At 65.4% G+C, this 55546-nt stretch carries 56 protein-coding genes (1 of these 56 cut by a window edge); 39 read left to right on the forward strand and 17 right to left on the reverse strand.

Features of this window, described 5'->3' with window-relative positions:
* Positions 1-144: 144 nt before the first annotated feature.
* From M9H71_RS06220 to M9H71_RS06230, 3 genes are read left to right on the forward strand one after another with little or no spacing between them, the layout of a single operon-like run.
* Positions 145-1188: a branched-chain amino acid ABC transporter permease gene (locus tag M9H71_RS06220; RefSeq protein WP_455404205.1), complete on the forward strand. Its 1044-nt coding sequence runs from the start codon at positions 145-147 to the stop codon at positions 1186-1188.
* Entirely contained in the window at positions 1175-1909 is a 735-nt protein-coding gene (locus M9H71_RS06225) for an ABC transporter ATP-binding protein (RefSeq protein WP_455404206.1), read from the forward strand. The genes M9H71_RS06220 and M9H71_RS06225 overlap by 14 nt, the downstream gene beginning before the upstream one ends.
* Positions 1902-2603 (forward strand): ABC transporter ATP-binding protein, encoded by a 702-nt coding sequence (locus tag M9H71_RS06230; protein ID WP_455404207.1) that lies wholly within the window; start codon positions 1902-1904, stop codon positions 2601-2603. The genes M9H71_RS06225 and M9H71_RS06230 overlap by 8 nt, the downstream gene beginning before the upstream one ends.
* 117 nt (positions 2604-2720) lie before the next feature.
* Here M9H71_RS06230 and M9H71_RS06235 read toward each other — a convergent pair whose 3' ends face one another.
* A complete protein-coding gene (locus tag M9H71_RS06235; RefSeq protein ID WP_455404208.1) occupies positions 2721-3596 on the reverse strand; it encodes an alpha/beta fold hydrolase in 876 nt (291 codons plus the stop codon).
* A gap of 243 nt (positions 3597-3839) precedes the next feature.
* Between M9H71_RS06235 and M9H71_RS06240 the strand changes: the two genes are divergently transcribed.
* Positions 3840-4265: an ArsR/SmtB family transcription factor gene (locus tag M9H71_RS06240; protein WP_455404209.1), complete on the forward strand. Its 426-nt coding sequence runs from the start codon at positions 3840-3842 to the stop codon at positions 4263-4265.
* A 13-nt stretch (positions 4266-4278) separates the two neighbouring features.
* On the opposite strand, the gene M9H71_RS06245 is transcribed toward M9H71_RS06240, so the two are convergent.
* Together M9H71_RS06245 and M9H71_RS06250 are read right to left on the reverse strand one after the other, a co-directional pair.
* Positions 4279-4653, reverse strand: a complete 375-nt coding sequence (locus M9H71_RS06245) for a rhodanese-like domain-containing protein (RefSeq protein ID WP_455404210.1) — start codon at positions 4651-4653, stop codon at positions 4279-4281.
* 52 nt (positions 4654-4705) lie between these two features.
* Complete coding sequence (locus tag M9H71_RS06250) at positions 4706-5833, reverse strand: NAD(P)/FAD-dependent oxidoreductase (RefSeq protein ID WP_455404211.1); 1128 nt, start codon at positions 5831-5833, stop codon at positions 4706-4708.
* A gap of 194 nt (positions 5834-6027) precedes the next feature.
* Here M9H71_RS06250 and M9H71_RS06255 point away from each other — a divergent pair, with 194 nt between their 5' ends.
* Positions 6028-6642: an SAM-dependent methyltransferase gene (locus M9H71_RS06255; RefSeq protein ID WP_455404212.1), complete on the forward strand. Its 615-nt coding sequence runs from the start codon at positions 6028-6030 to the stop codon at positions 6640-6642.
* 7 nt (positions 6643-6649) lie between these two features.
* Here M9H71_RS06255 and M9H71_RS06260 read toward each other — a convergent pair whose 3' ends face one another.
* Together M9H71_RS06260 and M9H71_RS06265 are read right to left on the reverse strand one after the other, a co-directional pair.
* Positions 6650-7045 carry an ArsC/Spx/MgsR family protein gene (locus M9H71_RS06260; protein ID WP_455404213.1) on the reverse strand — a complete coding sequence of 132 codons (396 nt, stop codon included), beginning with the start codon at positions 7043-7045 and terminating at the stop codon, positions 6650-6652.
* Between the two features lie 13 nt (positions 7046-7058).
* A complete protein-coding gene (locus tag M9H71_RS06265) occupies positions 7059-7652 on the reverse strand; it encodes a DUF2478 domain-containing protein (protein WP_455404214.1) in 594 nt (197 codons plus the stop codon).
* Positions 7653-7895: 243 nt separating this feature from the next.
* Between M9H71_RS06265 and modD the strand changes: the two genes are divergently transcribed.
* Positions 7896-8738, forward strand: a complete 843-nt coding sequence (gene modD, locus M9H71_RS06270) for a ModD protein (protein ID WP_455404215.1) — start codon at positions 7896-7898, stop codon at positions 8736-8738.
* 253 nt (positions 8739-8991) lie between these two features.
* On the opposite strand, the gene M9H71_RS06275 is transcribed toward modD, so the two are convergent.
* Entirely contained in the window at positions 8992-10626 is a 1635-nt protein-coding gene (locus tag M9H71_RS06275) for a class I adenylate-forming enzyme family protein (protein WP_455404216.1), read from the reverse strand.
* Positions 10627-10867: 241 nt separating this feature from the next.
* Here M9H71_RS06275 and M9H71_RS06280 point away from each other — a divergent pair, with 241 nt between their 5' ends.
* From M9H71_RS06280 to M9H71_RS06295, 4 genes are all read left to right on the forward strand, one after another.
* The gene (locus M9H71_RS06280) at positions 10868-11074 is read left to right on the forward strand and encodes a hypothetical protein (RefSeq protein WP_110787922.1); all 207 of its coding nucleotides are present in this window, start codon (positions 10868-10870) and stop codon (positions 11072-11074) included.
* Between the two features lie 78 nt (positions 11075-11152).
* Positions 11153-11803: an NUDIX hydrolase gene (locus tag M9H71_RS06285; RefSeq protein WP_455404403.1), complete on the forward strand. Its 651-nt coding sequence runs from the start codon at positions 11153-11155 to the stop codon at positions 11801-11803.
* 138 nt (positions 11804-11941) lie between these two features.
* The gene (locus M9H71_RS06290) at positions 11942-12316 is read left to right on the forward strand and encodes a protocatechuate 4,5-dioxygenase subunit alpha (RefSeq protein ID WP_230758995.1); all 375 of its coding nucleotides are present in this window, start codon (positions 11942-11944) and stop codon (positions 12314-12316) included.
* A gap of 15 nt (positions 12317-12331) precedes the next feature.
* Complete coding sequence (locus tag M9H71_RS06295) at positions 12332-13189, forward strand: class III extradiol dioxygenase family protein (RefSeq protein ID WP_455404217.1); 858 nt, start codon at positions 12332-12334, stop codon at positions 13187-13189.
* Positions 13190-13498: 309 nt separating this feature from the next.
* Here the strand turns inward: M9H71_RS06295 and M9H71_RS06300 are convergent, their stop codons facing one another.
* Entirely contained in the window at positions 13499-14389 is an 891-nt protein-coding gene (locus M9H71_RS06300) for a helix-turn-helix domain-containing protein (protein ID WP_455404218.1), read from the reverse strand.
* 152 nt (positions 14390-14541) lie between these two features.
* Between M9H71_RS06300 and M9H71_RS06305 the strand changes: the two genes are divergently transcribed.
* Positions 14542-15729 carry a cytochrome P450 gene (locus tag M9H71_RS06305; RefSeq protein ID WP_455404219.1) on the forward strand — a complete coding sequence of 396 codons (1188 nt, stop codon included), beginning with the start codon at positions 14542-14544 and terminating at the stop codon, positions 15727-15729.
* Positions 15730-15765: 36 nt separating this feature from the next.
* Here M9H71_RS06305 and M9H71_RS06310 read toward each other — a convergent pair whose 3' ends face one another.
* The gene (locus M9H71_RS06310) at positions 15766-17712 is read right to left on the reverse strand and encodes an alkyl/aryl-sulfatase (protein WP_455404220.1); all 1947 of its coding nucleotides are present in this window, start codon (positions 17710-17712) and stop codon (positions 15766-15768) included.
* Positions 17713-17966: 254 nt separating this feature from the next.
* Between M9H71_RS06310 and M9H71_RS06315 the strand changes: the two genes are divergently transcribed.
* The 3 genes from M9H71_RS06315 (at position 17967) to M9H71_RS06325 (ending at position 20083) form a co-directional block, all read left to right on the forward strand.
* Entirely contained in the window at positions 17967-18620 is a 654-nt protein-coding gene (locus tag M9H71_RS06315; protein WP_455404404.1) for a 2-hydroxychromene-2-carboxylate isomerase, read from the forward strand.
* Between the two features lie 132 nt (positions 18621-18752).
* A complete protein-coding gene (locus M9H71_RS06320) occupies positions 18753-19514 on the forward strand; it encodes a sulfite exporter TauE/SafE family protein (protein ID WP_455404221.1) in 762 nt (253 codons plus the stop codon).
* Positions 19515-19558: 44 nt separating this feature from the next.
* Positions 19559-20083 (forward strand): carboxymuconolactone decarboxylase family protein, encoded by a 525-nt coding sequence (locus M9H71_RS06325; protein ID WP_455404222.1) that lies wholly within the window; start codon positions 19559-19561, stop codon positions 20081-20083.
* Between the two features lie 46 nt (positions 20084-20129).
* Here the strand turns inward: M9H71_RS06325 and ccoG are convergent, their stop codons facing one another.
* On the reverse strand, positions 20130-21572 hold the full coding sequence (gene ccoG / locus M9H71_RS06330) for a cytochrome c oxidase accessory protein CcoG (protein WP_455404223.1): 1443 nt from the start codon (positions 21570-21572) through the stop codon (positions 20130-20132).
* A 121-nt stretch (positions 21573-21693) separates the two neighbouring features.
* On the reverse strand, positions 21694-21894 hold the full coding sequence (locus M9H71_RS06335) for a hypothetical protein (protein WP_455404224.1): 201 nt from the start codon (positions 21892-21894) through the stop codon (positions 21694-21696).
* A 302-nt stretch (positions 21895-22196) separates the two neighbouring features.
* On the opposite strand from M9H71_RS06335, the gene M9H71_RS06340 reads away from it, so the two are divergent.
* The 3 genes from M9H71_RS06340 (at position 22197) to M9H71_RS06350 (ending at position 24054) form a co-directional block, all read left to right on the forward strand.
* Entirely contained in the window at positions 22197-22787 is a 591-nt protein-coding gene (locus M9H71_RS06340) for a PadR family transcriptional regulator (protein ID WP_455404225.1), read from the forward strand.
* An 88-nt stretch (positions 22788-22875) separates the two neighbouring features.
* Positions 22876-23409, forward strand: a complete 534-nt coding sequence (gene petA, locus M9H71_RS06345) for a ubiquinol-cytochrome c reductase iron-sulfur subunit (protein ID WP_230767334.1) — start codon at positions 22876-22878, stop codon at positions 23407-23409.
* Positions 23410-23658: 249 nt separating this feature from the next.
* Positions 23659-24054 (forward strand): NifB/NifX family molybdenum-iron cluster-binding protein, encoded by a 396-nt coding sequence (locus M9H71_RS06350; protein WP_263990746.1) that lies wholly within the window; start codon positions 23659-23661, stop codon positions 24052-24054.
* 199 nt (positions 24055-24253) lie between these two features.
* Here M9H71_RS06350 and M9H71_RS06355 read toward each other — a convergent pair whose 3' ends face one another.
* Complete coding sequence (locus M9H71_RS06355; RefSeq protein ID WP_013500959.1) at positions 24254-24457, reverse strand: YgaP family membrane protein; 204 nt, start codon at positions 24455-24457, stop codon at positions 24254-24256.
* A 113-nt stretch (positions 24458-24570) separates the two neighbouring features.
* On the opposite strand from M9H71_RS06355, the gene M9H71_RS06360 reads away from it, so the two are divergent.
* The 7 genes from M9H71_RS06360 (at position 24571) to M9H71_RS06390 (ending at position 32015) form a co-directional block, all read left to right on the forward strand.
* A complete protein-coding gene (locus M9H71_RS06360; RefSeq protein ID WP_263990747.1) occupies positions 24571-24876 on the forward strand; it encodes an ArsR/SmtB family transcription factor in 306 nt (101 codons plus the stop codon).
* Positions 24877-24892: 16 nt separating this feature from the next.
* Entirely contained in the window at positions 24893-25891 is a 999-nt protein-coding gene (locus tag M9H71_RS06365) for an efflux RND transporter periplasmic adaptor subunit (RefSeq protein WP_455404226.1), read from the forward strand.
* Positions 25888-29112: an efflux RND transporter permease subunit gene (locus M9H71_RS06370; RefSeq protein ID WP_455404227.1), complete on the forward strand. Its 3225-nt coding sequence runs from the start codon at positions 25888-25890 to the stop codon at positions 29110-29112. The genes M9H71_RS06365 and M9H71_RS06370 overlap by 4 nt, the downstream gene beginning before the upstream one ends.
* A gap of 73 nt (positions 29113-29185) precedes the next feature.
* On the forward strand, positions 29186-29839 hold the full coding sequence (locus M9H71_RS06375; protein WP_455404228.1) for a DsbA family protein: 654 nt from the start codon (positions 29186-29188) through the stop codon (positions 29837-29839).
* A gap of 235 nt (positions 29840-30074) precedes the next feature.
* Positions 30075-30386 carry a hypothetical protein gene (locus tag M9H71_RS06380; RefSeq protein WP_455404229.1) on the forward strand — a complete coding sequence of 104 codons (312 nt, stop codon included), beginning with the start codon at positions 30075-30077 and terminating at the stop codon, positions 30384-30386.
* Between the two features lie 4 nt (positions 30387-30390).
* Positions 30391-31653 carry a ferric reductase-like transmembrane domain-containing protein gene (locus M9H71_RS06385; RefSeq protein WP_455404230.1) on the forward strand — a complete coding sequence of 421 codons (1263 nt, stop codon included), beginning with the start codon at positions 30391-30393 and terminating at the stop codon, positions 31651-31653.
* The gene (locus M9H71_RS06390; protein ID WP_455404231.1) at positions 31650-32015 is read left to right on the forward strand and encodes a cytochrome b5 domain-containing protein; all 366 of its coding nucleotides are present in this window, start codon (positions 31650-31652) and stop codon (positions 32013-32015) included. Before M9H71_RS06385 ends, M9H71_RS06390 begins: the two co-directional genes overlap by 4 nt.
* A 104-nt stretch (positions 32016-32119) precedes the next feature.
* On the opposite strand, the gene M9H71_RS06395 is transcribed toward M9H71_RS06390, so the two are convergent.
* Positions 32120-33250 carry a DNA methyltransferase gene (locus M9H71_RS06395; protein ID WP_455404232.1) on the reverse strand — a complete coding sequence of 377 codons (1131 nt, stop codon included), beginning with the start codon at positions 33248-33250 and terminating at the stop codon, positions 32120-32122.
* A 371-nt stretch (positions 33251-33621) separates the two neighbouring features.
* Here M9H71_RS06395 and ypfJ point away from each other — a divergent pair, with 371 nt between their 5' ends.
* The 4 genes from ypfJ to M9H71_RS06415 all read left to right on the forward strand — a co-directional run bounded on the left by ypfJ (position 33622) and on the right by M9H71_RS06415 (position 36907).
* Positions 33622-34539 (forward strand): KPN_02809 family neutral zinc metallopeptidase, encoded by a 918-nt coding sequence (gene ypfJ / locus M9H71_RS06400; RefSeq protein ID WP_455404233.1) that lies wholly within the window; start codon positions 33622-33624, stop codon positions 34537-34539.
* Positions 34540-34680: 141 nt separating this feature from the next.
* On the forward strand, positions 34681-35229 hold the full coding sequence (moaB, locus tag M9H71_RS06405) for a molybdenum cofactor biosynthesis protein B (protein WP_455404234.1): 549 nt from the start codon (positions 34681-34683) through the stop codon (positions 35227-35229).
* Between the two features lie 110 nt (positions 35230-35339).
* Positions 35340-36158: a CoA transferase subunit A gene (locus tag M9H71_RS06410; RefSeq protein WP_455404235.1), complete on the forward strand. Its 819-nt coding sequence runs from the start codon at positions 35340-35342 to the stop codon at positions 36156-36158.
* On the forward strand, positions 36155-36907 hold the full coding sequence (locus M9H71_RS06415; RefSeq protein ID WP_455404236.1) for a CoA-transferase: 753 nt from the start codon (positions 36155-36157) through the stop codon (positions 36905-36907). The genes M9H71_RS06410 and M9H71_RS06415 overlap by 4 nt, the downstream gene beginning before the upstream one ends.
* 155 nt (positions 36908-37062) lie before the next feature.
* Here M9H71_RS06415 and M9H71_RS06420 read toward each other — a convergent pair whose 3' ends face one another.
* Together M9H71_RS06420 and M9H71_RS06425 are read right to left on the reverse strand one after the other, a co-directional pair.
* Positions 37063-37989, reverse strand: coding sequence for a bifunctional helix-turn-helix transcriptional regulator/GNAT family N-acetyltransferase (locus tag M9H71_RS06420; protein ID WP_455404237.1), 927 nt, complete (start codon positions 37987-37989; stop codon positions 37063-37065).
* 132 nt (positions 37990-38121) lie between these two features.
* On the reverse strand, positions 38122-38688 hold the full coding sequence (locus tag M9H71_RS06425; protein ID WP_455404238.1) for a glycosyl transferase: 567 nt from the start codon (positions 38686-38688) through the stop codon (positions 38122-38124).
* Between the two features lie 183 nt (positions 38689-38871).
* On the opposite strand from M9H71_RS06425, the gene M9H71_RS06430 reads away from it, so the two are divergent.
* From M9H71_RS06430 to M9H71_RS06440, 3 genes are all read left to right on the forward strand, one after another.
* Positions 38872-40032, forward strand: a complete 1161-nt coding sequence (locus M9H71_RS06430) for a PA0069 family radical SAM protein (RefSeq protein ID WP_455404239.1) — start codon at positions 38872-38874, stop codon at positions 40030-40032.
* Between the two features lie 97 nt (positions 40033-40129).
* Entirely contained in the window at positions 40130-41005 is an 876-nt protein-coding gene (locus tag M9H71_RS06435) for a ribonuclease HII (RefSeq protein ID WP_455404240.1), read from the forward strand.
* A 70-nt stretch (positions 41006-41075) separates the two neighbouring features.
* Positions 41076-42584: a glycosyltransferase family 39 protein gene (locus tag M9H71_RS06440; RefSeq protein ID WP_455404241.1), complete on the forward strand. Its 1509-nt coding sequence runs from the start codon at positions 41076-41078 to the stop codon at positions 42582-42584.
* A gap of 39 nt (positions 42585-42623) precedes the next feature.
* Here M9H71_RS06440 and M9H71_RS06445 read toward each other — a convergent pair whose 3' ends face one another.
* Together M9H71_RS06445 and M9H71_RS06450 are read right to left on the reverse strand one after the other, a co-directional pair.
* Positions 42624-44873, reverse strand: coding sequence for a TonB-dependent receptor (locus M9H71_RS06445; RefSeq protein WP_455404242.1), 2250 nt, complete (start codon positions 44871-44873; stop codon positions 42624-42626).
* 455 nt (positions 44874-45328) lie between these two features.
* Positions 45329-46171 carry a uracil-DNA glycosylase gene (locus M9H71_RS06450; RefSeq protein ID WP_455404243.1) on the reverse strand — a complete coding sequence of 281 codons (843 nt, stop codon included), beginning with the start codon at positions 46169-46171 and terminating at the stop codon, positions 45329-45331.
* Positions 46172-46372: 201 nt separating this feature from the next.
* Here M9H71_RS06450 and M9H71_RS06455 point away from each other — a divergent pair, with 201 nt between their 5' ends.
* The 3 genes from M9H71_RS06455 to M9H71_RS06465 all read left to right on the forward strand — a co-directional run bounded on the left by M9H71_RS06455 (position 46373) and on the right by M9H71_RS06465 (position 51111).
* Positions 46373-48031, forward strand: a complete 1659-nt coding sequence (locus M9H71_RS06455; RefSeq protein WP_455404244.1) for an electron transfer flavoprotein-ubiquinone oxidoreductase — start codon at positions 46373-46375, stop codon at positions 48029-48031.
* 289 nt (positions 48032-48320) lie between these two features.
* Positions 48321-50105, forward strand: a complete 1785-nt coding sequence (locus M9H71_RS06460; protein WP_455404245.1) for a tetratricopeptide repeat protein — start codon at positions 48321-48323, stop codon at positions 50103-50105.
* Between the two features lie 106 nt (positions 50106-50211).
* A complete protein-coding gene (locus tag M9H71_RS06465; RefSeq protein ID WP_455404246.1) occupies positions 50212-51111 on the forward strand; it encodes a 4-(cytidine 5'-diphospho)-2-C-methyl-D-erythritol kinase in 900 nt (299 codons plus the stop codon).
* A gap of 127 nt (positions 51112-51238) precedes the next feature.
* Here M9H71_RS06465 and M9H71_RS06470 read toward each other — a convergent pair whose 3' ends face one another.
* On the reverse strand, positions 51239-52249 hold the full coding sequence (locus tag M9H71_RS06470) for a polyprenyl synthetase family protein (RefSeq protein ID WP_013500985.1): 1011 nt from the start codon (positions 52247-52249) through the stop codon (positions 51239-51241).
* Between the two features lie 205 nt (positions 52250-52454).
* Here M9H71_RS06470 and M9H71_RS06475 point away from each other — a divergent pair, with 205 nt between their 5' ends.
* From M9H71_RS06475 to M9H71_RS06495, 5 genes are all read left to right on the forward strand, one after another.
* Positions 52455-52682 carry a putative signal transducing protein gene (locus M9H71_RS06475; protein WP_455404247.1) on the forward strand — a complete coding sequence of 76 codons (228 nt, stop codon included), beginning with the start codon at positions 52455-52457 and terminating at the stop codon, positions 52680-52682.
* A complete protein-coding gene (locus M9H71_RS06480) occupies positions 52675-53454 on the forward strand; it encodes a tRNA1(Val) (adenine(37)-N6)-methyltransferase (protein WP_455404248.1) in 780 nt (259 codons plus the stop codon). Before M9H71_RS06475 ends, M9H71_RS06480 begins: the two co-directional genes overlap by 8 nt.
* Before the next feature lie 245 nt (positions 53455-53699).
* Positions 53700-54602: a S49 family peptidase gene (locus M9H71_RS06485; protein ID WP_455404249.1), complete on the forward strand. Its 903-nt coding sequence runs from the start codon at positions 53700-53702 to the stop codon at positions 54600-54602.
* A 119-nt stretch (positions 54603-54721) separates the two neighbouring features.
* Complete coding sequence (locus M9H71_RS06490; RefSeq protein WP_455404250.1) at positions 54722-54910, forward strand: hypothetical protein; 189 nt, start codon at positions 54722-54724, stop codon at positions 54908-54910.
* Positions 54911-55332: 422 nt separating this feature from the next.
* Positions 55333-55546, forward strand: partial view of a glycine--tRNA ligase subunit alpha gene (locus tag M9H71_RS06495; RefSeq protein ID WP_455404251.1) — the beginning only. Its footprint extends 731 nt past the window's final position; the window shows 214 of its 945 coding nt (coding positions 1-214); it begins with the start codon at positions 55333-55335; the stop codon falls past the right edge of the window.

Raw genomic sequence — 55546 nt, forward strand, 5'->3', positions numbered from 1 at the left:
GGCGTCTCCGCATCACCGAGCGTCTGCGATTCGCGGAGGCGCCCCCTCACCCCAGCCCTCTCCCCGCAAGCGGGAAGAGGGAGACGTCGCGGCCGCGCCGCGTTCGAACGCGACCCTCTGGTTGGCGATCGGTCGGGCGCGTCGATGACAGACGTTTCGTCGACACTTTCGGAGGCCTCGCCGCGCCGCACCAGGCGCCGCCCCGCCGTGCTGCCGATCATCGAGATCGCGATGCTGGCGATCTTCCTGCTGCTGCCGCTGGTGCTGCAGGATTATCTCACCGTGTTCATGACGCGGGTGCTGATCCTGTGCCTGTTTGCGCTGTCGTTCGATCTAGTGTGGGGCTACGCCGGCATCATGAGCTTCGGTCAAGCCGTGTTCTTCGGCGGCGCCGGTTATGGAGTGGCGCTGCTCGGCCGCGACCTCGGCATCTCGTCGATGCTGTTGGTGGTGCCGGCCGGCGTGCTGATCGGCTTCGCGCTGGCGCTGCTGATCGGCGGCTTCCTGCTGCTCGGCCGCAATCCGTCGAGTGTGATCTTCGTCTCGCTCGGCACCTTGACGGCGTCCTATGCGTTCGATCGGCTGGCCCGCGGCTGGTACTATCTCGGGGGCCAAAACGGCATCCCGTCGATCCCGCAGATGACGATCGGCAGTTATGAGCTTGGCGAGGGGCCAGTGTTCTATTATCTGGCGCTGGCGCTCCTGTTCGCGGTTTATCTCGGTTGCCGTGTTCTGGTGCGCTCGCAGTTCGGGCTGGCGCTGGCCGGGCTGCGTGAAAACGAACAGCGCATCGCCTTCTTCGGCTACAAGGTGCAGCATCTGAAGGCGATCGTGTTTTCGCTCGGCGGCGCGATCGCCGGGCTTGCCGGCAGCCTCTACGCGTTTCATGAGGGCTTCGTCTGGCCCAACATGCTCGGCGTGGTGATGTCGACCCAGGTCGTGTTGTACGTGCTGTTCGGCGGCTCGGGCACGCTGATCGGCGCCGTGATCGGCACGGTGGTGATCGAGATCGTGTCGTTCTGGCTGTCGAACTCCTACCAGGACATCTGGCCGATCATTCTCGGCGCGCTGATGCTGCTGGTGATCCTGTTTCGCCCCGCCGGGCTGATCAGCCTGATCGTTAGCCACAGTGAGCGGATCGGTAGCTTCGGCCGGCCGCCGAAGGGGAGCGACCATGGCTCTGCTTGAAGCGCGCGGCATGAAGAAAGTGTTCGGCAAGCTCACCGCGCTGAACGGCGCCGAACTGACCGTGCAGCCGAACGAATTTCACGGTCTGATCGGTCCGAACGGCTCGGGCAAGAGCACGATGATGAAGTGCATCGCGGGCGCCGAGGTGCCGACCGAAGGTCGCGTCGTCTTCGCCGGCGCGGACATCACGTCGGTTTCTCCGGCCGAGCGCGCCCGCGCCGGCATGAGCCTGAAGTTTCAAATCACCTCGGTGCTGCCGGCGTTGACGCTGTACGATAACGTGCTGCTGGCGCTGCAAGGCCAGACGGCGCTGACCAAGCTGATGTTCTCGCGCACACGCGGGCTGTTGCACGACAAGGTGATGGCGATGCTCGAGCAGTTCCGGCTGGTCGATCGCGCCGGCGAGCACGCCTCCGCGCTGTCGCATGGTCAGCAGCAATGGCTGGAGATCGCGATGGCGCTGGCGCCGGAGCCGAAGCTGTTGCTGCTCGACGAGCCGACCGGCGGGATGAGTTTGGAGGAGCGCCGAGTCACCGGCGAGCTGCTGGCGCCGATCAAGTCGCGCTGCTCGCTGGTGATCGTCGAGCACGATCTCGATTTCATCCGCGACATCTGCGACCGCCTCACCGTGCTCGATCAGGGTGCGGTGCTCGACACTGGGACAGTCGAGCAGATCCAGGCGAGCCCGAAGGTCCAGGAGGTGTATCTGCGCCGTGCTTGAGGATCATTATCTCGACATTCGCGACCTCGATGCCGGATACGGCCGCAGTCAGGTGTTGTTCGGCGTGACGCTGTCCGCGCCGTGGCGCGGCGGCGTGGCCATTCTCGGCCGTAACGGCGCCGGCAAGACCACGCTAATGAAGGCGATCATGGGCGAGTTGCCGGCCAAGCGCGGCAGCGTGTCGCTGGATTCGCGCGACGTCACCAAGCTGCCCACCGAGCAGCGCGTCCGCGCCGGCTTCGGCTACGTGCCGCAGGATCATCCGGTGTTCGCGCGGCTGACGATCCGCGACAATCTCGCGGTGGGGGCGCTGACAAACAAGGATAGCCGTGCCGTCGACCGCGTGCTGGAGATGTTCCCCAAACTCGGCCAGCGCCTCGACCAGATCGCCGGAACGCTGTCCGGCGGCGAGCGCAAGATGCTGGCGATCGGCCGCGCGCTGCTGTCGGAGCCGAGCGTCCTGCTGCTCGACGAGCCGACCGAGGGGGTGTGGATCGGCGTGATCGAGGAGATCACCGACCGGCTGATCGTGCTGGCGAAAGACATTGCCGTGGTGATCGTCGAGCAGCATCTCGACCTGGCGCTGCGCGTCGCCGATCGCGCCTTCGTGCTCGACCGCGGCCGAGTCGCACTCACCGGCACCGCCGACGAAGTCCGCAACGACCCGCGGCTGCTGCAATATCTGGCGCCGTAGCGGCGACGGACTGCCTCTCTCCGTCATTGCGAGCGAAGCGAAGCAATCCAGACATTGTGCACTCAGCTGGATTGCTTCGTCGCTTGCGCTCCTCGCAATGACGGAAGGGTTTAAAGGCTAGTTCGATGAGGCAAACGGAAGGCCCACAAAATTTCCGATCAGCCGCAGCACCTCGTCGGGGCGGTCGTGTTGCAGCCAATGGCCGGCCTCACTGACGATTTCGGAACGAGCGTTCTTGAAATTGCGCGAGGCTTCTGCGGCCCGAGCCGGATCGATGAAGCTCTCGCCGGCAAACAGCAGCAGGGTCGGGCAGGCGATCCGTGCCCACAGTTCGGCGTATTCGGACGGCGCCAGCCGGTGCGGCGCCGTCACCCGCTGATACGGATCGAATTTCCACGAGTAGCTGCCATCGTCGTTGCGGCGAGCCCCATGGCCCGCGAGGTGCAGCGACAGGTCGTGACCGAGGCGCTTGTTGTGCGCCCGCATCTGTGCGGCGGCGTCGTCGATCATCGGGTAACGGCGCGGCTCCCGTCCCTCCAGCCTGTCGAGCTGGGCGAGCCATTTGATCATCCGCTCGTGCACCGGCGCCATCGTGGCGTCGGGGCGGACTGTGACGCCGTGGAGCACCACGAGCCGTTCGACACGGTCAGGGAATGTCCCGGCATAGAGCATCGCGATCATGCCGCCCATCGAATGGCCGATCACGGTCGCGGGCGGCGCATCGGCCAGCGCCGGCAGGCGCGTCAGGTCATAGACGTACTCCGGCAGCGCGTAGCTGCCGCCGCGCGCCCAATCGGAATCGCCATGGCCGCGCAGATCGGGCGCGATCACATGAAAGTGCGGTCGCAGCGCGCGGGCGAGATGATCCCAGCTTCGGCCGTGGTCTTTACCGCCGTGGATCAGCAACAGCGGCGGCGCGCCGGTATTACCCCAGTCCCAGTAGTGCAAGCGCAGGCCGTGGGACGGGAAGAAGCAGCTTTGTGGTTGTTGCATTGTGGTCTTTGAGCGTTTCCGCGGTTGCAATAGCCCGAGCCGATCACCGCTTCAATGGCTCTGCCGGACCGAAAGTCTGCGGCCGGTGCATCCCATCGGGCGCAACGGGGGCAGGCTGACAATCTATTGCAACAAGGGTATGGATGAGTCTTGCGACGATCGTAACGCCGACATCGCGGGTCGACGTCGCCGAGCTGGGTGCGCGTCGTCCGCGTCCTTCATCAACCGAGCGGAGACCCTTTGATGGTTGCGGCGAGCGGAGTCCGGAAGACCTCTCCGGCGCTGAAGCGTGTCGACACAAGCGAGCTCCGCGAAAACGCCGTGGTGGCGGCCGAGTTTCTGAAGACTCTGTCGAACGTGTCGCGGCTGATCATGCTGTGCCAGCTCGCCGAAGGCGAGAAGTCGGTCTCGGAGCTCACCGAATTGCTGGACGAGCGGCAGCCGACCGTCTCGCAGCAGCTCGCGCGGCTACGCAGCGAAAAGTTGGTATTGGCGCGCCGCGACGGCCAGCAGGTGTTCTATTCGCTCGCCAGCGAGGAAGTCCGCAGCCTGATCCTGGCGCTGCACGCCACCTTCTGTCGCAAGGATCGGGACAAGGACAAATCCTTGGCTTCGCGCCCGAGGACCACGGCCGCATCGCGCCGTCAGCGCCAAAGCGTCGAGGCCTGAGCGAGGTCGCGCCTCACCCTTCCTGTTTGCTGCCGAACAGGCGTTGGAACAGACCCGGCGGTTTGGGGCCCTGCACCGTCGGAAAGCCGGCCTTGCGCCACGCCAGAATGCCGCCGCCGAGCACGTAAGCCTCGCACACCCCGCTGGCCTTGGCTTCGATCTGGCCCGCATACATCCGCGTGCGTCCGCCGGAATGGCAAAAGAAGATCGCTTTGCGGTCCTGTGCGTCGGCCAGATCGCCGTGCTTGAAGCTGGTCAGCGGCAGCTCGATGGCGCCATCGATATGCTCGCGCGCGATCTCGTGACGTTCGCGCACGTCGACCAGCACCGCGCCGTCGTGCGCGACCATGCGGTGCGCTTCGATTGGCGAAATCGTCTTCACGCTCATGATTCACTCCGCTGCCTCTGGCGAAACCGGCCTCTTTCCCGGTGACAGAACGTCATCGGAACGTGGTGAGATAGTGTCGTTCGAATAGTCGTTTCAGCCAGTGGAACAGCTTCATCTTCGGTCCGACGAAGTTGAAGCGCTTGTTGCGAAACACCAGCATGCCGGAGTCCAGCGTATCGACGATACACACCAGTTCGGGCTTGAAACGAGTCCCGGGCTGCTGTCCCGCTTCGACCGCGGCGATATTGGCCGCCACCGCGATCGCCTGCAGATCGGCCTGGTGCGCCTGCTTCGGCATCCAGTCCGGGCCGGGAAACGAGCCGGCGTCGCCGGCGACCCAGACGTTGGGCAGTCCTTCGACCCGGCACAGTTCGTCGGCCTTGATCATGCCGCCGGGCGATAGCGGCAGTTCGGCGGCTTCCAGCCAGGCCGGGCCAGTCAGTCCTGGCATGAAAAGGATCAAGTCGGCATCGATCTCGCCGTCTTCGAGCACGACTTTGCGCTCTTCAAAGCGGAGAATCTTGCGGCCCAGCCGAGTGGCGATGCCGCGGCTTTTCATTTCCTGCAGCAGGCCGTCGACCGCGCGCTCGCCGAGCCGTGCGCCGGGCCGCGGCGCCGGGCTGAAGAACACGATCTCGAAGCCCGGCCGCTTTCCCTGCCGGCGCAGCAGCGTATCGATGATGAACAGGAATTCGAACATCGGCCCACCGCGCATCGCACCGGGTTCGTTCGGATTGGTGGCGAAGCCGACCGCGATGGTGCCGCCCTTCAGCGCATCGAGCCGGCGGCCGATCTCTTCACCGACCTTGATGCCTTCGCAGGGGATCATCGCGTGCTCGATCCCCGGCAGTTTGCGGATGAAGCGTCCGCCTGCGGCCACGATCAAATGATCATTGTGCAGGTCGCCGCGGTCGGTGACGACAGTGCGGCCGCCGTCTTTCAGGCCGGTGGCCGAGGCTTCGACGAAGTCGATCCGGTTTTTGCGCAGGAAATGATCGAGCGGCACCTTCAGCCGTTCGCCCTGGCGGATGCCGGCGGGAATCCAGATCGAACTCGGCAGGAAGTGCAATTCACGCCGCGGCGATATCATCGTGATCGTGGCGTCGACGTTGTGTTTGCGTAACTCGCGGGCGGCGGTGAGGCCGGCGAAGCCTGAGCCGATGATGGTGATGTTGCGCATCGTGGCGAATCCTCGTTGGCGCGCCCTCTGTCGCCTCCGAGCGATCCGTCGCACGGCGCCTGCCGGCGGTCTGTGACGATGTCACCGCCGCGGCGCGCCCGATCTGACATCAAGCGATCGGGCATTGCGCGGCAAGCGTGCTGCCGGCAAGCTGGCGCTGCGGCGCAGCCTTCTTCAGAGGAGAAACGGCGATCATGACGTCCGAACACTTCAACATGTGGGAGAGCCGCTTTTCCGGCGACGATTATGTGTTCGGCACCGCCCCGAATGCGTTTCTGGCATCGTGTAGGAACTTGCTGCCGAAGCGGGGACGGGCGCTGGCGATCGCCGATGGCGAAGGCCGCAACGGCGTGTTCCTGGCCGAATGCGGACTGTCGGTGCTGTCGGTGGATTTCTCGCCGAACGCACAGTCTAAGGCGCAGCGATTGGCCGCCGCGCGCGGCGTGACCATCGAAACGCAATGCGCCGACCTGTTGAGTTGGCAATGGCCGCGCGATGTCGACGTCATCGCCGGCATCTTCTTCCAGTTCGTCGAGCCGGAGCAGCGCCCGGCGGTGTTTCAGAACATCCGTGATGCGCTGAAGCCCGGTGGCCTGCTGCTGATCGAGGGTTACCGCCCGAAGCAGCTCGTCTACAAGACCGGCGGCCCGAGCCGCGTGGAGAACCTTTACACCCGCGAGCTGCTTGAGCAGGCGTTCGGCGATTTCGACGATCTCACTATTCGCGAGCACGACAGCGAGGTCGACGAGGGGGCCGGCCACGCCGGGATGTCGGCGCTGATCGATCTGATCGGCTGGAAGCCGAAGTAATCGGCGTTCAATCGTCCATCGCGCAGCCGTCGAAGGCGCGCGGGCCGCCGCTCTGCAGTCCGAGCCAGGAGTCGACGACCGCCTGATCGAAGCCGACCTCGCGTCGGTCGCCCGATTGCATCAGCGGGCGCCGGATCAACAGCGGATCGTCGATCATCAGTCCGAGTGCCGCGTCCTCGCTGAGCGCGGCGAAATCGATCGTGCCGGCTTTCACCTTGGGCGACGACTGGTTGAACCAAGCGACCAGCGGCTTATCGCCGAAGAACGGGCGCAGCGTCTCGCGCGTCCACGGCTCGGCCAGCAGGTTGCGAACCTCGAGTTGGTGACCGGAGGCGGCGAGCAGCGCCTTCTGCCGCGCATTGCCGACGCATCCGGGCTTTTCATAAAACACGACGTGGGCCATCAGGGTCGTTCCCTCAGCAAATCGTCTGCCATAGCCAATCCTCACCGCCCGGCCGGTTGCCGGATGCCGAGGCCGCGAGCCGCGGCGCAATGCCGGCCCACCAGGTTTCGACCGCGTCGCGGCTGCAAGTCAGCATCGCGCCCTCGTCGCCGATGAAGTCGCGCCAGGCGTCGACGCATTTCTCCGGCACCGCGGTAAGCAGCGGCAGGCCGGCGACGATCGCTTCGGCGAATTCGTTGCGCAGCCCTTTGCCGCTTGCTTCCTGTTTGGAGAATTTGTTGATCACCACCAGCGCGACCGTGGCCGCGACGGCTCGGGTCACCGCCTGCGCCGACTCGGCGAGGCCGCCGGCGTCGAGCTTGCAAGATCCCGCGCCGCTGCCGAGCGTCTGCGAGATGCCGATCGCCTTGCCGGTCATCAGGTCGATCAATTGCATGTCGATCTTCTTGCCGGCAGCATCTTTGATGTTTCGCTGCACGATGCCGCCGAGCCTGTCACCGGCCGCGAGCCGGGCGAACGCAAACTCCGCCAGCAGCGTGTCGACATCGTCCTCGCCGCGATAGATGATCGCCGCGACCCGCGGAGCCTCTGCGCTGCTGTGCGTCATCTGTCAGTCCTCCGGTTGATGGGGCGCTCGACTGATGAGCAAGCGCCGTGCCGCTGTCGGTTTTCTGCTCGTGATCGCTAGGCAATTGATAACACGTCGATTTTTCGTCGATCGACGGCGATGGCCTAGGTCGTAAACCTGACAGCGTTGTATAGTCATGGACATAACGATCCGAAGCGGAGATGTTGCGCCGGAAATGCCGCGCGTCAAATGAGCCGAACGACGATATCGGGGACCTGCCGTATGCCTGCCGCGACCACTGCCGAACTGGAGCGCCTGCTCGACGACGACGTGCCTTGCGGCGACCTCACCACCGAGGCGCTGGGCATCGGCGCCGCGCCCGCCATGATGCAGTTCGCGGTCCGTGATCCAATGGTGCTGGCGCTGGCCGAAGACGCCGCTGAGATCATCCGGCTGTGCGGCGGCGAGGTCGAGCTGGCCGCCTCGTCCGGCAGCCAGCTCGCGCCGGGCGCGCCGATCTTGACCGCGCGTGGCAGCGCCTCGGGCCTGCTGCGGAGCTGGAAGGTGGCGCAGACGTTGATCGAAATCTGGTCCGGCGTCGCCACCGCCGCGCGCGACATCGTCGAAGCGGCGCGCGCAGTGTCGCCGACCATCGCGGTGGCCTGCACCCGCAAGAACACGCCGGGCACCAAGCGGTTCGCCGTCGCCGCCGTGAAAGCGGGCGGCGCGACCATGCACCGGCTAGGCCTGTCCGAGACCGTATTGGTCTTCGGCGAGCATCGTGGCTTCCTCGACGAGCCGCTGGCGGCGACGGTGGCTCGTCTCCGCGCCACGCTGCCGGAGAAGAAGCTGATCACCGAAGTGGCGTCGATCGACGCCGCACTCGCCGCGACCGAGGCCGGCTTCGACGTGCTGCAGCTCGAGAAATTCGCCCCCGCCGACGTCGCGGCACTGGCGCAGCAGCTCGCCCCGCGGCCGGCGCGCCCGGTGATTGCGGTCGCCGGCGGCGTCAACGCCGGCAACGCCGCAGCCTACGCAGAGGCCGGCGCGCAGGTGCTGGTGACCTCGGCGCCCTACACGGCAAAACCGCGCGACGTGCAGGTGCGGATCACGCGGGCAAAGTAATAATTGGCTGCAGGGGCGCGCCGTTCCACAAGCGGGGCGCGCTCCCTCTCCCGCTTGCGGGAGAGGGCTGGGGTGAGGGCCTCCCGGGCAGTGAGTTTGCCACTCGCGGAGAGGAGTGCCCTCACCCGCCGCGCTTCGCGCGTCGACCTCTCCCGCAAGCGGGAGAGGTTGCGCTGCCGCTGGGGCGAGGGTGTGCTAACTCCGCTCATGACGGTCCTTATTTACGCGACGCCTTGCTTTTTCGCTTCGTGAACTACGTCCCGCTGTAACTCGCCGCCCGGTCCGCGATTGTCTCGCGCAACACCGTTTTCTGGATCTTGCCGTTGGCGTTGCGGGGTAGGGGCTCAGAGCGGATGATGATGCTCTCCGGGACCTTGTAGTCCGACATTCTCGCTGCGCAGTAGGCAGCGACATCGCGCTCGTCCAGGCTGGCGCCTTCGCTCGTCACCACGATGGCGTTGACGCGTTCGCCGAGTACCGGGTCGGGCGTGCCGATGATCGCGGTCTCCAGCACGCCGTCGATGCCGCAGATCACGTTCTCGACTTCGGCCGAGAAGATCTTGAAGCCGCCGCGGTTGATCATGTCCTTCTTGCGATCGAACACCCGGACGAAGCCGTCCTGGTCGACCGAGCCGATATCGCCGCTGCGCCAATAGCCGTTCACGAATTCCTTGGCGTTGGCGTCGGGCCGCTGCCAATAGCGCGGCACCACCATCGGGCCGGCAATGAGGAGTTCGCCGGGCTCGCCGGGCGCGACCTCGTTGTCGTCGGCGTCGAGCACGCGAACGTGCGCGTAAGGAATCACCTGGCCGACGCTGTCCATGTGATCGCGCCAGTAAGCCTCCGGCATGATCGTGGTCGGCGAAGTCGTCTCGGTGGCGCCATAGGCGTTGCGGAGCTGCAGGTTCGGTAATCGCTTAGCCAGCATCTCGATGGTCGGCACCGGCATCGGCGCGCCGCCGAAGCAGCCGATCCGCCATGCCGACAGGTCGTGCTTGGCGAAGTCCGGATGCATCACCGCCAGCGTGTAGATCGCCGGCACCAGGATCGAATAGGTGATCCGCTCGCGCGCCGCGAGGGCGAGGAAGTCCGCAGTCTTGAACGCCTGCCGCATCAGCACCACGCAGCCGCCGGCCGCGATCGTCGCGTAGGACACGCCGACGAGGCCCGTCACATGCGACAGCGGCACCGCAACCAGCCCGCGATCTTGTTCGGTCAGTTCATGAGCGCGGGCGAACGCGTAGGATGAATGCAGGATGCTGAGATGTGTGAGTTCCGCGCCTTTCGGCTTGCCGGTCGTGCCCGAGGTGTAGAGGATCACCGCGGTGTCGTCTTCGTGCATCTCTACGCGGGGCGCGTTCGCCGGATCGCCACTGAGCAGATCGGCAAACGGCCGCGCGCCCTCGGCGGAGCCATGCGCGACGAAGCGGTGCGCGAGCTGCGGGACGTCGGCGGCTGTCGGGATCTCGTCGGCCAACTCGGCCTCGAACACGACCACCTTGGCGCCGCTGTTGTTCAGCAGGAAGTCCAGTTCGGCGCGGCGCTGCCGGATGCCGATCGGCACCACCAGCACGCCGAGCCGGTTGCAGGCCAGCGTGACAGCCAGAAACTCCCAGCAATTGCCGAGGAACAGCGCGACGCGATCACCTTTGCCGACACCGAGTCCGGTGAGCGAGGCTGCGATCGTGCGCGCCAGCATGCCCAGCTCCTGATAGCTGAGCGTGCGGTCGTCGACGATCGCCGGACGGTCGCCGAATCGCGCAACCAGATCGTCGAGCATCGCCGCCAGATTGGAGGGGCGCTCGGAAAAGCAAAGCATCGACCGGCCGTCGTAGTGATTTTCGCGGCGCAGCGCGCCGCCGATGCCGGACTCGGGCCAGAACGTCATGGGAGTTTCCTCGTTGATCATTGGACGCCGCGGTTGCCTCCGCGATCGTCCGGCGGCCATGGCAGCACCGATTCGATGTTATCGCGGTGATGCGGGGGACCGCCAGTAGGTACTTGGCTGCTCCGTCAGACGGAATTGATCAGAGGCGGTGACGCACTGACATGCCCACGTCGCCATTGCGGTCTAAGATGCTCCGTTACGACGGTGGAACCGCCGCTGACCGATGATCAGGGAACAAACGATGAGATTGTCCGACGTGGAATGTGAATGCGGTGCGATGTACCGCTGCGCTGAATCTGAAACGCTCGACGGTGAGCCCGGCAATCTGCACTGCGCCAATTGCGGCAGGATCGTCGAGGCGTGGCAGACCCGCAGCAAGCGGGTGTATCGCTGCGTACTGACGCCGGACCGCAGCTATCCGGTGGTGACGCCGCCGCCGGCGCCTTGAGCAGCTTTCGGCATCAGGCGCGAGAATGCTGAGGTGTCATGTTCCGTCGCAGCTCGCTTGGCGGCCGCTTGATCCTATATTGAGGAGGTTGAATTCCCGACGACGAAGGGCGGTAGATTGCGAACTCCGGTGCTGGCAGCAGGCGGAATCGTGTTGCGGCGCGGCAAAGACCCGCTGTTTGCGGTCGTGCGGATGCGTAAGCGCAACGATTGGGTGTTGCCCAAGGGCAAACTCGACCACGGCGAGACGCCGCGCGCGGCCGCCGAGCGTGAGGTGCTGGAAGAGACTGGCCACGTCGTTGCGGTGCACGAATTCATCGGCACGTTGGCCTACGATTCCGGCGGTCGCTTTAAGGCGGTGCACTTCTGGCGGATGGAAGCCGAGCCGGAGCAGACTCTGCCGCTGATGAAGGACATCCGTGCGGTCGACTGGCTGCCGCTCGACGAGGCGATCCTGCGGCTGTCGCGCAGCTACGAGCAAGCGTTCCTGAGTGAAGTCGGTGCCCTGGTGCTGGAAGCGGCCGGCCATTTCTCGTCCGAAACTCCCGCCGCGCCGCCTCCGCCGCGTTGTCCGACCAGTCCGCTGCCGACCGGCGATGAGATGGTCGCCGATCTTGCCGAGGCGCCGTCTTTGGCGCTGGAGCAGCCTTACGAGGCGCTCGAGCCGCAGCCGCAACTGTCGCTGCTGCAACGACTGCGTCGGTGGATGCGGGGCGAGCGCCGCTCCTGATCGCCCAAGTTGGAGCGTGTCCCGCTGTCGGGATTCTCCTGACATTTGATCCAAGTCAATCAGCCCCCTCTGCCGCCGCCTATCGTTCGCGAAATTTGGCCGCAGGGCCACATGCAGGAAACGTCATCAGGGGATGCCATGAGTGAGGCATTGGCAGCTGGCGCCGGACGCGCCAAGCGCGAGATTTTCGGGACGCCGATCTTCGGACCCGAAGCGGCGCAGAAGGGCTACGCTCTCAACAAGATGTGCTTCTCGTTCAACGACGCCGGCGCACGTGCCGCGTTCGTCGAGGACGAGGCTGCATACTGCGCACGCTACGGGCTCACCGCTGCGCAGACCGAAGCGATCCTCGAGCGCGATCTGCTCAAGCTGCTCGACGAGGGCGGCAACGCTTACTACCTCGCCAAATTCGCCGGCATCCTCGGCCTCAACATGCAGGACATCGGCGCGCTGCAGACCGGCATGACGGTCGAGCAGTTCAAGGCGAAGTTGCTGGCGGCGCGGGACAATTGAGCGGGGAGACCTGACATGGCGACGATCATCGGCGGCCTCGCCGCATCTCACGTCCCGGCGATTGGCGGGGCGATGGCCAAGGGCCTGCAGAAGGATCCGTACTGGGCGCCGTTCTTCGACGGCTTCGAGGCGCCGTGCCGCTGGCTGGAGGCGGCCAAGCCCGACGCGGCGGTGGTGATCTACAACGATCACGGCCTCAACTTCTTCCTCGACAAGATGCCGACTTTCGCGGTCGGCGCCGCGCCGGAGTATCGCAACGACGACGAAGGCTGGGGCATCCCGGTGATGGCGCCGTTCAAGGGCGACACCAAGCTGTCGTGGCACATCATCGAGACGCTGGTGGAATCCGAATTCGACCCCGTCACCTGCCAGGAGATGCTGGTCGATCACGCCTACAGCCTGCCGATGGAGCTGTTCCTGCGCGGCCGCGCCCACGACATTCCGACCGTTCCAGTGGTGGTCAACACCGTGCAGCATCCGCTGCCGTCGCTGCGGCGCTGCTTCAAACTCGGCCAGGCGATCGGCCGCGCCATCGAGAGCTATCCGGAAGATCTGAAAGTGGTGGTGATCGGCACCGGCGGCCTGTCGCATCAACTCGAAGGCCAGCGCGCCGGCTTCATCAACACCGCATTCGACAAACGCTGCATGGATGCGATGACGGGCGACATCGAGAGCCTGCTCGGCATCGACCCGCACGAACTGGTCGAACTCGCCGGCAGCCAAGGCGTCGAGGTGATGAACTGGGTCGCGATGCGCGGCGCGCTCACCGGCGACGTCCACGAACTGCACCGCAACTATCATTTGCCGATCTCCAACACTGCGTCGGGCATCATGCTGATCGAGAACCGGCCGCGGCTGGCGAAGGCGGCGTAGGGCCTTTGTGCGTCCGAGGCCTTAGTCCCTCATGGTGAGGAGCCGCGGCGAAGCCCGTAGGGCGAAGCCGGGGCGTCTCGAACCACGCGGCCGATGCGCTGCTACGCGTGTGCTCGGAGCCCATCCTTCGAGACGCCCCGGCTTCGCCGGGGCTCCTCAGGATGAGGTTGGTGCAGGTGGCGACTACAGTGCGAAGTGATGTTGGGCCGCGGCGCCGCTACACAAAAATCGTCAAGCCCGGCCATGACGGAGTGTGAGAGGAAGCGTCGGAGGCTCACTACTCAAGCCTGTAGCTCACCGCCTCGTCGTTCACGCCTCCTCACTCACCATCCGCCGATAATCTCGCGGATTATGTCCGGTCCGCCGTTTGAAGAAACGGCAGAAATACGCCGGGTCCTCGAAGCCGAGTTCGAACGAGAGCTTGGAGATCGGCGCCGCGATATACGTCAGCCGGCGGCAAGCCTCGCGGGTCAGACGCGCATGCACCACGTCGAGCGCGCTCTGGCCGGTCTCGGCTTTCGCCAGACGGTTCAGGCGTTCAGGCGTCATGCCGAGTTCGCCGGCATAGCGCGCGATCGGCCAGTGTTCGCAATGATGCGCCTCCACCAGCAGCAGGAAGCGGGTGAATTGATCACCGCTGCGCGCGGCATAGCGCGCCTGCCGCTCGCTCTGCTGCGCCAGCCGCCAGACGATGGCGCGGCCGAGCCATAGCGGCACCGGGGAATTGCCGGCATCCGGCGAGGCGAATTCGTCGGAAAGCTCGGCGAACAATCTGTCGATCCGCATCGTGGCGGCGCCGTCAGGCTCGAATTCCAGAATGCGGGCCGCGGCGAACAGATCGCGCAGCGCCTGGCCGGTCGCCGGCACGTCGCCTTCGATCATCGCGTGCGGGTTGAAGGTGAAAACCTGCCCTTCGGTGTGAGGCGAGAACTTGAAGCCATGGACGACGCCGGGCGGCACGATCACCGCGACCGGCCCCTCGCATTGCACGCGCTGCTCATCGAGCTCGACCGTCGCCGTTCCGGAGCCGATCCAGAGGATCTGGTGCAGGCTGCGGTGGGCGTGGACGTCGATCTCCCACTGATACAATCGGCTGCGCGATTGAATCGCTTCGACATGCAGCATGTCGACCGGCGCGGCGGGTGTCTCGCCGTACAGCGCGAAGATCGGAATTGCTGCTTTGCGGCGTGAACGGGCCATCGACCCAGCTAAGACCGAACGTCGGAAAAGTGCAAGTTTTTGTCAGCGCGGCGTCTCACGGGGAGAGGTGGTGGCAACTACACTCCGACGATTGCCGCAACTAACAGACCAACAACGAACCGGGCGGCCGCAACAAGAGAGGAAATCAGCTCATGTTCAGCTTCGATCCCTATTCGCCCGTCGTCGATGCCGACCCGTTCCCGCTCTACAAGACGCTGCGTGACGAACATCCGGTGTACTGGAGCGAGCCGGCGCAGATGTGGATTTTGTCGCGCTATCTCGACGTCGCCGGCGCCGGCAGCAACTGGCCGGTGTTCTCCTCGGCCAAGGGCAACCTGATGACCGAGCTGCCGAACCGCGCCGGCGCCACGCTCGGCACCACCGACCCACCGCGCCACGACCGGCTGCGCGGGCTGGTGCAGCACGCCTTCATGAAGCGCAATCTCGAAGCGCTCGCCGAACCGATGCGTGAAATCGCCCGCGATGCCGCCGAAGCGCTGCGCGGCCGAGATCAATTCGACTTCATCGGCGACTTTTCGTCCAAGTTCACCGTGCGGGTGCTGTTCGCGGCGCTCGGCCTGCCGATGGGCGACGAGCAGACCGTGCGCGACAAGGCGGTGCTGATGGTGCAGAGCGACCCGGTCACCCGCGCCAAGGGGCCGGAGCATCTCGCCGCTTACGCCTGGATGCAGGACTATGCGTCGAGCGTGATCGCGCAGCGCCGGGCCGAACCGAAGAACGATCTGATCTCGCATTTCAGCATGGCGGAGATCGACGGCGATAAGCTCGACGAACGCGAGGTGCTGCTCACCACCACCACGCTGATCATGGCCGGCATCGAATCGCTCGGCGGGTTCATGAGTATGCTGGCGCTGAATCTGGCCGATTTCGCCGACGCGCGCCGCGCCGTGGTGGCCGATCCGGCGCTGCTGCCGGATGCGGTCGAAGAATCGCTGCGCTACAACACGTCGGCGCAGCGTTTCAAACGCTGCCTGCAGAGCGACCTGACGCTGCACGGCGTCACCATGAAGGCCGGCGACTTCGTCTGCCTCGCCTATGGCTCGGCCAATCGCGACGAACGGCAATTCCCGAATCCGGACGTCTACGACATCACGCGCAAGCCCAAGGGCCATCTCGGTTTCGGCGGCGGCGTGCACGGCTGCCTCGGTTCGGCGATCGCCCGGATGGCGATCAGGATCGCGTTCGACGAATTCCACAAGGTGGTGCCGGACTACGCGCGCACCGAACAGCGGCTGAACTGGATGCCGTCGTCGACCTTCCGCAGTCCACTGCGGCTGGAGTTCGCGGTCGAGCAGGCGTCGGCGCGGTCGGCGGCGTAGCCGCCCCGGGAAGGTCCGATCGGAGCGGCCTTGGACTCAGGTCACGGCCGCTCTTTTCGGTTCGACGATTTCGAACATCCGCGGGAATTCGTCCATCAGCCCCATCAGTTCGGCGAGCTTCATCGGATTGCCGCTGACCTTGATCTTGCCGGCCATCACCGCCTCCGGGAAGGAAGTCTGCTTGGCGATCACCTCGTCGAGCAGGCTGCGCGGCAACGCGAAGCCGGCGTCGGCCGTGGCCGATTGGACGCCAGCCACATAGGTCAACGCGCTGTTCTCCAGCGTCAGCACCCAGTCTTCGCCGGTGTCGGTGAACTGCCAGTTCAGCACGATGGTCTTGCCCTCGGCCTTCGGTCCGTTGAGCCGGACGCCGAGCACATCCCAGATCTGCGAGGTCTTGAGCGCCGACAGCGTCTCGCGCGGCATCCCCGGCCGGGCCGGCATCTTCGGCATGCCGTGGCGCAGTTCCTGGGCGCCGAACAGATAGGCGTTGCGCCAGGTGGCACTCTCGGACTGGTAGCCGAGCTGCTCGAACGTGTCGGCGAGCAGATGCCGGCCTTCCTGGTTGTCCGGATCGGCGAAGACCAGATGGCTGAGCGCCTGCGCGATGAAGCGGAATTCGCCGCGGTCGAAATCGGCGCGGGCCTTCGCCAGCAGCGCGTCCGCGCCACCCATGTACTCGACGTACTTCTTGCCGGCGTCGACTGGCGGCAGCGGATCGAGATTCGCCGGGTTGGCGTCGTACCAGCCGAGATACTTCTGATAGATCGCCTTCACGTTGTGGCGGATGTGGCCGTAATAGCCGCGTGCGTGCCAGGCGCCATCGAGGCTCTTCGGCAGACGGATGGTTTCGGCGATCTCGGCGGCATTGAGGCCGTGGTTCATCAACCGCAGCGTCTGGTCGTGGGCGAATTTGTAGATGTCGCGCTGCTGGCGGATCATCAGGTCGATCCGTTCGGTGCCCCATACCGGCCAATGGTGCTGCCCGCAAATCACCTCGGCCTTGCCGCCCCACAGCTGCAGCGCCTCCCCGAGATAGCCCGACCACGCCAGAGCATCGCGCACGTCGGCGCCGCGGAACGGCAGCAGATTGTGGAAATTGTGGGTGCAATTTTCGGCGAGGTTGAGCAGCTTGTAGCGCGGAATGTAGAAGTGCATCTCCGCCGGCGCCTCGGAGTTCGGCGCCATCTGGAATTCAAAATCGACGCCGTCGATGCGGCGGGTGTCGCCGGTCGCCTTGATCAGGTCGGTCGGCCGCAGCAGCGCCGTGCTGCCGGCGGCCATCGTCTTGCCGAGGCCGCAATCGACATGGCCGCGCGGCCCCTTGGCGAGCAGCGGGCCGAACTGATACTGCGCGCGCCGCAGCATCGCCGGCCCGGCAATGATGTTCTCGGAGACGGCGTGCTCCATGAACAGGTCGGGAGCGATGATCGGCACCCTTCCGCTCGCGAGTGCGTCGTCGTCGAGCACGCCGCGGGCGCCGCCCCAATGGTCAGCATGGGTGTGGGTGAAGATCACCGCCACCACCGGCCTGTCGCCGCGGTGGCTGGCATAGAGCTGCATCGCAGCGCGGGCGCCCTCGATCGAGGTCAGGGTGTCGACCACGATCACGCCGCTGTCGCTCTCGATCAGCGTCATGTTGGCGATGTCGAAGCCGCGGACCTGGTACACGCCGGGCACGACCTCGAACAGCCCGTGCTGCATGTTGAGCCGGGACTGCCGCCACAGGCTCGGATCGACGCTCGGTGGCGCGGTTTCGTCGAACAGAAACCGATAGGGTTCGAGACTCCAAACCGTGCGGCCTTGGGCCGATTGGATCGCGGCGTGATCGATGCTGCCGAGGAAGCCGCGTGCGGCGTCGTCGAAGTCGCTGGTGTCGGAGAACGGCAGTTCGTTGAGGATCGCCTGATGGCGGGCGATCACCGGTGCGGAGGCGTCCTTTGGTACAAGCAGATCGTTCGCGACTCCAGCGGTCTCGCTCATCGTCCGTCTCCCCGGTCTTCGTCGTCTGTCCGCGACGGCGGCATCTCAACCGATACAGAAACGGATTGCAATCGCAGGTCCGCACCTTACGATTAGTTCATGAAACAACATGACGCCACCGAACCGGCGCGACAGGCGAGGGAGATATTCATGAAACTAATCGACGTTCCGATGAAGTCCGTGTGGCGGAAATTGACGCGGCACGCTTCGCCATTCAGGGCGTCGGCAGGCTCGGTCTGTTTGGCGGCCGGCCAATGAGCCTCGGCGTCGATCTGTTCTGGTCGTTTCGCAGCCCCTACAGCTATCTGTCATTGCCCAAGGCGGTGAAGCTGGTCGAGCGATACGATTTCGTCATCACGGCGCGACCGGTGTATCCGCTGGCGGTGCGCGATCCGACATTCTTCAAGCGCACCGATCCGCGGTTCGCGCGCTACGTCGTGCTCGACAGTTTTCGTGTGGCGCAGAAGGAGGGGATTCCGTTTCGCTTCCCGCGGCCCGATCCGATCGTGCAGAACATGCAGACGCTCGAAGTCGCTGCCGAGCAGCCTTACATCAGGCGCCTGACGCGGCTCGGCGCTGCGGCCCAACTCGCCGGCCGCGGCCTGCCGTTCATCCGCGAGGTCAGCTCGGTGTTGTACGGCGGCGAGGTGGACAATTGGCACGAGGGCGATCATCTCGCTCGAGCTGCCACCCGCGCCGGGCTCGATCTGGCGCAGCTCGAGGCGGAGATTGCGGCCGATCCCGACCGATACGACGAGACCATCCGCACCAACGAACGCGACCACGCCGCCTCCGGCCACTGGGGCGTGCCGACCTTCGTGTTCAAGGGCGAGCCGTTCTTCGGTCAGGATCGACTCGATCTGTTGCTGTGGCGGCTGCAGCAGCACGGGCTGAAGGAGCGGGACTGATCCGTCAGTCCGGGGCGCGAGCGTTCGCGAGGGCGATAGGCGCCGGTGCGGGTTTGCCGGGGCACATTTTCCTCTGTACAGCCAAAGCGCCGCCGGTCGCGCGGCAATCCTCCGTCAGTTGGGGCCCGCGCGTTGTCGATCATCCTGGATCCCTGGTTCTACGCCGTCGCAATCCCTGCGGTGTTTCTGCTCGGTCTCGCCAAGGGCGGCTTCTCCGGCGTCGGCATCGCCGCGACGCCGCTGCTTGCGCTGTATCTGCCGCCGTTGGAGGCGGCCGGGCTGCTGCTTCCGGTGCTGATCACCCAGGATCTGATCTCGCTCTATGTGTATCGGCACCATTGGGATGCGCGCAGTCTCAAGATCATGCTGCCGGGCGCGCTGATCGGGATGGCGATCGCGTGGTGGACGGCATCGATCGTTTCCGACGATGCGGTGCGGCTGATCGTCGGCGGCGTCGGGCTGGTGTTCGTGCTCAACGTCTGGCTGCGGCCGCACGCCTCGGCGGTGAAGCTGTCGGACGCCGCCGGGGTCTTCTGGGGCGCGGTGTCCGGCTTCACTTCGTTCATGACGCAAGGCGGCGGGCCGCCTTATCAGGTCTACATGCTGCCGCAGCTTCTGCCGAAGCTGGTGCTGGTCGGCACCACCACGATCTTCTTCGCGATCGTCAATGTGCTGAAGATTGGTCCGTACTTCCTGCTCGGCCAGTTCACGCCGGCCAATCTCGGCACCTCGCTGGCGCTGTTGCCGCTCGCCGCTGCGGCGAACATGGCCGGCATCTGGCTGGTGCGGCGGACCCCGACCGGGCTGTTCTACCAGATCGCCTACGTGCTGCTGTTCGTGGTGTCGGTGGCGCTGGTGTATCAGGGGCTGTCGGACCTGATCCGCGGAGGCTGATCACGACACGACACAACACAAATAACAACAAGGGAGAGAGACCGATGGCGCGGATCGACTATTGCAACGAGGCGACCGCCAGCCCGCGCACCCGCGAGGTTCTGGCCAAGAACCGCAATGCCAACATCTTCCGGATGCTGGCGCATGCGCCGAGCCATTTCGAGCAGTACTGCCGGCTCGGCGGCGCGATTCGCTTCAAGGGCGAGCTCGACCCGGTGCTGCGCGAACTCGCGATCACCCGCACCGGGATCCTGTGCAACGCGCCTTACGAGGTCGCCGCACACAAGAAGATCGGGGCCGGTGTCGGCGTCACCGCCGAGCAGAACGCCGCACTGGACGATTGGCGCAGCGCCGACTGCTTCGACGCCACCCAGCGCGCCGCTCTGGCGTTCACCGACGAGGTGGTGAAGCTGGATCGGCCCACCGATGCGGTGTTCGACGACATCGCCGCGCGGCTGACGCCAGCGGCGCTGGTCGAACTGCAACTCGCGATCGGCTTTTACATCATGACCTCGAAGTTTCTCGAAACCTTCGGGGTCGACTTGCAGCCGGTCGACGACGTGGTGTGAGGCCGGGCGGGGGAGGCGCAGCCAGCGCCGCCCCGCGCCGTTCCAGTCAGTTCGAGGTCGGCGGCACGAAATGGTCGACCGAGGTCGCCATTTCTCCGGTCTGCGGGTCCCTGACCTCGAAGGTGATATTGATCGACTTGGTCGGCACCTGCTCGATCGGCACCAGCACCGAGAGACGCAGTTCGCGGGTCTGGTCCCGGCCGACTTCGATGTCGAGCCGGTCCTTGGCGTCCGGATCGATTCCGACCGCCTGCAGCCGTGCGCCGGGCACGCCGCTGACCGACACCTGCATCACGCGGGCGTCGGGGTGTTTGTTGAGCAGGCGCACGGTGTAGTCGTTGCGCACGCCGCCATCGGACAGCGTCACGAACAGCGGGTTGCGTTCGTGCAGCACGTTGATGTCGAGCGAGCCGCGTGTCGCCAGCGCGTACACCATCACGGCGCTGACCAGCACGATCAGCCCGGTGTACAGCAGCGTGCGGGCGCGGATCGGGCGATACACCGAGGTCTTGCCGGCGAGACGGCGCTGGATGTTGATGTCGGTGTCGTAGGCGATCAGATCCGGCGGCCGGCCGACCTGCTTCATCACCGTGTTGCAGGCATCGATGCACAGCCCGCATTGCACGCAGCCGAGCTGCAGGCCCTGGCGGATATCGACACCGGTGGGGCAGACGTTGACGCATTGATGGCAGTCGATGCAATCGCCGACGGTTTCGCCGTGGGCGCGCACCACCTCGGCCTTCTTCACCGACATCCGCGGTTCGCCGCGATCGTATTTGTAGGTGACGTTGAGGGCCCATTCGTCGGTCAGCGCCGCCTGGATCCGCGGCCACGGGCACATGTAGATGCACACCTGCTCGCGCATGAAGCCGGCGAGGGTGTAGGTGGTGAAGGTGAGGATGCCGATCCAGACATAGGCGACCATCGGCGCCTGGAAGGTGACGAGCTCCTTCACCAGCGTCGGCGCGTCGGCGAAGTACAGCACCCAGGCGCCGCCGGTCCACCATGCGATCATCAGCCAGATGAAATGCTTGAGCGCCAACTCGCCGACACGGCGCATGGTCAGCCCGTGCCTGTCCTTGCTGATGCGATCGCGGCGGTCGCCTTCGACCAGCCGCTCGACCGCGTAGAACAGGTCGGTCCACACCGTCTGCGGGCACAAATAGCCGCACCACACCCGCCCGGCGAGCGCGTTCATCAGGAACAGGGCGAGCGCGGCCAGAATTAGTAGGCCGGTGAAGTAGTAAACTTCCTGCGGCCACAACTCGATGAAGAAGAAGTAGAACCGTCGGGCCGGCAGATCGATCAGGACCGCCTGGTCGGGCAGGCCCGGACCACGATTCCAGCGCAGGAACGGCGTGAAGTAGTAGATCGACAGCGTGATCGCCAGCAGCGCCCATTTGATCCTGCGGAAGCGGCCATGAACCGCCTGCGGATAGACTTTCTTGCGGGCCGCGTAGAGCGGCCCCTCGATGTTGGTTTCGGACATGGGAGGAAGGCTTTCGCTGGAGCTTCGTCCCCGGAGAGGGGAAAGCCGTCTCCGGGCGAAATCACGCGGGATCAAGCAGGTGGGATCGGGGCGCCGTTCTCCGGCGCCCCGATCGAATCGTTCAGCGCATCGACGGGCGTGCGATCTTGCGGGCGACCAGGAACGAGACGGGCATCGCGATCACGAAGCCGCAGCCGACAGCGATCGGAATCCAGTGCATCGCCTGTGCGGACAGGCTCGGCACCACGAGCACCGCGATCATCAACATGCCGGCGAGCGTCGCGCCGCCGATGATCCAAAGCACAACCGCAACCTTGAACATGAATTTCTCCTGTTGCTTTGCCAGGGCTGTTCAGTCCCTGGGGCCCGGGCCGAGCGAAGGGCCATCCGGGCTTCAAATGTCTGGGGAACATCTGAATGTGCCCGGACGATATATTTTGGTTCGCTTCTAAGTTTGATCTGGATCAAGTGGTCAGTATCGGAAAACCGCTGGCCCGAGAACCACATAAGTAATCTGGCACCATTTTGCCATGTGACGTTGAAAAGACCGCCCGCATCCGAAAGATATATCTTTACTTCGTCAGAAGCCGTGCCTACGTAAGATATATCTTTCAGGAGGTCGTCATGGACGGCGTCGACAACGGCGGGAGACGTTGCGGGTTTGGGATGCCCGGCTGCCGGTGGGGGCGCCGGGGCATGGGCGGGCGCGGCATGGGCGGCGGCGAGATGATGCGCGCCGGCCGGATGCTGGCGCAAGGCGATCTCAAACTGATCGCGCTGGCGCTGATCGCCGAGCAGCCGCGTCATGGCTACGACATCATCAAGATGATCGAGGAGAAGACCGCCGGCTTCTACGCCCCGAGTCCGGGCGTGGTGTATCCGACACTCACTTTCCTCGAAGAGACCGGCCACGTCATCGCCCAGCCGGAAGGCGCCAAGAAGCTCTACGTCGCCACCGACGACGGGCGTGAGCACCTCGCGGCCAACCGGACGCTCGCGAACGCGGTGTTCGATCGCCTCTCAGCCTTCGGCGAGATGATGCGGCAACAGAACGGCGATGGTGCCGCCGACGGCAACGATCTGCCGCCGCTTCTTCGCGCTGCGCTCGACAACCTTCGGGAAATCGCGATCCGCCAGATCGTCAAAGACCCGGACAACGAAGCAGAGCTCGTTTCGATCCTCGCCCGCGCCGCCGGCGAGCTTCGCAAGACGTAGGTGCGGAGCGTTCCGCATCATTGGACGACGCATTCGACCGCGCGACGGAGCGGCAATCCGCCGGGCGGGCAACATTCAGGAGACGAAGATGACCGCTATTACGTCTGAACAGCCGAACCGTCGCGACGTGTTGTACTTGGCGACCGGCGCCTTGGCCGCGGTCGGGACTGCCGCCTTGGTGTGGCCGTTCGTGTCCCAGCTCAATCCCGATGCCGGCACCATCGCGGCCGGCTTCCCGCTCGAAGTCGACCTCTCGCCGATTGCGGAAGGCCAGGTCGTGAAGGTGTTCTGGCGCGGCCAGCCGATCTTCATCAACCATCGCACGCCGAAGGAAATCGAGTCGGCGCAGTCCGCCGACTGGCAGAGCTTCCGTGATCCGGAGCCGGATTCGGCGCGGGTCAAGCCCGGCAAGGAGCAGTGGCTGGTGGTGTCGGCGATCTGCACCCATCTCGGCTGCGTGCCGACCGAGCATCAGGGCAACTACGACGGCTGGTTCTGCCAGTGCCACGGTTCGCAATACGACTCGTCGGGACGCATCCGGCTGGGGCCGGCGCCGCGTAACCTGCCGCTGGTGCCCTATAAGTTCGCCAGCGACAGCCAGATCATCATCGGCGAGACCTGAGCGCGGCGGCGCTCCTGTAAAACTCGTCATGCGCGGGCTTGACCCGCCTGCGCGGCCGTCGCCGCTTCGGCGTGGCGAAGGCCCGCGCATCCATCGCGCGCGTCATCGCGTCCCCGAGTTCGCGCGAAGAGGATGGATTGCCGGGTCAAGCCCGGCAATGACGATCCATCGGTCGCTCCTGCGCGCCCGGCGTTGTTGAAGCCGCTGGAGCGACTCTTTCTCCACTCACAGTTCCCGAAAGCCCCAACCATGCTGATCGCAGTCGCCAGCCAGAACTTCCGCACAGTGACCGGCCATGCCGGCAAGACCCGCCGCTTCCTGGTGTTCGATGCGGCTCCGTGCCGTCCGCCCCAGGAGGTCGATCGACTCGACCTGCCCAAGGAGATGTCGATCCACGAATTCAAGGAAGACGGAGCGCATCCGCTCGACAAGGTGAGCGTGGTGATCGCTGGCAGCGCCGGCCCCGGCTTCCTCAGCCGGATGGCGGCGCGCGGCGTGGTTGCCATTACCACGTCCGAGACCGATCCGGTCACCGCGATCCAGAACTACCTGGCCGGATCGTTGGCGCCGGCAGCGCCGCACGATCACGACGACGATGAGGAAGAAGAGGGCGGCTGCAACTGCAATTGCGGGCGCGCGGCCTGAGCCAGACCTTTCGGTCGAACAACGTCACGCGCGGGCTCGAGCCGCCTGTGGGGGCTACCCCCAGCGGCGCAGCAAAGGCCCGCGCGTCCACTGCCTTCCACGATACGCGATCATCGAAGGATCGATTGCCGGGTCGAAGCCCGGCAATGCCTCCAGTGGGTCGAGTGTTCCCGTCGCCTCTCGATAAAAACGCGGTTGCTCAAGAAAACGCGTTGCCGGCCGGGCGGCCCAGCTTCTTGAACACGATCGCCGCCGGGCAGAACCCCGTGAACGACGCCTGAATCATGTTGACGCCGGCGAATGCCGTCAGCAGCAGCCAATACGGGCTGACCAGCCAGCCGAGCGCGAGGCTGACGAGAACCACCGTGCCGGCGAAGGCGAGTACGGTCTGATCGAGATTCATGCTCTGTCCCTTTCCCAACTATTCGGGCCGCCACGCGGTCCCGCCTCGATTTCGTGTTGACGATATATTCGAATAATCGTATATACGCAAGTATGAAAATAACAGCCGACCCCATGATGGCCGCCGCGGATGCGGCGAGCGAACTGCTCAAGGCGCTGTCGAACCGGCATCGACTGCTGATCATCTGCCAGTTGATCGGCGGCGAACGTTCGGTCGGCGAGCTCGCTGAGACCATCGGGCTGCGCGATTCGACCGTGTCGCAGCACCTCGCGCTGCTACGCAAGGACGGGCTGGTGTCGGCGCGGCGGGACGCGCAGTCGATCTTCTATTCGATCGCCAGCGAACCAGCGCGTGAACTGTTGACCACTCTGTACCGGGTCTATTGCCCCGGTCAGCCGATCGAGAAGACGGGTCGCTAACCTGCAAGGGCATGACATGCGAATGGGCGGATGGACGACGGGCGGCATTGTGGCCGCGATGCTGATGGGCGCTGCGGCGGCGAAGGCAGCCGACACTCTGACGGTCGCGGAAACCAAGATCTCGGACGAGAAGGCGGTGTTCGCGACGGTCGAGAGCATCAGCGTGGTGCCGGCGCGTGCGCGGATCGGCGGCACTGTGGTGGCGCTGAAGGTAAGAGAAGGTGACAGCGTCACCCGCGGGCAGGAGATTGCGGCCATCGGCGATGATAAGCTGACGCTGCAGATGAATTCGCTCGACGCGCAGATCCAGGCGCTGCAGGCGCAGGCAAGCCAGACGCAGATCGACTACGATCGCATCTCGGGGTTGGTCGAGCGCGGCACGCTGCCACGCACCAAGCTGGACGAAGCCCGTACCGCGCTCAACGTCGCCGAGAACAACCTGCGCGCCAAGACCGCGGAGCGGTCGGTGGTGCAGCAGCAGTTCAAGGAAGGTCAGGTGCTGTCGCCGGACGACGGCCGTGTGCTGAAGAAGATGATCACCGTCGGTTCGGTGGTGCTACAGGGGGATCCGATCGTCACCGTCGCACAGCAGCACTACAAGCTGCGGCTCCGGGTGCCGGAGCGGCACGCGCGCTCTCTCAAGAAGGGTGACAAGATCCGCGTCGACGGCAGCGAGTTCGGCGACAACGCAGCCAAGTTCGGCACCATCGATCTCGTCTATCCGCAGATCGAGGACGGCCGAGTCGTCGCCGACGCTACTGTCGAAGGACTGCCGCAGTATTTCGTTGGCGATCGGCTGCGGGTGTGGATCTCCGGCGGTGAGCGCGAGGCCTTCGTGATACCGGCGAAGTTCGTCTCCACCGAATTCGGCATCGACTACGTCCATGTCGGCGAGCCCGGCAAGACCGTGGCAGTGCCGGTCCAGCGCGGCCGCGAACATCCGACCGAAGTCATGCCCGACGGACTCGAGATTCTCTCGGGTCTGCGCAATGGTGACAAATTGGTGCAGCCGTGAATCTTGGAATTTCGGGACGCCTGACCAAGGCGACCATTCAATCGCCGCTGACTCCGCTGTTCCTGCTGGCCTCGCTGATTGCCGGGCTGATTGCGCTCGCCGCAATCCCGCGTGAGGAGGAGCCGCAGATCAGCGTGCCGATGGTCGACATCCGCATCAATGCCGATGGCTTGCGCGCGCCGGACGCGGTCGAACTGGTGACCAAGCCGCTGGAAGCGATCGTCAAGGGCATCGACGGCGTCGAGCATGTCTACAGTCAGACCGAAGACGACCGGGTCTTGGTCACCGCGCGGTTCCTGGTCGGGACCACCTCGGACGACGCCATCTTGCGCGTGCACGAGAAAATCCGCGCGAACATCGGTAGCATCCCGGTCGGCATTGCCGAGCCGCTGATCGTCGGCCGCGGCATCAACGATGTCGCCGTGACGGTGCTGACATTGTCGCCGAAGCCGGAAGCCGCAGCGCGTTGGACCGACAAAGACCTCTACGAACTAGCCGACAAGCTGCGCTCCGAACTCATGAAGGTCGACAGCATCGGCCTGACCTACATCTCCGGCGGCGGCGCGCAGCAGATCCGGGTCGAGCCGGATCCCGAGAAGCTGTCGCTGTACGGCGTGACGCTGCAGCAGCTCGTCGCCAAGGTGAAAGACGCCAACCGGTCGTTCCTTGCGGGCAACGTGCGCGACGCCGGCACGATGCGTAGCGTTTCCGCCGGCCAGACCCTGATGGGCATTCCCGACATCGGCCTGTTGCTGATCTCGACCCGCGACAACCGCCCGGTCTACGTCAAGGATGTCGCCTCGGTGATCATCGGCCCGAACATGGCCGAACACCGGGTGTGGAACGACGCGCGCGACGCCAGCGGCAAATGGGACCGCGTGCCGGCGGTGACGCTCGCGCTCGCCAAGCGGGCGGGGGCCAACGCCGTTGTGGTGTCGCACGACATCAAGGCGCGGCTGGCGACGCTGCAAGGCTCGCTGATCCCGAAGGATGTCGCCGTCACCATCACCCGCGACTACGGCGAAACCGCCAACGAGAAGGCCAACGAACTGTTGTTCCATCTCGGCCTTGCGACGATCTCGATCGTGGTGCTGATCGCGATCGCGATCGGCTGGCGCGAGGCGATCGTCACCGCGGTGGTGATCCCCACCACGATCCTGCTGACGATGCTCGCCGCCAACCTGATGGGCTACACCATCAACCGCGTCAGCCTGTTCGCTCTGATCTTCTCGATCGGCATCCTGGTCGACGACGCCATCGTGGTGGTCGAGAACATCGCCCGGCATTGGGGGATGAAGGACGGACGGCCCAGGCTGCAGGCCACGATCGAGGCGGTCGCCGAGGTCGGCAACCCCACGGTGATCGCCACGCTCACAGTGGTCGCGGCGCTGCTGCCGATGCTGTTCGTGTCCGGGCTGATGGGGCCGTATATGGCGCCGATCCCGGCCAACGCGTCGGCCGCGATGCTGTTCTCGTTCTTCGTCGCGATGATGGTGGCGCCGTGGCTGATGCTGAAGCTGGCGCCGAAGCAGGGCGCCGCGATGGCTGCGCACGATCACCACGACGAAGGCCGGCTCGGCCGGCTGTATCGCCGCTTCGCCACGCCAATCGTGGCCAGCAAGCGCGCGTCGTGGATATTCCTGCTCGGCGTCGGCATCGCCACGCTGCTGTCGATGACGCTGTTCTACACCAAGTCGGTGACGGTGAAGCTGCTTCCGTTCGACAACAAGAGCGAGATCGCCGTGGTGCTCGACCTGCCGGAGGGCGCCACGCTCGAAGACACCGAGCGTACGCTGTTCGCGGCGGCCGACATCGCCCGCGGCCTGCCCGAGATCACTTCGGTGCAGACCTTCGCCGGTACGCCCGCGCCGTTCAATTTCAACGGTCTGGTCCGGCACTATTACTTGCGAGAGCGGCCCGAACTCGGCGAACTGCAGGTGAACTTGAAGGAGCGTGGCGAGCGCAGCCGCGCCAGCCACGACATCGCGCTCGACCTGCGCAAGCGGCTGCAGGCGCTGAAGCTGCCGGAAGGCAGCAGCCTCAAGGTGGTCGAGGTGCCGCCCGGTCCGCCGGTGCTGTCGACGCTGCTGGCCGAGATCTACGGCCCCGACGCCGCCACGCGCCGCGCGGTCACCACGGAGGTCGAGAAGATCTTCAAGCAGGTGCCGTTCATCGTCGACGTCGATAATTCGATCGGTGAGCCGCGGCCGCGGCTGCGGCTGTCGATCGACCAAGACCGGCTGGAGTTCTTCGGCGTCGAGCAGAAGGACGTCTACGACACCATCGCCACGCTGTTCGGCGGCACATCGATCGGCTACTCGCATCGCGGCGAAGGCCGTAACCCGATCGCCATCACGGTCGGGCTGCCGAAGCGCGATCTCGAATGGAATGAGGCACTGGCCTCGACGCCGGTGCCGGCGAATTCGCAGCCCGGCAGCAAGACCGTGGTCGAACTCGGCCAGCTCGTGAAGGCCACAAAAGAAGTCGGTTCGCCGATCATCTTCCGTCGCGACGGCCGGTTCGCCGACATGGTGATGGCCGAACTCGCCGGGAAGTTCGAAGCCCCGCTGTACGGCATGCTCGATGTCGACAAGCTGATCGAGTCCCACGACTGGGGCAAGCTGCCGAAGCCGGCGATCAGCCTGCACGGTCAGCCGTCCGACGAGTCCAAGCCGACCGTGTTGTGGGACGGCGAGTGGGAGATCACCTGGGTGACCTTCCGCGACATGGGCGCGGCGTTCGGCGCCGCAATCCTCGGCATCTATGTGCTGGTGGTGGCGCAGTTCAAGAGCTTCAAGCTGCCGCTGGTGATCCTGACGCCGATTCCGCTGACGCTGATCGGCATCCTGATCGGCCATTGGCTACTCGGTGCGCCGTTCACCGCCACGTCGATGATCGGCTTCATCGCGCTCGCCGGCATCATTGTGCGCAACTCAATCCTGCTGGTCGATTTTATCCGCCATTCGGGCGGTGCGGGTAAGCCGTTGCGCGAAGTCGTGCTCGAAGCCGGCGCGGTGCGGTTCAAGCCGATCCTGCTCACCGCTCTGGCGGCGATGATCGGCGCGGCGACGATCCTGCTCGACCCGATTTTCCAGGGCCTGGCGATCTCGCTGCTGTTCGGCCTGGCGTCGTCGACATTGCTGACGGTGCTGGTGATTCCGGCGATCTACATTGTGCTGCGCGACAAATCGCCGACCCCGCCGCCGGCAACGGCAAAGTGATGGCGTCGCGGTCCGATCCGAGGCACAAGGAGACTGCCCCCTGAACCTGGGGCAGTCTTGAGGATTCGAACCGATGATGATCACCCGACGGTCGGCCGTGACGGCGGCGCTCGCACTGGCTCCTGCGCTCGCGGCCACCAAAGTCCTGGCGGCCCCGACCGCGTCGGATGCCGAGGACGTGCTGTCGACCAATGCGGTGCTGTACGACCCCGAGATTCCGGTTGCCGGCAATCCCAAGGGCGATATCACCATCGTCGAGTGGTCCGACTATCGCTGCCCTTATTGCAAGAAAGTGGCTCCCGACCTGACACAGGTGGTGAAGGAGGACGGCAACATCCGCCTGGTGCTGAAGGACTGGCCGATCTTCGGCGGCGTCTCGGTCGAGGCGGCCAAGCTGGTCCTGGCGTCCAAATATCAGGGCAAGTTTCTCGAAGCGCACGAGGCGCTGATCGGCGCCCCCTCCAAGCTCACCGATTCCAACCTCGACGAGACGCTCAAAACCGGCGGCATCGACGTGGCGCGCGCGACCAAGGATCTCGACGCCAACCGCACGGCGATCGAGGCGATCCTCCAGCGCAACGACGCTCAGGCCAAGGCGTTGGGTTTCCAGGGCACGCCGTCGTTCATCGTCGGCCGGTTCCGGGTGCCCGGCGTGCTCGACGTCGCGCTGTTCAAGCAGGCGATCAAGGACGCCCGCGCGGCGGCCAAGAAGAATGAGAAGAAGTAATAGGTTCGTCAGCGTTTCCTCCTCGTCATTGCGAGGAGCGGAGCGACGAAGCAATCCAAGCTGCGTCTGTGGCCTGGATTGCTTCGCTTCGCTCGAAATGACGGAAAGTTCACTCGCATAACGGAGAGAGGGCGGATTCAATCGCCCCATCTCACCCTTTGCTTGATCTGAATCATCATCGCAACCATTGCGGTCACGCTAAGCTGCGACGTCGCATCGCAGCGGGATGACGGTCATGCTCAGCATCCGCTTGACGGCCTGTGCGGCCGTGATGATCAACGTCGTCGGTCTGGTGGCAGGCGGAAACTCGGCGGCCGCGGCGCCTTGGCGTGCCAGCGAGACCAACACCCGCGGCTGGATGCTGATGTCGCCGCAGGAGCGGATCGAGCATCAGGCCCGGGTTCGCAATTTTACCGACTACTCGGCCTGCGAGACCTATCGTGCCGAACATCACGCATTGATGGTGCAGAGGGCACGGGAGCGCGGTCTCGACTTGCCGGGGAGCGGCCGCGATTTCTGCGATCATCTCAAAGCCGGCGCGGACTAAGCGCGTGGCTGTCGCCGGATCAGCGTTACGGACCGGGCTAATCCCGCTGCTGAGTTTCGCAGTGCCGGCCGGGTTCGCGATCTGGGCGTTTCCAGAGGGACTGGCTCCGATCCGCGCCGCCGGCATCGTCACCGGCTGGCTCGGCTGCGGCCTGTTGCTGGTCAGCCTGCTGCTGATGCTGCGCGAGCCGCGGCTTGCGGCTTGGCTCGGCGGTCTGGAGCGGATGTATCGCTGGCATCACGGCACCGGGGTCGCCGCGTATGTGTTGCTGCTGCTGCATCCGTTGCTGCTCGCCGCCAATAATCTGCCATCGGGGCGGATCGCGTGGCAGACGCTGTCGCCGTTTACCGAGAGCTGGCCGGTGTGGTCGGGCTGGCTCGGGCTGCTTCTCCTGATGGCCGGTCTCGTCACCACATTCATCCGCCGTATCCGCTACGGCACCTGGCGTTGGCTGCATGCGCTGCTTGGGATCGGCGTGTTGGTCGGGCTGCTCCACCTGATTCTGCTCGGCATCGACGAGCCGGTGCTGCCGATCCTGGCGGTGGCGGCTGCAATTCTCGGCTGGCGGTTGCTCCGTGGCGATCTCGGATTGGCCGCCCGGCCCTATGTCGTCACGTCGGCGCGGGCGCTTGCCGAGCGCTCGGTCGAGGTTGCGTTACGGCCCCTCGCCGAACCCGCGATGGTTTCGCCGGGGCAGTTCGTGCTGGTGGCGTTTGGAAACGGCCGTTCCTATCGCGGCTGCGGCGAGTTCCATCCGTTCACCGTCAGTGCCATTCGCGCCGCGGATGAGCTGCATCTGGCGATCAAGGCGCTCGGGGACTGCACCAGCAGGATGCTGGCGATCGAAGCCGGAGTCGCGGCCCGTGTGATCGGTGGCTTCGGCGGCTTCGTCGAGCAGGGCCATGCGGTGCCCCAGCTCTGGATCGCGGGCGGAATCGGCGTCACCCCGTTCATGGCGCTGCTCGACGCGGGGGCGCTCACCCAGCCGACGCGGCTGCTCTATCTGTTTCGCTCCGAGGCCGACGCCGCGTTCCTGCCGGAATTGCGGGAGGCTGCGAATTCGGATCCGAACTTCACCCTGCACGCCGTCGCGACCGGCGACCGTCTGCCGGATCTCGACGCCTTGTTGCCGGATGACAGCAAATTGTCAGGCGTCGAATGCTATCTGTGCGGGCCGCAAGGTCTGGTCGCCGCACTGACACCGGTGCTTGCCGCCCGCGGCGTTGCCGCTCGGCACATTCACTACGAAAACTTCGAGTTCAGATGATGCGCAAGCTGTTCTACGTCTCGACCGCCACGTTCTGGATGGCCGTCGCCGGCTTCTGGATCGGTAATCTGCTGGCACCGGGCTCCGAGCAAACCGCGACGGCCGCCGAGCGTGACATCGGCATCGCCGAACTCGCCCGGCATTCCAAGCCGGATGATTGCTGGATGGCGATTCGCGGCAGCGTCTACGACCTGACGGAGTATCTGCCGGACCATCCGTCGCGGCCGACGATCATCGAACCGTGGTGCGGCAAGGAAGCGACCGAGGCTTACGATACCAAGACCAAAGGCCGTAAGCACTCGTCCGAAGCCGACGCGCTGCTGCCGAAGTATCGAATCGGGCGATTCGTCGGCGGAAGCTGAAGTGTTTGCCAGCGAACTGGATACCGGTTCGCGTTCGGGCAACGCGACAAACTGAAATCAGAGCTCCGGTTCCGATTCGATCAGCACCGGAGCTCTCTGATTCGTCAGACAATCATCATGCTGCGGATCTCGGCGCGCAGCTCGTCGATGAGCCGAAGGCCCTTGCTGGTCTCGACGTGCCAGAACGTCCAGCCGTTGCAGGCTTCGGAGCCTTGGGCCATCGCGCCGATCCGATGGATCGATCCGACCTTGTCGCCCAGCATGATGGCGCCGTCGGCCCGCACCAGCGCGCCGTGCCGCTTCTTCGAATCGACCAGCCGGGCGCCCGGCGAAATCATGCCGCGCTCGATCAGTTCGGAGAAAGCCACCCGCGGGGCATCGCGGGCGGTGACGAAGGGCTTGAGCGTATCGTCCGGCAACGGCTCGATCGCGTCGATCCGCGCACGCGCGGCGTCCGCATAGGTCCTGTCGCGCTCGATGCCAATGTAGTTCCGGCGCAAACGCTTGGCGACGGCACCCGTCGTACCGGTGCCGTTGAACGGATCGACCACCAGATCGCCGGGCTTGGACGAGCTCAGCAGCACGCGCGCCAGAAGCTGTTCGGGCTTCTGCGTCGGGTGCACTTTCTTGCCGTCCTTGCCCTTCAGCCGCTCGTCGCCGGTGCACAGCGGAATCAGCCAGTCCGAGCGCGCCTGTACGTCCTCGTTGGCGGCCTTCAACGCATCGTAGTTGAAGGTGTAGCCCTTGGCGTTCTCGTCCCGCGCGGCCCAGATCATCGTTTCGTGCGCATTGGTGAAACGACGGCCGCGGAAATTCGGCATCGGATTCGACTTGCGCCAGACGATGTCGTTGAGCACCCAGAACCCGAGGTCCTGCATGATCGTGCCGACGCGGAAGATGTTGTGATAGGAGCCGATCACCCACAGCGTCGCCGACGGCTTCATGATCCGCCGCGCGGCGAGCAGCCACGCGCGGGTGAAGTTGTCGTAGGCCGCAAAGGACGCGAATTTGTCCCAATCGTCGTCGACGGCGTCGACTTCCGATTCGTCGGGACGCTTCAGCGCACCTTTGAGCTGCAGATTGTACGGCGGATCGGCGAACACCAGATCAACCGACTTGGGCGGGAGCTTTTCCATCTCGGCGATGCAATCGCCGACGATGATTTTGCTCTCGAGTTCGTATTCAAATTGAGTGCGGGGCGCCTTTGCAGACGCCCCGCGACGCGACACTACCATGACTCAACTAACCTGACTCATGTGACGCCGTCGGAGACGCGGGACTAAACAACCGACTGGCGACACATTGCCGTGGCAAAGTAAAAATCGACTTAATTGGATCGCAGTTTGGTGACCAAGGAACGAACACAGGTCAGAGCGGTTCTCTTTGCCGGCATCTCGATGGAGGGAACTGGCGGTGTGGCTATCTTCGGTGATTTCGCACGGACGGTTCGGCTCGGGCGCGCGTCAGTGTTGGTCCGGCGGCGGTGTTCGGCACTAGGCAATATTTGCCGGGCGGGTTAATGCTAATTGTCGCCGATTTTTCCAGATCGGCTGCAACGTGATGGCCGGCGCAGATCGCCGGTTCGAGCCAAACCGAGGACAGGCTGATGCGTTTCGATGATTTCCGTCGCAGCGACAATATCGACGACCGCCGGGATCAAGATGGCGGCGGTGGTGGCGGCGGCTTCGGATTTCCGATGGGCGGCGGGAGCCTCGGCGTCGGCACCATCGTTGTGCTCGGCATCGTCGGTTGGGCGCTCGGCATCGATCCGCGTCTGCTGATCGGCGGCGCCGAGATGATTTCCAATTCGACGCAGCAACACCAGACCGGTAGCCGTTCCGGCAAGGAAGGCGCTCCGACCGACGAAATGGGCAGCATGATTTCCGGCGTGCTCGGGGAGATCGATGATCGCTGGACCGAGGTCTTCAAGGACAGCGGTCAGAAGTATGTCGGCCCGAAGATCGTGCTGTTCCGCGGCCGCACCAATGGCGGACGCTGCGGCATGGCGCAGGCTGCGATGGGGCCGTTCTATTGTCCACCTGACCGTCAGATCTACATCGACACCTCGTTCTTCAAGCAGGTCGAGACCCGCTTCCGCGGCTGCTCCGGCTCGGCCTGCCAGTTCACCGCCGCTTACATCATCGCCCATGAAGTCGGTCACCATGTCCAGAATCAGCTCGGGATTCTCGACAAGGTGACGCAGAAGCAGAGGCAATACGGCGACGGCGCCGAGGCCAACGGGCTCCAGGTGCGTGTCGAATTGCAGGCCGATTGCCTGTCCGGCGTCTGGGTCAATCGCGAAAAGAAGAAGCGTCCGAATTTCCTCGAAGACGGAGACATCGATGCCGCCCTGACCACTGCGGCGGCGATCGGTGACGACACCCTGCAGCGCCGCGCCGGCCGCGAAGTGGTGCCGGACTCCTTCACCCACGGCTCCGCAGCGCAGCGCAAACGCTGGTTCATGACCGGCTATCAGCAGGGCACCATTCAATCCTGCAACACCTTCGCGGCGGAGCGGCTGTAGGTTGATATGATCGAAGTCTGCAGATTGACTGCAACAGAAGCATCCGTCATTGCGAGCGAAGCGAAGCAATCCAGGGGCTGTGCACGTAGCTTCTGGATTGCTTCGTCGCTTCGCTCCTCGCAATGACGCAGGAACTTGACGATGGCATCCGTCACTCAACCCAAAGCCTTCATCCCGCTCAACATCGCGGTGCTCACAGTGTCCGATACGCGCTCGCTGGACGACGACAAGTCGGGGGCGACGCTGGTCGAACGGCTGAGCGGGGCGGGGCACAGCTTGGCGGCGCGGGAGATCGTTACCGACGATGTCGAGAACATCCGCGCGATTATCCGGCGCTGGATTGCCGATGACGGAATCGATGCGATCATCACCACCGGCGGCACTGGCTTCACCGGTCGCGACATCACGCCGGAGGCGGTCGAGCCGCTGTTCGAAAAACGGATGGACGGTTTCTCGATCGCGTTTCACATGATGAGCTGGGCCAAGATCGGCACCTCGACCATCCAGTCGCGGGCTACCGCGGGCGTCGCGGGCGCGACTTACATCTTCTGTCTGCCCGGCTCGCCCGGCGCCTGCCGCGATGGCTGGGACGGCATTTTGGCCGCGCAACTCGATTTTCGGACGCGGCCGTGCAACTTCGTCGAGATCATGCCGCGGCTCGACGAGCATCTGCGCCGCGGCAAGAGTTGAGCGCCGCACATCGGCTTCGCGCCGGCGTGGCTTGACAGTCTGGGCTCACCGCGAAACCATCGTCGCCAAGCACAAGGCGCAACAATGCGCCGCGACGATGGGAGGATGTTTTGGGCCAGATCGTATCGATCGAGGCGCTCGCGGCGCAGATCCGCGACGGCATGACGGTGGCGGTGCCGTCCGATACCAGCGGCGTCGCCATGGCCGCGACTGCGGCCATCATCGCCAACCGTCCGCGCAATCTGCACCTCGTCTGCATCCCGATCAGCGGCCTGCAGGCCGACATGCTGATCGGCGAAGGCCTGGTCGGCACCGTCGAGACCAGTGCGATCACGCTCGGCGAAGCCGGCGGCGCGCCGCGGTTCGCCGACGGTATTCGCAGCGGCGCCTTCGCGATCAAGGACGCAACCTGTCCGGCGATCCTCGCCGGCCTGGTCGCCGGCCAGAAGGGCGTGCCGTTCATGCCGATCCGCGGCATCATCGGCAGCGATATTCTGGAGGCGCGCGACGACTGGAAGGTGATCGACAATCCCTATGCGCCGGACGATCCGATCGTGGTAGTGCCGGCGATCCGACCGGATGTCGCGCTGTTCCACGCGCCGGAGGCCGACCGCTTCGGTAACGTCCGGATCGGCCGCCAGACCGAACTCGCCGCGATGGCCTATGCGGCCAAGACCACGCTGGTGACGGTCGAGCGCATCGTCGAGACCTCGCTGCTGGCGGACGAGAACGCCGCCGCCGGTGTGTTGCCGGCGCTGTATGTCGGCGCAATCGCCGAAGCCAAGAACGGCGCCTGGCCGCTCAGCCTCGCCGGCGAATACAATATCGACTCGGCGGAGGTCGCACGCTACGCCAAGATGGCGCGCTCGGCCGAGGGCTTTGCCGCCTATATGCAGGGCTTCGCCCAGAAGTTCGAGGCGGTGGCATGAGCACGGCACCTGCGACGTCGCGCGAAATCCTGATCGCCACCATCGCCGATCTGCTCGACGGCGTTCGCACCGTCGCGGTCGGTGCCTCCTCGCCGATCCCGGCCGCTGGCGCCATGCTGCTGCGCGCCCGCAACGAGCGCCGCGGCCGCGATCCGGTCCGGGTGATCGTGCTCGGCTCGCGTCAGCATAATTTCTTCACCAACGGCGCGTTCGAGCTGTTCGACGCCACCGCGCAAGGCCGGATCGACGCGTTCTTCCTCGGCGGCGGCCAGATCGACGGCCAGGCTAATATCAACCTGGTCGGCACCGGCGACTATCCGGCGAGCAGCGTGCGCTGGCCGGGCTCGTTCGGTTCGGCGTTCATGTACTATCTGGTGCCGCGGGTGATCCTGTTTCGCGAGGAGCACTCGCCCCGCGTCCTGGTCGACAAGGTCGATTTCGTCAGCGCTCCGGGCGCCAGCGAGCGCGTCTATCGATGCGGCGGTCCGCACGCGCTGCTGACCGGGCTGGCGCTGTTTGGCTTCGACAAGCAGCGCAAGCGGTTCGGTCTGCGCAGCGTGCATCGGGGCAGCTCGGCAGACGAGATCCGTGCCGCCACCGGTTTCGACTACGACGCGCCCGCGCAGGTGCCGTTCACTCCGGAGCCGGATGCGGAGACGCTGGGGTTGCTGCGCGGCCGCGTCACCGACGAGCTCGCCGAGTGCTACCCGCAGTTTGTAGAAACGCTGGTGGCGGATCGGGCTGCCTGAGGATCTGCTTCAGCCGATGGAGTGCTAAGCGCAGGCCGTCGAACACGGTCCGTAGCATTGCAACCATTGCGGCGCCTCGCTGCGCCTTCCACGCCGGGCGTGGAAGGCGATCAGCTCTGCAGTGACGCGCCGCGTATCCTCGCGACGCGCAGAATTCACAGCCTCAGCTCCCAGGTCTCGCCGAGCATCTCCGGGCCAAACATCGTGTGCGGCTCGGTCCCGACCAGCTCGAATCCCGCCCGCTGATAGATGTTGCGCGCGGTGACCAGGACGCCTTGCGTCCACAGCGTGATGCCGCGATAGCCGGAGCGACGGGCGAACGCGATGGCTTCATCGACCAGGCGCTTGCCGAGGCCATGACCGCGCGCCTGCGGAGTCACCAGCAACAACCGAAACTTGGCCATGCCGTCGCCGGCGTCGACAAGAAACAGTGAGCCGGCCGGGACGCCCTTGTATTCGGCGATCCAGCAGCGTTCGCGCGCAGGGTCGTTCTTCGCCAGGAAGTCGCCGCAGATCTGTGCCACGAGCGCTTCGAATGCAGCGTTGAAGCCATATTCGGCCGCATAGATCGCGCCATGGCTCTGGACGATCCAGCCGATGTCGCCGGGCCGCGGCTCGCGCAGAATCGGCGGCGGCTGTTGAGCCGACGACATCGTGCGCTGGATCGTCGCCATCGCGGCGGCGACTTCGGCGCGGTCGTCCGCCTCCAGCACCGAGAGCATCCGGCTGACGTCCTGCTGTGAACTCCGCTCGAGTTTGGCGTAGGAGGCGCGGCCTTTGGCGGTCAGCGACAGCAAATGCTGGCGACGATCGGCGGCGGACGGTGTGCGCTTGATCAGCCCGGCCTTGTCGAAGCTTTGGATGATCCGGCTCAGATAGCCGGCATCAATGCCGAGTTCGGCGGCGATCTCCGTCGCCGTCACATGCTCGCGCTGCGACAGCTCGTACAGCACGCGCGCTTCCGTCAGCGAATAGGGGCTCGCGTAGAGATGCTGCTCCAGCACGCCCAAGCGGGCTGTGTAGAAGCGGTTAAAGGCGCGGACGGCTTCGACCGTCTCGTCGTTCTTCAGATCCTGTTGCACTGGTCTGCTGCTCTTCCCATCGCCATACCTGCGACGGAATAATCCAAGCCGATATGATTGCTTTCGTCAACTAAATGGTTGCCGAAGGCAAGCATATGGATCGGCGGGTTCGGTCGATATTGGACGGCTCAATCAGGCGGCGAGGATGACCCGGCTGCGCAGCAGGGTGCGGGACGACCGGCCGAGCTCGCGCGGAAGGGCGGCTTCGGCCCCGCGCCCGGCGTGGCCGCCGAGCCGGTCGTAATGGTCGCGGGCGATCACCAGGCCCTGATTCGCACCGGAGCTGGAGAAGCTGCGGATCATCGCTGACAGGCTCTCGCGCCAGCCGGTGGGTGCATAAGGCGACCGTGCATAACGGAAGATGCCCGCGCGCGGATGGCCGCTGGCCATGACGCCTTCGATGAACTGCGTGGTCTCCTCGATCCAGCCGGGATCGAGCACGGCGCCGGCATGCAGAAACATCAGCCACGGGGAGCGTGCCTTCCGAGCTCCAGCGGCGAGCGCTTCGGCGCGATCGCCGTCGAATGCCAGGTAGTTGCAGCCGGCCACGTCCGCGACGCGCGCAATGGTGTCGCTGCCGCCGCGATCGACCAACGTCACGTCGCTGACTACGCCGGCCGCAGCGCCGGGGACCAGCGACGCCAGCGTCGCAACCGCGGTCCGCTCGACGCCTTCGGTGGAAACGATCACGCTCAACATGTTCGGCGGGTGACCCTACGACGACAGATGCGCGCCACGCTTAGCACCTCACTGCCGCAAAATCAGCCGTGAATTGCAGGATGCCTATCATCCGGGCAAAGGATCGTGCGAAGCTGGGGACACGAAACGTTCGACATGTACGTTTGTTCTTGATTTGTTCTTGCGACTCGCTATCTTGGATGCATGAGCAGAGCATCCAATGCCCTCAAGCGCCCGCCGGTCACGGTGCCCTCCGAGCCGGTGGGCGCGCCTTCCCCGTTCCCTGCGATCGAGGTCGCCATCGATCAGCAGCGCCGCCGCGGTCGCGGAGCGACCTCCAACGACTCTGGTCGCTACGAGGCGGAGGCTCGAGTCGCGTTCGACGACGGCTGGCAGAGCCTCGACGACCTTCCGCCCTTCAAGACAACCGTCGCTCTCGACACTGCGCGCAAGGTCATCACCCGCAACGAATCGCCTGATATCGGCTTCGACCGCTCGATCAATCCGTATCGCGGATGCGAGCACGGCTGCGTGTATTGTTTCGCACGGCCGACGCACGCGTATCTCGGTCTGTCGCCGGGGCTGGATTTCGAATCGCGGCTGTTCGTCAAGCCGGATGCGCCGGCACTGCTCGAGAAGGAATTGGCGTCGGCCGACTACGAGCCGAAGATGATCGCGATCGGCACCAACACCGATCCGTATCAGCCGATCGAGCGCGAGCGAAAGATCATGCGCGGCATCCTCGAGGTGCTGGAGAAGACCGGTCACCCGGTCGGCATCGTCACCAAGTCCGCATTGGTGGTGCGCGACGTCGACATCCTGGCCCGCATGGCCAAGCGTCAGCTCGTCAAGGTGGCGCTGTCCGTCACCTCGCTCGATCCGAAACTGTCGCGCAGCATGGAGCCACGCGCCTCGGCGCCCGCCAAGCGGCTCGAGGCACTGAAGCGGCTCTCCGACGCCGGGATTCCGACCACCGTGATGGTGGCGCCGGTGATCCCCGCGCTGAACGACATGGAGATCGAGCGCATCCTCGCCGCCGCCGCTCATGCCGGCGTCAAGGAGGCCAGCTACATTCTGTTGCGCCTGCCGCTGGAAGTGCGCGACCTGTTCCGTGAATGGCTGATGGCGAACTATCCGGACCGCTATCGCCATGTTTTCACCCTGATCCGCGACATGCGCGGCGGGCGCGATTACGACTCGCAATGGGGTACGCGGATGAAAGGCACCGGCCCGATCGCCTGGATGATCGGCCGCCGCTTCGAGACCGCCTGCACCCGGCTCGGGTTGAACAAGCGCCGCTCCAAGCTGACCCTCGACCATTTCGAGAAGCCGGAGAAGGCAGGGCAGCAGCTCAGCCTGTTCTGAGCGAGCGCAGCGCTAATACCCACTGGTGGCGCTGAATTGCGGGCATGATCCGGAGTTTCCGGTTGCGCCGGCCGGGCCACGCCCGCAGCATCACCCGATGATTCGGGACAGCAAACAGCTGATCAAGGTTCCGGCGAAGCCGGCCGGCAAGACTTCGATCAAGAAGGCTCCTAGCAGCAAGGCTTCGAGCAACAAGGCTTCGAGCAGCAAGCTCAAGCCCGCCTCCATACCGAACGCAAAGGCCGCCGCCGGCAAAGCCGTGCCGGCCAAGCGACCGAAGGGCGTGATCGCGGTGGCGCCGCCGGGCTTCCGGCGCGAGCGTGCGCTGATCAAGCGCGGCATCTGGCCGGTCGCCGGCTGCGACGAAGCCGGCCGCGGCCCGCTCGCCGGGCCGGTGGTCGCAGCCGCCGTGGTGCTTGATCCGAAGCGGGTGCCGAAGGGGCTCGACGATTCGAAGCGATTGACAGCGGAGAAGCGCGAGGCGCTGTTCGAGGAGATCTGCGCCACCGCACAGGTCTCCGTGGTCTACGCCTCGCCGGAGCGGATCAATCGCGACAACATCCTGCGTGCCTCGCTGTGGGCGCTGACCCGCGCGGTGCATGCGCTGCCAGAACTGCCGCGCCACGTCTTCGTCGACGGTCGGGATCGGCTCGCGACCAAGTGCGACTGCGAGGCCGTGATCGGCGGCGACGGGCTGATCGCTTCGATTGCGGCGGCTTCGATCATCGCCAAAGTGTCGCGCGATCGCCTGATGTGCCGGCTCGCCGAACAGTGCCCCGGCTACGGCTTCGAGCAGCATAAAGGCTATGGCGTGCCGGAGCATCTCGATGCCCTGGCCAGGCTCGGGCCGACGGTGCATCACCGCCGCTTCTTCGCGCCGGTCGCCGCCGCCTGGCAGAGGATCGAAGGCGCCGCCCCGCCGCCGATCCGGGATCTGTTCGCGCCCGAGGCCGCCATCGAAGCCGCCGTGTGAGGGCGGGCGCGCGGTTGCGCGTGCGGCCGGTGGGCTCTATCACGATCAGACCGAATTTCGCTGGCCCCACATGCGTTTCGCCTCACTGATCGTCGAACTGATCCGCGCTCGGCCGCTGCTGGTGTTCTGGCTGGTGGTGAGCGCCCAGGCGCTGCTGTGGGTCCTGGTCCCGACGCTGTTCTACGCCAGTCCGCCGGGCGACGTCGCGATGGTGCTCGCCTATGGCCGCGAATACCAAGTCGGCACCGATCTCGGCCCGCCGCTGGCGTTCTGGCTCGCCGACATCGCCTATCGGGCAGCCGGCAGCCATATCGTGGGCGTCTACGTGCTGGCGCAGCTCTGCTTCGTCGTCACCTTCTATGCCTTGTTCCAGCTCGCGCGCAGCGTGGTCGGTCCGCAATACGCCGTGGTCGCGGTGCTGCTGACTTCCACCATCACCGCCTTCGCCGGTTCCGGCGTCGAGTTCGGCCCGCTGATTCTGGCCCGCCCGCTCTGGGCGTTGGTGCTGTGGCACGGCTGGCAAGTGGTCGGCCAGCATCGTCGTGCGGCGTGGTTCGCTCTGTCGATCGAGATCGGCCTGCTGCTGCTCACGACGGTGGCCGCACCGGCGCTGTTGCTGTTGCCGCTCGCATTTGCGCTCGCCAATGCGCGCTGTCGCCGCGCCTTCATCTCGCTCGACGCCGTGTTCGCGATCCTGGTGATCGCGGTGCTGGTGCTGCCCTATGCGGTCTGGCTGCTGCGCGCCGATCAGTTCGCGTTACCGCTGCTCCCGTCAACGGCAGAGCTCGGGAATCGCGCACTGCTTGGTCTGAAGCTGTTCGGCGGCCTGATGGTCTCGCTCGCGGGCGTCGCATTGCTGGCGGTGCTGAACATCGGCCGGTTCGCCCCCAAGCATCACGATGCACCGATGATCGCGCGTCCAGCAGTCGATCCGCTGGCGCGGCAATTCGTCCTGGTCTTCGGGCTGGTGCCGCCGATCGTCGCCAGCATCGCGGCGGCCGTGCTCGGTCTCGACCATGTTGTCGGTGGCGCCGGGGTCGTGCTGGTGCTCAGCGGTCTGACGCTGATGACGCTGATCGGCGATGTGCTGTCTCTGCATCGCCAACGGCTGCTCCGCTCGGCCTGGGCGGCGTTGATCGTCGCGCCCGCAGTCGCGATCATCCTCACCGTGGTGGTGCAGCCCTGGTTCAGCCGCTCCGAAGTGCCGACCTCGCTGCCGGCCAGTCAGATGGCGCAGTTCTTCGCCGACAGCTTCGAGCGCCGTACCGGCAAGCCGTTGCCGGCGGTGGCCGGCGATCCTCAACTCGCGACGCTGATCGCCCTGGCGCCATCGCGCCCGCATCTGTTCCTGGACGCGACGCCGGAGCGGACGCCGTGGATCAAGCAAGGCGAGTTCGACCGCCAAGGCGGCGTCGTGGTGTGGCGGGCTGCCGACACCGCGGGCAAGCCGCCGGACGATATCGCCCGGCGTTTCCCGGGAATCGTCCCGGAACTGCCGCGCGCGTTCGAGCGGATGATTTCCGGCCGTCAGCCGCTGCTGCGGATCGGCTGGGCGATCGTGCGGCCGAAGGCGCCGTAGCCGTCCCGAGCACGGGGCAGCTCCGGCGCCGCGCCGCTGTTATAGTTCGACGTCCAGCGACACCAGGTAAGTTCGCGGCGCGCCGAGTGCCATGGTGCCGAACGACGCCACGCCGGCCCAGTAATTGGTGCCGGCGACGTTCTGCACGGTTCCGCGCAGCGTCGTCTTGCGGCCTTCGATCATGGTGACGTAGCGCACGCCGAGATCGACGCGGGTCCAATCCGGCAAGACTTGCGTGTTGCTGTTGTTGACATATTGCCGGCCCGTGTAGACCACGGTCCCGACCAAAGTCATCGCTCGCAGCCCTGGCAGATCCCATTCGCCGGTAAGATTGACCTGCGTGGTCGGCACGCCGATCGGCGTCTTGCCGAGATTGGCGGCGGTCGCGGTCTTGGTCACTTCGGCGTCGAACAGCGTCACCCCGCCGACCGCGCGCAGGTGCGGCGCGATCTCACCGAACACGGAGAATTCGGCCCCGCGCACCCGCTGCTCACCGCCGGCCGAATACACCCCGGCGTTCAGCTCGCCATTGGGCTTGGTGATCTGGAATAGCGCGAAGGTCGTGCCGATGCGGCCGAGATCGAGCTTGACGCCGGTCTCATATTGCTTGGTCCGGTACGGCGCCAGAACTTCGCCCGAGTTTGACGCACTGATCGGGGCGACGTCGCCGCGGCTGAGCCCTTCGATGTAGTTGGCATAGACCGACAGGTGCTCGATCGGGCGGATCACCAGACCGGCCATCGGCGTGGTGGCGGACTGGTCGTAGGAGGTCGTCAGCGCGCCGGTCGAGGTGGAGTAGTTGTGCGAGATCACCTGCTGGCGGCGGACGCCGAGCGTCAGCATCACGCGCTCGTCGAGCACCGACATCGTGTCGGCGATCGCGAAACCGTTGAGACGGGTGTCAGACAGCCGCGGCTTGAACGCCGGCACCGTATAGCTCTGTTCCGGCTGCACCAGCGGCGTATACAGGTTCGACAGATACGACTGTCCCGGCGGGAACGTGCGATACTGCTCGTCCTGATAGTGCGATCCCTGCACGGTGACTTCGTGATGGACGAAGCCGGTGTCGAATTTCGCCCGCACCCCGCCATCGAAGGTGAAGCGATTGACGTCGAGATTGTAGTACTGCGACGTCGTCGAAGTGTCGCCGCGGCTGTTGAGGATGGTCGGCAGGCCGAAGAACCGTTCGGCATTGGTCTTGGAGCCGCCGATGTTGCCGAACGCCGTCACCGAGTCGGTGAGGTCGAACTCGTTCTTCCACAGCGCCGAGGATTCCCGAATCCGCGACCATTCCCAGGTCTGCGTCAGGTTGTTGCTACCGACCGGCGCGGGCGGCACCGCGATGCCGCTGGTTGTGAAGAACGGACGCACCGGTGCGGTGATGTGCTCGTTCTGGGTCAGCGCGTAGATCCAGGTTCGGTAGCGCTCGCCTTGATAGTCGAAGGCCAGCGACCCGACCTGCAGACGGTCGTTCTGATGATCGATCGCGGTGTCGCCGCCGCCGAGCTTGCCGGTGAAGCGCAGGCCGAATTCACGCTGGTCGCCGAACCGCCGTGCGACATCGAGGTTGGTGTAGGCAAAGCCCTTGGACGCATAGCCGACGCCGATCCGGCTGAGATCGGCTTCGGCCCGTTTCGGCACCACGTTGATCACGCCGCCGACGCCGCCGTTCGGCGAGACGCCGGACAGCATCGCGGCGGGACCTTTGAACACCTCGATCCGGTCGACATAGTCGTTGAAGATTCGGAAATTCGGCGCGATGCCGTAGACACCGTCGAACGCGACCTCGCCGGCCGTTCCTTCGGCGATCGGAAAGCCGCGGATGTAAAACGAGTCCACCATGCCGCCCACCGGGCTCGTGACCCGAACCGAAGGATCCAGCAGCATCGCGTCGGCGACGGTCGCCGCCTGCTGATTGCGGATCGCCTCGTTGGTGTAGCTCGCCGTGGAGAATGGTGACCGGAAGGTGTCGGTGTTGCCGAGCATGCCCAGCCGGCTGCCACGGGCCACCTGACCTCCGGCGAAGGGCGCCGGCCGATCCGACGTCGCCGAGCGGTTTACCGCCCGCTCGGCAGAAGGCTGCGGTGCCGCGGTCGCCGTCCGCGCGCGAGCTGCGGTGCGGGCAACGCTTCGGCGAGGTGCAACAGCCGGCTTGCTGCGGACCGTGCGCGGCGCATCGACCGTAACTGACGGCAGAGCTGTTTGGGCGTGGCTTGACGTGGGGCAGGCTGCCAGCCATGCGCTGAGCACGACAAAGCTGGCGCTGCCGAGAGCTCGACAACGGGACATCGGTAAATCCTGATACGGCGGGGACGCCGCTTCGGTTGAGGGCGGTCTGATAGATGCAGCCGTTGCCGCACCTATTTCGCTTGCATCCGCGCCGCCGCCACGGCTTGGCCCGTCTATCCGCCGCAAGCGGATGTCAGCGGCGAGCGCTGAAATCTCGATCGAGAAGCAACTAAGCGTCAGGTCTAATCGGCAGAAGCTCCCCCTCGGCTCGGATTCAGTCGAGGGGCATCGTGCTCGTCGCGAGATTGTTGCTACAATTTTACCCCCGCGCCTTGGTGGGGGATCGCTCGCCGAAGGTCAACCGGACGTCGAGCAGAATAGATAGCTTCTACGTAGTCGCGCTCTGGATGCAATGTGGCGTTTTACATCTCGCGACGGCGAGTGATGCTGTGCTCACATCCGACCTCGCGCGGTGCAGAAGCGCGAAAGCGGGAGAAGGCGCCGGCAGGGGCGGCTCAGGCGGAGGGCGCAGAGAGTGCGGTCGCGATCGCTCGCAGGTCTTGCCAGGCGAGCCGTTTGTAGGTCGGCTGGCGTAGCAGGTAGGCCGGATGCAGCGTCGGCAGCGCGCGGATCGTCCGCGTGCCGGTATCGTAGTCGAACCACCGGCCGCGGGTCCGCATGATGCCGTCCCGGGTGCCGAGCAGTGCCTGGGTCGACGGGTTGCCGAGCGTGACCAACAGATCGGGGTCCACCAATTCGATTTGGCGCTTGATGAACGGCAGGCAGATCTGAGTCTCCTGCGGGGTCGGGGTTCGGTTGCCCGGAGGTCGCCATGGGATCACGTTGGCGATGTAGACCTTGCTGCGGTCGAGACCGATCGCCGCCAGCATCAGGTCGAGCAGTTTGCCGGAGCGGCCGACGAACGGCAGGCCCTCGATGTCTTCGTCGCGGCCGGGGGCCTCGCCGACCAGCATCAGCTTCGCCTGCGGGTTGCCGTCGGCGAACACCAGTTGCTTGGCGGTCCCGCGGAGCGCGCAGCCGTCGAACCTCTGCATCAAGTCGCGAAGGGCTTCCAGCGTCGGGGCGGTTGCGGCCGCTTCGCGGGCCGAGACGATCGCTGCGTCCGGCGTCGGCGGCGGCGCTGGCCGTGGCAGCTCTGGGCTCGTCTGCGTCTGTAAGGCCGGCTTGATGCTGCGTCGTGGTTCGGTGGCCTCGCTCGCTGGAGCCGGCACCGGCGCTGGCTCGGGCGTATCGTCGAGCATCCGGTTCACCGGATCCTCCGCCAAAGCGCAATCCACCCCCGCGTCCATATAGAACGCGAGCAATTGACGCAGGGTCGGCACGGGATCGGGTGTCATGCGAGGTGGTTTACCGTGGATGCGAGCCACAGAACAGCGGCCGCCGATCCTGTTTCATTCTGCAGTGCGAAACTAATTTTCGCAGCAACTGTCGCAACGCTGGAAAGATGAGGCAGCCGGTACATTTGGGTGGTTGTTCTTCTTCTAAAAATGCGAAAGAACACCCCTGGAAACGTTCCTGAGAGTCCTGCGAGAAAAAAGATGAGTGACGAAACGCTGCCGCCCCGCGAATCGATGGAATTCGACGTCGTGATCGTGGGTGCCGGCCCGTCGGGACTGTCCGCCGCGATCAGACTGAAGCAGATCAACCCCGAGTTGTCGGTGGTGGTCGTGGAAAAGGGCTCCGAGGTCGGAGCTCATATTTTGTCGGGCGCGGTGATCGACGTTTCGGCGCTCGACCGCCTGATGCCGAGCTGGCGCGAGGACGAGAGCTGCCCGCTGAAGACCCACGTCGAAGACGACCACTTCTACGTCATGACGGCGTCGAAAGCGCTCAAGGTGCCAAACATCATGGTGCCGCCGATGCTCGACAACCACAAGAATTTCATCGGCTCGCTCGGCGATCTGTGCCGCTGGCTCGGACCGAAGGCCGAGGAGCTCGGCGTCGAGATCTATCCCGGCTTTGCCGCCACCGAAGTGCTGTACGGCGACAATGGCGAAGTACGCGGCATCGCCACCGGCGACATGGGCATCGGCCGCGACGGCCAGCCGAAGGATTCCTATACCCGAGGCATGGAATTGCTCGGCAAGTACACGCTGTTTGCCGAAGGCGCGCGTGGCAGCCTGTCCAAGCAGCTCATCGCCAACTACAAACTCGACAAGGACTCCGATCCGCCAAAATTCGGCATCGGCCTGAAGGAAATCTGGCAGGTCGAACCGTCCAAGCATCGCAAGGGCCGGATCGCGCACTCGTTCGGATGGCCGCTGACCAACAACGTCGGCGGCGGCTCGTTCCTGTATCATTATGGGGACAATCTGGTGGCGGTCGGCTTCGTCGTGCATCTGAACTACGACGATCCCTACCTGTCGCCATTCGAGCAGTTCCAGAAGTTCAAGACCCATCCGTCGGTGGCGCCGACATTCGAGGGCGGCAAGCGGATCTCCTACGGCGCCCGCGCCATCACCGAAGGTGGCTGGCAATCGGTGCCGAGGCTGACCTTCCCGGGCGGTGCGCTGATCGGCTGCGCCGCGGGCTTCGTCAACGTGCCGCGCATCAAGGGCGTGCACAATGCCATCGGCTCCGGCATGCTGGCCGCCGAGCACGTTGCTGCGGCGCTGGCCGAAGGTCGCGCCAATGACGAGGTGAAGAGCTACGAAGAGTCGTGGCGCGAGTCGCCGGTCGGCCGCGACCTGTTCAGGATCCGCAACGTCAAGCCGCTGTGGTCGAAGTTCGGCACCGCGGTCGGCGTGGTGCTGGCCGGCTTCGAGATGTGGTGCTCGACACTCGGTTTCTCGGTGTTCGGCACGCTGTCTCACGGCAAGCCCGACCGCTCGACGCTCGATCCGGCGAAATCGCACCAGCCGCACAACAATCCGAAGCCGGACGGCAAGCTGACCTTCGATCGGCTGTCCTCGGTGTTCCTGTCGAACACCAATCACGAGGAAGACCAGCCGGTGCACCTCAAGGTCGCCGACATGCAGTTGCAAAAGGCGTCGGAACACGACGTCTTTGCTGGCCCGTCAGGCCGTTACTGCCCGGCAGCGGTGTATGAATGGGTCGAGGAGCCGACCGGTCCGCGCTTCGTGATCAACGCGCAGAACTGCGTGCATTGCAAAACCTGCGACATCAAGGACCCGAACGGCAACATCACTTGGGTTCCGCCGGAAGGCGGCGGCGGCCCGAATTATCAAGGGATGTGACCGCGCGGCTTTGGCCGCATGTTCTGGCCGGATGTCTTTGATCGCGCGTCTTTGACCACGCGTCCGTGAGCGGCAGCGAGGCCATACCTCGCTGCCCGGCCACGTTCCTGCCATGTTGCCACCGTCTCAATCGACCCGTCCGCCGTCGGCGCACGCGCGGGCCTGTGGCGCTGTGCGCCAGCGGTCCGATCCTTGCGGTGGAGCGCCAAACGCGGCATTGTCGTGGATGCGATGCTGCCGGCTCGGCGGCCGGGCCAACCGAGCCTTTTCCTGGAGCTAGGCAACCTTGATGCTTTCCCTTCGAAGCCGTCGATCGATGATCGTCGCCCTCGCGCTGGTGGCGACGCCGATCGCCGGACCGGCGCTGGCGCAGACACCGGATCATCCCGCCGATAACGCGGCGCAGTTTCCGACCAGCCAGGACCTGCGGACGATGACCACCGCGGGCAGCTATCTGGCTGCGCGCCACGCCAGCATCGAGCGCGACGCGGCCTCCGCGGCGGCGTTCTATCGCTCCGCGCTGCGCACCGATCCGAAGAACAACGAATTGCTCGATCGCGCCTTCATCTCCTCGCTCGCCGAGGGCGACATCGAGGAAGCGGTCAAGCTCGCCGATCGCGTGCTGAAGATCGACAAGTCCAACCGGGTTGCGCGGCTGGTGATCGGCATTCGCGATCTGAAGACCAAGAAATATTCCGCTGCGGTGCGCAACGTGAACCAGTCGGTGCGCGGCCCGATCACCGATCTGGTCGCCACGCTGATCTCGGGTTGGTCGATGTACGGCGCCGGCGACGTCAAGGGCGCGGTCGGCAGCATCGACAAGCTGGCCGGGCCGGAGTGGTATCCGATCTTCAAGGACCTGCATTCCGGCATGATGCTGGAGCTGGCGAACCGTCAGAAGGACGCCGGCGAACGGCTAGAGCGCGCCTACAAGCTCGACGATTCGGCGCTCCGCGTGGTCGAGTCCTATGCGCGGTGGCTGTCGCGGAACAAGAGCGACGCCGAGGCGCTCGCGGTGTATCAGGCGTTCGACAAAAAGCTGCCGCGCCATCCGCTGATCGAGGACGGTATTCGCGAGGTCAAGGCCGGCAAAAAACTGCCGCCGCTGGTCGACAGCCCGCAGGCCGGCGCCGCCGAAGCGCTGTACGGCATCGGTGCGTCGCTGACCCGTCGCGGCGGTGAGGATCTGGCGCTGGTGTATCTGCAGCTCGCGCTCTACCTCGAACCGAACCACGCGCTGGCGCTGCTGGCGCTCGGCGATCTCTACGAGTCGGTGAAGAAGCCGCAGATGGCGATCAAGGTGTACGAGCGCGTGCCGGCGTCCTCGCCGCTGAAGCGCAACGCCCAGATCCAGCTCGCCACCGATCTCGACGCCTCCGATCGCAGCGAGGAAGCGATCAAGATTCTCAAATCGGTGATCGCCGAGGACGGCAAGGATCTCGAAGCCATCATGGCGCTCGGCAATATCGAGCGCGGCCGCAAGAAGTTCGCCGATTGCGGCGAGACCTATTCGAAGGGCATCGACGCGCTCACCGGCGCCGAGAAGAACGCCTGGGTGTATTACTACTTCCGTGGCATCTGCGAGGAGCGCTCCAAGCAGTGGCCGAAAGCCGAGGCCGACCTGAAGAAGGCGCTGCAGATGCAGCCCGAGCAGCCGCATGTGCTGAACTATCTCGGCTATTCCTGGATCGATCAGGGCATCAACCTCGACGAGGCGATGACCATGATCAAGCGCGCCGTCGATCAGCGGCCCGACGACGGCTACATCGTCGACTCGCTCGGCTGGGCGTATTACCGGATCGGCGACTACGAGAACGCGGTGAAGACGCTGGAGCGGGCGATCGAGCTGAAGCCCGAGGATCCGACCATCAACGATCACCTCGGCGACGCCTATTGGCGCGTCGGGCGCACCCTCGAAGCCAAATTCCAGTGGGCGCATGCGCGCGACCTCAAACCCGATCCGGAAGAGCTGCCGAAGATCGAGGCCAAGATCGCGAACGGCCTGCCCGATGAGGACAAGGCGTCGGCGGCATCCGCCGACAAGAAGAAAGAAGACGGCAAGGGCGGCGGCTGAGCGCGACGCGATCGGCGTTGCGGCGCGGCTTTGCAGCCGCGCCTAAAAGGGGGGTGGAGCTTCGGTTCGAATTCGATCAGAACCGCTGTTCCAGGAGACGATTTCCGTGACTGACGGTTCTGCGACGACACTGCGCGACGAGGCCCGCGCCAAGGTGAACCTGACGCTGCGCGTGGTCGGCCGCCGGCCCGATGGCTACCATGAGCTCGACAGCGTGGTGGCGTTCGCCGACTGCGCCGACCGCTTGAGCTTGCAGCCGGGTCCGGAGCTGAGCCTCACCACCATCGGCCCAGGCGCGCAGGATTGCGGCGACAGTGCCGACAATCTGGTGCTGAAGGCGACGCGACTACTGGGCGAGCGGGTGCCGAACCTGACGGCCGGCGCCTTCACGCTCGACAAGCATCTGCCGGTCGCGGCCGGCATCGGCGGCGGCTCGGCCGATGCCGCGGCGGCGCTGCGGTTGCTGGCGCGCGTCAATGATCTTGCGGTCGACGATCCGCGCCTGGTCGAGGCGGCGCGGCTGACCGGTGCCGATGTGCCGGTGTGCCTGCCGTCGAAGCCCTGCATCATGACCGGCGTCGGCGAAAACCTGTCGCCGCTGCCACTGCCGCGAATGCCGGCCGTGATGGTCAATCCGCGGGTGCCGGTGGCAACCAAGGACGTGTTCGCTGCGCTCGGCCTGAAGCCCGGCTCGCTGACGATCGGTGCCACTGACGTTCTTGCCGCACCGACCTGGCCGGAAGCCAGCGCGCCGCTCGCGACTTGGATCGCGGCGCTCGAGGCCGGCACCAACGATCTCGAACCGCCGGCCCTCGAGGTCGAGCCCGTCGTCGGCTCCGTGCTGCAAGCGCTGCGCGCGACCGCCGGCGTTCAGCTCGCGCGGATGTCCGGCTCGGGAGCGACCTGCTTTGCGCTGTACGCCGACGATGCCTCGGCCCGCGCCGCCGCCGACACGCTCCGCGCCGCGAACCCCGGCTGGTGGGTCCACGCCGGCAGCTTGAGCTGACGGTCGCTTCAGCGGCGGTCAGCTCGGGGCGCGCGCAGCGCGAACCCGGGATCTCGCAGTTCAGAACATCTCGGGATTCCGGATCGCCGCTGGTGCGGCGTCCGGAATGACGGTGCGTGGGGCAGGCTCAGTGCGAGCGGGCGAGGCAGAATGCGACCACCTGCTCCAGCGCCGTCTTCATCGGCGAGGACGGGAACAGCGCCAGCGCGTCGACCGCCATCGCGCCGTAGTGATGCGCGCGCTGGATGGTGTCTTCGAGCGCCCGATGCTTGGTCATCAGCTTGATCGCCTGATCGAGATCGGCGTCCGAAATCTCGCCGCGCTCTAGCGACTTGATCCAGAACTCGCGCTCGGCATCGTTGCCGCGGCGGAACGCCAGCACCACCGGCAGGGTGATCTTGCCCTCGCGGAAGTCGTCGCCGACGTTCTTGCCGAGCTTGGCGGCCTTGCCGCCATAGTCGAGCACGTCGTCGATCAGCTGGAACGCGATGCCGATGTTCATGCCGAACGAGCGGCAGGCCGACTGCTCCGGCTTCGGCCGGTTGGCGATCGCCGGACCGACTTCGCAGGCGGCGGCGAACAATTCTGCGGTCTTGCCGCGGATCACCGCGAGATATTCGTCTTCGGTGGTTGCGGTGTTCTTGGCGGCGGCGAGCTGCATCACCTCGCCCTCGGCGATGGTGGCGGAGGCCGACGACAGAATGTCGAGCGCGCGCAAGCTGCCGACCTCGACCATCATCCGGAACGCCTGGCCGAGCAGGAAGTCGCCGACCAGCACGCTGGCCTCGTTGCCCCACAGCATCCGCGCCGACTTCTTGCCGCGCCGCATTTCGCTCTCGTCGACGACGTCGTCGTGCAGCAGCGTCGCGGTGTGCATGAATTCGACCGCGGCGGCGAGCTTGATGTGGCCGTCGCCGGTGTAGCCGGTGAGATTCGCCATCGCCAGCGTCAGCATCGGCCGTAGCCGCTTGCCGCCCGAAGAGATCAGGTGGTTGGCGACTTCCGGAATCATGGTGACGTCGGAGCCGGTCCGCGACAGGATGGTGGCGTTGACCCGCTCCATGTCCGCCGCAACGAGTTCGACCAATTGGTCGATCGAGGCGGTCGAGGGGCCCTCGAAGGGTACGATTACGGCCACGCTGGGTCTCCAAATTCCGGGGGCGGATGCGGCGAAGCTGCTCGCGTCATCCGTGCCTTGGTCTCATCGAGGCGCCGGCCGGCTCGACCATTCCGCGCCTCATTGCGGTTCCCTCTATAGCATGGGAACGACCCTGCAACGAGGCGATCGATCCCCCGCAACGGTCGGCGCGAGCTATAATGCAGGGACGACAGGAGAGGCAAGGTTGCGAGAACTGTTGCGGACCAACGACGCGGTACTGCTTTCGGCGGTAGGCGCGCTGCTCGACGGCGCCGAAATCGACCATTTGGTGCTGGATCAGAACATGAGCATTCTCGAAGGCTCGCTCGGGGTGATCCCGCGCCGGATCTTGGTGCATGACGACGATCTGCTTGCCGCGCGACGGCTGCTGACCGACGCCGGGCTCGCGCACGAACTCAGGTCCGATGGCTGAGCTGGTTGATCCGGCTGCGCAAAGCACCACCGAAGACGGCTTTCTTGGCGGTCGTCTCCGGTTGCGGCAGCCTGTTACCGGCCACCGCGCCGGCCACGACGCCATTCTGCTGGCGGCCTCGACGCGGGTACGGGCAGGCGACCGCATGGTCGAATTCGGCACCGGGGTCGGCGCTGCCGGATTGGCGGTGGCGTGCCGGGTCGAAGGGATTGTCCCGGTGCTGGTCGAGATCAATCCGAGCCTCGCCGCGCTCGCCCGCGACAATGCGCGCCGCAACGAGCTGGCGACCGAAATCGTCTGTCTCGACGTCACCGGTCCGGCCGAAGCATTCGCGGCGGCTGGGCTCGGTCCCGACAGCGCCGACGTGGTGTTGATGAACCCGCCGTTTCACGACGCCAGCCGGCATCGCGCCTCGCCCGATCCGGCGCGGCAGACGGCGCATCTGGCCACCGCAACCACGCTGGAAGCCTGGGTGCACGCGGCGCGGCGCCTGCTCAAGTCGGGCGGGACGTTGACGCTGATCTGGCGGGCGGATGGGCTCGCCGATGTGCTGGCGGCACTGGATCGCGGCTTCGGCAGCGTGGTGCTGCAGCCGGTACACAGTCATGCCGACAAGCCGGCGATCCGCATTCTGGTCCGTGCGACCAAAGGCGGCCGTGCCCCACTGCTGCTGATACCCAATCTGCTGCTCAACGACCCGTCCGGGCACCAGAGCCCGATAGCGCGGGCGGTGCTGGCGGGTGAGCAAATTCTGCCGCTGGCGCGATCCTGACCCGCGGCTGGGCAAAAACTGCGCAGCTCGAACTACTGCGGCTGCGGCCCCTTATTCTTGGCCGGCGCACTGGTGACGTGAACGGCCGTCAAAATCGCCCCGATCAACAGCATCAGCAGGTAAATTTTCATTGGTCCCTCCGCTGCGGCGTTGCAGCCTCGTCCCTATATGAAGCCTGCGTTGCAAAACACGTTCCATACCTACCAAATGGTGATATCCGCGATGGTCGACAATAGGATGAAGCGATGAGCGATGCTGCGATCAGCGGTCGCAGCGAGCAGGGGTGGCTCGCCGGTCTCGGCAACTGGATTCCGGCGCGCTTTCGGCGGGACATGCCGGTGGTGCCGGTGGTCCGCCTGTCGGGCACGATCGGCGCGGTGACGCCGCTGCGGCCCGGTCTCACGCTCGCCGGGGTCGCCAAGCTGCTCGACCGTGCGTTCTCCACCCGTAACGCCAAGGCGGTGGCGCTGGCGATCAACTCGCCGGGCGGCTCACCGGTGCAGTCGCGTCTGATCTACTTGCGGATCCGCGCGCTCGCCGCCGAGAAGAAGCTGCCGGTTTATGCATTCGTCGAGGACGTCGCGGCGTCCGGCGGCTACATGATCGCCTGCGCGGCCGACGAGATCTATTGCGATCCTTCGTCGATTCTCGGCTCGATCGGCGTGGTCGGCGGCGGCTTCGGCTTCCAGGAACTGATCAGGAAGATCGGCGTCGAACGCCGTCTCTACACCGCCGGCGAGCGCAAGGCGCAGCTCGATCCGTTCCTGCCCGAAGACCCGCAGGAAGTCGCGCGGCTGAAGGTGCTGCAGCAGGAAATCCATGCGCTGTTCATTGCGCTCGTGAAGGAGAGCCGCGGCGCCCGGCTGAAGGGCGAGGAGTCGCAATTGTTCACGGGCGAGTATTGGGCCGGTGCCACCTCGGTGTCGCTCGGCCTTGCCGATTCGATCGGCGATCTGCGCGCGGTGCTGCGCGGAAAATTCGGTGACAAGGTTCGCACCCCGCTGATCTCGCCGCCGACCGGACTGCTCGCCAACCTGACGCGCAAATCCGGCGGGGCGGAAGCTGCCCTCGACGGCGTCGCCGCGCTCCCCGAAACAATGATTACGGCGCTGGAAACCCGGGCGATCTGGGCCAAATACGGCTTTTAAGCGATGCCGGCGGCGCGGCGGCCGCGCCATTTGGTCCCGTCAGCGTGAGTTGCGAGTGATCACCCACTGAGCGAAGATGCAACAGAGGCGTGACGCGACTCAAGGAGAGAGGTTGGACGATGCCGCCGCTGCTCGTATTGGCTGGAAGCCTGGTCGGCATCGCCATGGTGCGGTGGGCCTTCCGTACCGCCGGGCGTGTGAATCAGGAGCTCGAGGTCGCCCGCGCCACAATGTTCGCCGATGCCGACCGCACCGAGCTGCCGACGCTGCGGCTCGATCCTGTCACCGGTGCCTATCGGCCGGGCTGAGCTCCCGCCAGACTGACCTTTTTGATCGGTGATCTTGGAATCGCTGCGCCGGCCCGGAGGGCGGGGCATCACCCATCGGGCCGGCGCGCAACCTTGGAGGTTGCTGACTTTTAGGAGCGGCCGAGCGAGCCGCTCAGCAGCGGTGCGACCACCAGCACGACCAGCACAGCGCTCACCGTTTGAAAGGCTGTCATTTCGGCTCCCCGTCGTTTCGGCGACGCTCCTCGGCCGCGCGCCATCTCCCTGGAGGCCGATGGTTACCCATCAGTTGCTAACGAATTTCAGCTTTTACAGACCGCTACGGCGGGTGGTTAAGGACGCGTTAACCGGCGATTTGGCCCGTCCATCGCCTTGATTTGCCGGGGCGCGGCCGATACGGTCCGGCCGCTTTTCCAAAAACCCTCGTGAATCCAAAGCCGATCATGGACCCGACGCCTCCGCACATGCGCCCGGAACGCTCGTTCCAGGGCCTGATCCTGACGCTGCAGCGCTTCTGGGCCGATTACGGCTGCGTCATCCTGCAGCCCTACGACATGGAAGTCGGCGCCGGCACCTTCCACCCCGCCACCACGCTGCGCGCACTCGGCCCGAAGCGCTGGAATGCGGCTTACGTGCAGCCGTCACGCCGGCCGAAGG

The organism is Rhodopseudomonas parapalustris (genome assembly GCF_053772255.1).

Excerpts from the sequence above, each read along its gene's own strand:
- M9H71_RS06480 (WP_455404248.1), top strand. The coding sequence starts at position 52,675 with ATGGCTGAGCTGGTTGATCCGGCTGCGCAAAGCACCACCGAAGACGGC.
- M9H71_RS06425 (WP_455404238.1), bottom strand. The coding sequence starts at position 38,688 with ATGTTGAGCGTGATCGTTTCCACCGAAGGCGTCGAGCGGACCGCGGTT.
- M9H71_RS06265 (WP_455404214.1), bottom strand. The coding sequence starts at position 7,652 with ATGACGCACAGCAGCGCAGAGGCTCCGCGGGTCGCGGCGATCATCTAT.
- M9H71_RS06460 (WP_455404245.1), top strand. The coding sequence starts at position 48,321 with ATGCTTTCCCTTCGAAGCCGTCGATCGATGATCGTCGCCCTCGCGCTG.
- M9H71_RS06250 (WP_455404211.1), bottom strand. The coding sequence starts at position 5,833 with ATGCGCAACATCACCATCATCGGCTCAGGCTTCGCCGGCCTCACCGCC.
- M9H71_RS06245 (WP_455404210.1), bottom strand. The coding sequence starts at position 4,653 with ATGAGCGTGAAGACGATTTCGCCAATCGAAGCGCACCGCATGGTCGCG.
- M9H71_RS06365 (WP_455404226.1), top strand. The coding sequence starts at position 24,893 with ATGCGAATGGGCGGATGGACGACGGGCGGCATTGTGGCCGCGATGCTG.
- M9H71_RS06380 (WP_455404229.1), top strand. The coding sequence starts at position 30,075 with ATGCTCAGCATCCGCTTGACGGCCTGTGCGGCCGTGATGATCAACGTC.
- M9H71_RS06395 (WP_455404232.1), bottom strand. The coding sequence starts at position 33,250 with ATGGTAGTGTCGCGTCGCGGGGCGTCTGCAAAGGCGCCCCGCACTCAA.
- M9H71_RS06315 (WP_455404404.1), top strand. The coding sequence starts at position 17,967 with ATGAGCCTCGGCGTCGATCTGTTCTGGTCGTTTCGCAGCCCCTACAGC.
- modD (WP_455404215.1), top strand. The coding sequence starts at position 7,896 with ATGCCTGCCGCGACCACTGCCGAACTGGAGCGCCTGCTCGACGACGAC.
- M9H71_RS06440 (WP_455404241.1), top strand. The coding sequence starts at position 41,076 with ATGCGTTTCGCCTCACTGATCGTCGAACTGATCCGCGCTCGGCCGCTG.
- M9H71_RS06415 (WP_455404236.1), top strand. The coding sequence starts at position 36,155 with ATGAGCACGGCACCTGCGACGTCGCGCGAAATCCTGATCGCCACCATC.
- M9H71_RS06290 (WP_230758995.1), top strand. The coding sequence starts at position 11,942 with ATGAGTGAGGCATTGGCAGCTGGCGCCGGACGCGCCAAGCGCGAGATT.
- ypfJ (WP_455404233.1), top strand. The coding sequence starts at position 33,622 with ATGCGTTTCGATGATTTCCGTCGCAGCGACAATATCGACGACCGCCGG.
- M9H71_RS06310 (WP_455404220.1), bottom strand. The coding sequence starts at position 17,712 with ATGAGCGAGACCGCTGGAGTCGCGAACGATCTGCTTGTACCAAAGGAC.
- M9H71_RS06390 (WP_455404231.1), top strand. The coding sequence starts at position 31,650 with ATGATGCGCAAGCTGTTCTACGTCTCGACCGCCACGTTCTGGATGGCC.
- M9H71_RS06325 (WP_455404222.1), top strand. The coding sequence starts at position 19,559 with ATGGCGCGGATCGACTATTGCAACGAGGCGACCGCCAGCCCGCGCACC.
- M9H71_RS06360 (WP_263990747.1), top strand. The coding sequence starts at position 24,571 with ATGATGGCCGCCGCGGATGCGGCGAGCGAACTGCTCAAGGCGCTGTCG.
- M9H71_RS06225 (WP_455404206.1), top strand. The coding sequence starts at position 1,175 with ATGGCTCTGCTTGAAGCGCGCGGCATGAAGAAAGTGTTCGGCAAGCTC.
- ccoG (WP_455404223.1), bottom strand. The coding sequence starts at position 21,572 with ATGTCCGAAACCAACATCGAGGGGCCGCTCTACGCGGCCCGCAAGAAA.
- M9H71_RS06435 (WP_455404240.1), top strand. The coding sequence starts at position 40,130 with ATGATTCGGGACAGCAAACAGCTGATCAAGGTTCCGGCGAAGCCGGCC.
- M9H71_RS06485 (WP_455404249.1), top strand. The coding sequence starts at position 53,700 with ATGAGCGATGCTGCGATCAGCGGTCGCAGCGAGCAGGGGTGGCTCGCC.
- moaB (WP_455404234.1), top strand. The coding sequence starts at position 34,681 with ATGGCATCCGTCACTCAACCCAAAGCCTTCATCCCGCTCAACATCGCG.
- M9H71_RS06295 (WP_455404217.1), top strand. The coding sequence starts at position 12,332 with ATGGCGACGATCATCGGCGGCCTCGCCGCATCTCACGTCCCGGCGATT.
- M9H71_RS06260 (WP_455404213.1), bottom strand. The coding sequence starts at position 7,045 with ATGGCCCACGTCGTGTTTTATGAAAAGCCCGGATGCGTCGGCAATGCG.
- M9H71_RS06240 (WP_455404209.1), top strand. The coding sequence starts at position 3,840 with ATGGTTGCGGCGAGCGGAGTCCGGAAGACCTCTCCGGCGCTGAAGCGT.
- M9H71_RS06350 (WP_263990746.1), top strand. The coding sequence starts at position 23,659 with ATGCTGATCGCAGTCGCCAGCCAGAACTTCCGCACAGTGACCGGCCAT.
- M9H71_RS06445 (WP_455404242.1), bottom strand. The coding sequence starts at position 44,873 with ATGTCCCGTTGTCGAGCTCTCGGCAGCGCCAGCTTTGTCGTGCTCAGC.
- M9H71_RS06275 (WP_455404216.1), bottom strand. The coding sequence starts at position 10,626 with ATGACGTTCTGGCCCGAGTCCGGCATCGGCGGCGCGCTGCGCCGCGAA.
- M9H71_RS06455 (WP_455404244.1), top strand. The coding sequence starts at position 46,373 with ATGAGTGACGAAACGCTGCCGCCCCGCGAATCGATGGAATTCGACGTC.
- M9H71_RS06220 (WP_455404205.1), top strand. The coding sequence starts at position 145 with ATGACAGACGTTTCGTCGACACTTTCGGAGGCCTCGCCGCGCCGCACC.
- M9H71_RS06430 (WP_455404239.1), top strand. The coding sequence starts at position 38,872 with ATGAGCAGAGCATCCAATGCCCTCAAGCGCCCGCCGGTCACGGTGCCC.
- M9H71_RS06255 (WP_455404212.1), top strand. The coding sequence starts at position 6,028 with ATGACGTCCGAACACTTCAACATGTGGGAGAGCCGCTTTTCCGGCGAC.
- M9H71_RS06235 (WP_455404208.1), bottom strand. The coding sequence starts at position 3,596 with ATGCAACAACCACAAAGCTGCTTCTTCCCGTCCCACGGCCTGCGCTTG.
- M9H71_RS06450 (WP_455404243.1), bottom strand. The coding sequence starts at position 46,171 with ATGACACCCGATCCCGTGCCGACCCTGCGTCAATTGCTCGCGTTCTAT.
- M9H71_RS06280 (WP_110787922.1), top strand. The coding sequence starts at position 10,868 with ATGAGATTGTCCGACGTGGAATGTGAATGCGGTGCGATGTACCGCTGC.
- M9H71_RS06490 (WP_455404250.1), top strand. The coding sequence starts at position 54,722 with ATGCCGCCGCTGCTCGTATTGGCTGGAAGCCTGGTCGGCATCGCCATG.
- M9H71_RS06305 (WP_455404219.1), top strand. The coding sequence starts at position 14,542 with ATGTTCAGCTTCGATCCCTATTCGCCCGTCGTCGATGCCGACCCGTTC.
- M9H71_RS06375 (WP_455404228.1), top strand. The coding sequence starts at position 29,186 with ATGATGATCACCCGACGGTCGGCCGTGACGGCGGCGCTCGCACTGGCT.
- M9H71_RS06300 (WP_455404218.1), bottom strand. The coding sequence starts at position 14,389 with ATGGCCCGTTCACGCCGCAAAGCAGCAATTCCGATCTTCGCGCTGTAC.
- M9H71_RS06335 (WP_455404224.1), bottom strand. The coding sequence starts at position 21,894 with ATGTTCAAGGTTGCGGTTGTGCTTTGGATCATCGGCGGCGCGACGCTC.
- M9H71_RS06340 (WP_455404225.1), top strand. The coding sequence starts at position 22,197 with ATGGACGGCGTCGACAACGGCGGGAGACGTTGCGGGTTTGGGATGCCC.
- M9H71_RS06355 (WP_013500959.1), bottom strand. The coding sequence starts at position 24,457 with ATGAATCTCGATCAGACCGTACTCGCCTTCGCCGGCACGGTGGTTCTC.
- petA (WP_230767334.1), top strand. The coding sequence starts at position 22,876 with ATGACCGCTATTACGTCTGAACAGCCGAACCGTCGCGACGTGTTGTAC.